This window comes from Priestia endophytica DSM 13796, assembly GCF_900115845.1.
GTDB lineage: Bacteria > Bacillota > Bacilli > Bacillales > Bacillaceae_H > Bacillus_I > Bacillus_I endophytica.
Map to the genome: position 1 here is coordinate 1 of NZ_FOXX01000012.1, position 57,671 is coordinate 57,671.

Sequence of the window (57,671 nt, forward strand, 5' to 3'; positions counted from 1 at the left end):
AAAAGCCACCTTCTAACATATCCTCATGCGAAGATATGTGTTATCCGGTATTAGCTCCGGTTTCCCGGAGTTATCCCCGTCTCAAGGGCAGGTTGCCCACGTGTTACTCACCCGTCCGCCGCTAAGTTTTGAAAAGCAAGCTTTTCAAAACTCCGCTCGACTTGCATGTATTAGGCACGCCGCCAGCGTTCGTCCTGAGCCAGGATCAAACTCTCCATAGAAAGTTTGGTTTCATCTTTCGATGTCCATAGCTTTTTGTTTCTAATAAGAAACGTTGTTTTAAAAATAAAATAGAATTAACGTTGACGTATTTTGTTCAGTTTTCAAAGAACTTGTCTTAAGCGACTTACTTAGTATAACTTATATCCACTAAGCTTGTCAACCTCTTTTTTTCAGCTCTAAATTGTCTTGAGCTGACTTTTAAAATATTATCATAGAAATACTTACATTGACAACCCCTTTTTCACTTTTTTATAAAATTTTTGCAATGTATAGGCCATTATTCTCTGACAGGTCTAGAAATGAAGCATCTTCATCAAGTCTAATAAGTGGTTTTGAAAGATCATTTTGATTGATAAACACGATCTCTCCTTTTTGATTATTATTTAGTAGAATCCTTCTTCCAATGGCTGTTGAAGAGATTTCTTTCATAAGAATTGTGAGATACTCAAAATCATATTTTCCAAAAGATTTTTTTCGCATTTCTTCTAATACAGGGAAAGGTATTTTCTTCTCTCCGTGTGCTTTATCGCTTATCATAACATGGAACGCATCCGCAACTGCTACAATTTTGCTATAAGGATGAACTTGGTTTCCGGTAAGACCAAGAGGATACCCTGAGCCATCAAGACGCTCATGATGTTGAAGGACAGCAAGTTTGCTTCCCTCTGTTAAAAGACGTAGGTGTCGAACCATTTGATAGCTTTTACTTGGATGGACTTTAATCATTCTTTTTTCGGTTTCACTTAACGTCGCATTACTTTTCAAGAAAAGATGCTCATTCATACGAGAAAACCCACAGTCCATTAAAAGTCCTGATAAAGCTACGCCAACCCATTCCTCTTGTTTAAAGTTCCTTTTCCGCCCAATAAAAGCTGCGATTAACCCTACAGCTACTGGGTGATGATAAAAATCATTTTCTTTTGATTGATATCTACAGAGATTCAAAATATGAGATGAAGTAGAGAAATCTTTAAAAAAGGGAATAAAACTCTTTCTGACATCTATCATGTCAATCATCATCCCAACTTGCCACCCCTGAAATATTTTCTTATATCTCTCTATAGCCTTCTTATATTGATCAACAAATGCATTATACTTTTCAATACTCTCATATAATTCATTTATTTCTTCTTCCTGATTAGACAATGATGCTCTTTCTTGAACTTGTATCTCATTAATGAGAAAAGCTCGCAAAACTTGTATTCTATGTTTTGTAATCTTCATTCCTTTTGGCATGATAATATGTCCATCTTGAGAACAAACATCCTCTTTCACAACAAAGCCTGCTTTTAAATCTTGAACTAAGATGTTCACTATTCTTGCCTCCTCAAACAGCATTTCTATGAATGAGTAAAATTATACTAAAAAAAGAGCGCATATAGCGCTCTTTTTTCAAGGATTTTATTTAGAAGATTTAATCTTCTTGTTCCTCTGTTTCTTCACCTTGAGGACCTTCAAGATGTTCTCCTTCTTCATCAAGATCTTCATCTTCACTTTGTACACGAGCAACAGTTGAAACATATTCATCATCACCGAGACGAATAAGTTTCACTCCTTGTGTATTTCTTCCTGTTTGAGAGATGTCCTCAACAGATACACGAATAAGAACACCATGAACAGTAATAAGCATTAAATCATCGTCAAGATTAACAGATTTTAAAGCTACAACATCACCATTTTTCTCTGTAATGTTGCACGTCTTAAGTCCTTTACCACCACGCGTTTGGATACGATAGTCTTCAACCGGCGTTCTCTTTCCATATCCATTCTTCGTGACTACAAGAATATCATCTTCATCTTCTGAGATTTCCATCCCTACTACTTCATCATCACTAGCAAGAGTGATTCCTTTTACACCAGTAGCTGTTCTTCCCATTGAACGAACATCGTTCTCATCAAAACGAATAAGCAATCCTTTCTTCGTTCCGATGACCATATGCTGTTCTCCATTTGTTAAGCGAACAGAAATCAATTCATCTTCCTCACGAAGATTAATTGCAATCAGTCCATTAGTACGAATATTCTCAAAGGATGACAGTGGCGTTCTCTTAGCAATCCCATCCTTAGTTGTGAAGAATAGATAATCTGTATCTGTGAATTCTTTCACTGGGATAATAGCATTAATCCATTCTCCTTTTTCAACTTTTAGAAGGTTAATGATTGGTAGACCTTTTGCTGTTCGACTATACTCAGGAATTTCATACCCTTTTGTTCGGTATACTTTTCCTTTATTTGTGAAGAATAAAATTGTATCATGTGTAGAAGTTGTCAAAAGCTGCTCAACAAAGTCATTTTCATTCATATTCATCCCTTGAATGCCTCGTCCACCTCGACGTTGACTTTTATATGTTGAAACAGGAAGACGTTTAATATAACCATTATGCGTCAGTGTAATAACAATGCTCTGCTCTGGAATTAAATCTTCATCTTCAATGTTTTCAATTCCACCATCTAAAATTTCCGTTCGGCGGTCATTACTAAATTTCTCTTTCACTTCTATAAGTTCTTCACGAATGATTTCAAGTACTTTTTCTTCATCTGCTAGAATTGCACGAAGTTCTGCAATTAAAGCTAATAGGGATTGATACTCAGCTTCAATCTTCTCTCTCTCTAGGCCTGTCAAACGTTGAAGACGCATATCTAGAATCGCTTGAGCTTGCTTTTCAGAAAGAGAGAAGTTCTCCATTAATCCCTCTTTAGCTATATCTGCTGTTTGAGAACTACGGATAAGCTGGATGACTTCATCAAGATGATCAAGTGCAATTTTCAGTCCCTCTAAAATATGCGCACGAGCTTCTGCTTTACGTAATTCAAACTCTGTACGGCGACGGATAATTACTACTTGGTGATCAAGATAATGCTGTAAACACTCTCTCAGACTAAGTACTTTGGGCTGACCATTAACAAGTGCAAGAGTGTTAATTCCAAAGCTTGTTTGTAAAGCCGTATGTTTATAGAGATTGTTAAGAAGTACGCTTGCATTCGCATCACGACGAACTTCAATAACAATACGCATACCGCGGCGATCTGATTCGTCACGTAAGTCTGTTATTCCATCAATCCTCTTATCACGAACTAAATCAGCAATCTTCTCAATAAGCTTTGCTTTGTTCACTTGGTAAGGAAGTTCTGTTACAATAATTGATTCTTTTCCATTGCTCTTTTGTTCGACATCAACTTTTGCTCTTAATGTAATAGATCCTTTTCCTGTTTCATAAGCTTTGCGAATTCCACTTCTTCCAATGATATGAGCTCCTGTAGGAAAATCAGGACCAGGAATAATGTCCATAAGCTCCATTGTTGTAACCTCTGGATTTTCACTAACGGCTAATACCCCGTCAATTATTTCTCCAAGATGGTGTGGTGGAATGTTTGTAGCCATACCAACAGCAATCCCTGACGAACCATTTACAAGAAGGTTAGGAAAGCGAGAAGGCAAAACAACAGGCTCTTTCTCTACTCCATCATAGTTATCTTGATAGTCGATTGTATCTTTATTAATGTCACGCAGAAGTTCCATAGAGATTTTAGACATCTTAGCTTCTGTATAACGCATAGCTGCTGCTGCGTCTCCATCAATTGATCCGAAGTTTCCGTGGCCGTCAACAAGCATATGACGATAGTTAAAATCCTGTGCCATACGCACCATTGCATCATAAACGGCTGAATCACCATGCGGATGATACTTACCGATTACTTCCCCAACAATACGCGCAGATTTCTTATATGTTTTATCAGCTGTAATTCCCAAGTCATTCATTGCATAGAGAATACGACGGTGCACAGGCTTAAGTCCGTCTCTCACGTCTGGTAAAGCCCTTGAAACGATAACGCTCATTGCATAATCAAGGAATGAAGTTCGCATTTCTTGGCTAATGTTAATTTCATGAATTCGAGAGCTTGGCGTATCTGCCATAACAGTAAACCTCCTTGTGAGACCCCATAACAAGTCTCTGTTCCATATATAAGGCAGGATAAGAACTCATCAACTTACCCTGCACTGGTGTTAAATATCTAGATTTTTCACATATTTTGCATTTTCTTCAATAAAGTTTCTTCTTGGTTCTACTTTATCCCCCATCAAGATCTCAAATGTTTCATCTGCTTCCATTGCATCTTTCAAGCTAACTTGAAGCAATGTTCTTGATTCAGGGTCCATTGTTGTTTCCCAAAGCTGCTCAGGATTCATTTCCCCTAGACCTTTGTAACGTTGAATACCAGGTTTTGAGGTTCCAGAGAAGTTTTGAAGAACTTGTTCTAAATCACGATCTGTGTAAGCATATTCAACTTTCTTATTTTGAGAAACTTTATATAACGGTGGCTGTGCAATGTATATATAGCCTTTTTCGATGATGTTTCTCATATAACGATAGAAGAATGTTAGAAGAAGCGTTCTAATGTGGGCTCCATCAACATCTGCATCAGTCATAATGACAATTTTATGATAACGAGCTTTTGAGATATCAAAGTCTTCTCCAATACCTGTACCAATCGCTGTGATAATAGCTCGAACTTCATCATTCGAAAGAATACGATCAAGACGTGCTTTCTCCACGTTAAGGATTTTACCTTTTAGCGGTAGAATAGCTTGGAAATGACGATCGCGCCCTTGTTTAGCAGATCCTCCAGCTGAGTCACCCTCAACAATATAAATCTCGCCAATTGATGGGTCTTTTGAAGAACAATCTGCAAGTTTTCCTGGTAGATGTGATACTTCCAAAGCACCTTTACGTCTTGTAATTTCCCGTGCTTTCTTTGCAGCAATACGTGCTCTTGAAGCTGTAAGTCCTTTTTCAATAATACGTTTTGCAACACTTGGATTTTCAAGCAAGAAAGTTTCAAAGCGTTCTGTAAATAGTGAATCTGTAATTGTACGTGCCTCACTATTTCCAAGCTTTGTTTTCGTTTGTCCTTCAAACTGTGGGTCAGGATGCTTAATAGAAATAATGGCTGTTAAACCTTCACGCACGTCTTCCCCTGTTAAATTAGTATCATTGTCTTTAAAGATTTGATTTTTACGGGCATAATCGTTGATTACACGTGTTAAAGCTGTCTTGAAACCAGACTCATGTGTTCCACCTTCGTACGTATTGATGTTATTGGCAAACGAATAAATATTGCTTGCAAAACCATCATTATACTGAAGCGCAACCTCGATGGAGATATTATCTTTCTCTCCTTCTACATAAATCGGTTCTTCATGAAGGACTTCACGTGAACGGTTTAAATGTTCTACATAAGACTTAATTCCGCCCTCGTAGTAATAAACATTCTCTTTCTCTTCTTCACGTTTGTCACGGATAATGATTTTGATTCCACGATTTAAAAACGCTAACTCGCGAAGACGGTTAGCAAGTGTATCATAGTCATACTCCAATGTTTCTTGGAATATGTCCGGATCTGGTTTAAAGTGAGTAATTGTTCCTGTATGGTCAGTTTTTCCGACTACTTTAATATCTTCTTGAGGAATGCCTCGTTCATATTTTTGATAATGAATTTCTCCATCACGATGAACATGTACTTCTAGGAAAGTAGAAAGTGCGTTTACAACTGAAGCCCCTACTCCATGAAGTCCACCTGATACTTTATAACCGCCACCGCCGAATTTACCTCCTGCGTGTAAAACAGTCATGATAACTTCTAAAGCAGGACGACCTGTTTTTTCGTGAACACCAACAGGAATTCCACGTCCATTATCTTGTACAGTGATACTATTATCCTTCTCAATTGTGACAATAATTTCGTCACAAAAACCTGCTAATGCCTCATCAATACTATTATCAACAACTTCCCACACAAGGTGGTGAAGACCTTTTCCACTTGTAGAGCCAATGTACATACCAGGTCTTTTCCGGACTGCTTCTAAACCTTCTAATACCTGAATTTGATCAGCTTCATATGATTGGTTTTGTACTTCTTTTTGTTCCATTGTCAACTATATCACCTACACTTTTTATTGGGCCAAATCACTTTCATCCTCTCATAAAGAGGACAATCCTTTTCCCTCCCCTGAGCTAGGTTAAATTGATCTTGAATATGACTCTTTTGTTCCCATTAACAGACTGTCAAACTTTCTCAATCTCCCCAGCTTTCACATGAAAGGTGGTTGCTTTTTGTAACGTTTCGTGATGAATCCCGTCAATATTTGTTGTTGTCACAAAGGTCTGAACTTTTCCTTGAATCGTATTGAGCAAATGTGATTGACGATAATCATCTAATTCAGATAATACATCATCAAGAAGTAGAATCGGATACTCTCCAATCTCTCCATGAATAAGCTCAATCTCAGCAAGTTTTATAGAGAGTGCTGTTGTACGCTGCTGTCCTTGAGAACCGAAAGTTTGCACATCTTTATCATTTACGTAGAAAATTAAATCATCGCGATGTGGACCTGCTAATGTGATACCTCTGTCGATTTCTCTCATCTTTATTTTATCAAACTTTTCATAGTATGCTTGTATCATTTTCGACAAATCTTGTTCAACTGATACATCAACAGAGCTTTTATATTGAATTTTTAGCGTTTCAAGCCCTCTGCTTATCCCATGATGAATAGGCTCTGCCCAATCTTGAAGAAGCTGTAGAAACTCATATCGCTTCTTTAAAACAGATGCAGCGACTTCTGAAAGCTGAGTTGTATAAACATCTAATAAAGATTGATCAGTTACTTTTCTCGTTTGGAGCTGTTTTAAATATTGATTACGTTGATGGAGAATTTTTTGATATCTGGCTAAGTCATGCATGTAAACAGGAGAAACTTGTCCGATTTCCATATCAAGAAATCGACGTCTTACTTGTGGATTTCCCTTTACAAGATTAAGGTCTTCTGGAGCAAACATCACAGTGTTCATTGCTCCAATATATTGACTGAGTCGTTTTTGCTCAAGTCCGTTGTACTTAGCCTTTTTCCCTTTCGTAGATACGATCAGTTCAAGAGATAAAGGTCCTGAATTTCGAGTAAGCTCTCCTTGTATCTTAGCAAAATCACAGTCCCACTTAATAAGTTCTTTATCCTTTGAAGTACGATGAGATTTTGCCATAGAAAGCACATAAATAGCTTCCATCACGTTTGTTTTCCCTTGTGCATTCTCGCCTAAAATGACGTTCACTTTGTTCTCAAACGAAATAGTAGCTTTCTCATAGTTACGATAATTTTTCAGCTGTAGTTCATTGATATGCAAGATTTCACCAACTTTTATGAAACAACAAATTGACCAACTGTCGGAATGTCCACTTGATCACCCGTTCTTAATTTTCGTCCACGGCGATCTTCGCTTTCTCCGTTTACAAAAACCTCATGTTCACTAAGGAACCATTTAGCCATTCCACCAGACTGAATTACGTCTGCAAGCTTCAAAAACTGCCCTAAAGTAATGAAGTCTGTTGAAATTTGCACTTCTTGAGCCATCAATATCTCCTACTTTCCAAAATGATCTATCTTTTTTATTTTACTAAAAAATTTAAAAAGAGAAAAGAAAGCTACTAGTCCTCTTCTAGTAGCTTTGTTCTCTTTATGAATTAATATGTTCGTACTGGTAAAATTAATTGTAACATAGAATCGTCATCTAATGTGCGAATAACAAATGGACGCATAGCCCCTGTGAAGTTTATTTTAATTTCACTACCCTCTAAAGCCTTAAGCGCATCAAGCATATATTTAGCACTGAAAGAGATTTTCAGGTCTTCCCCATCTACTGATTTACTTTGCACTTCTTCACTTACTTTTCCGATTTCAGGAGAGTTTGAAGAAATCTCAATAATTCCCTCTGGCATTGTAGAAAGTTTAACAACATTGTTTCGTCCTTCACGGGCTAACAATGATGCTCGGTCGATAGATTGAAGAAACTCTTTTACATTCAATACAACATCTGTTTTGCTGTCATCTGGAATAAGACGAGATGTATCAGGATAATTGCCGTCTAATAAACGAGAGAAGAACAGCAGATGTTTTGTTTTGAATAAGACTTGATTCTCTGTAATGACGATATCAACAAGCTCACTTGAATCATCAAGAATCTTGCTGAATTCGTTCAAGCTCTTTCCTGGAATTACAATGCTATATTTTTCTTGATTTGTTGTTTCAATTTTAGCTTTTCTTAAAGCTAAGCGGTGGCTATCTGTTGCAATACATGTCAATTCACCAGTTTCAAGTTTCCAGTTTACACCTGTCAAGATGGGGCGTGTTTCTGACGTGGACACTGCAAACACTGTTTGTCGAATCATGTTTTTAATTAAGTCTGTAGGTACACTAAACATGTTTTCTTCTTCAATTTGTGGAAGTTGTGGATATTCTTCTGCATCTAAGCCATTTAAATTAAATTCTGCTTTTCCAGAACGGATAACTGTGGAAAAGTTATTTTGAACTTCAATTTCTACTGTTTCTTTTGGCAGCTTCTTAACAATCTCGCTAAAGAAACGAGCTGGTAGAACAATACTGCCTTCTTTTTCAACCTCTACAATATGTTTGTCTTCATCTTCTTTTGGAATGAAAGATTCAATTGAAACATCTGAATCGCTTCCTGTCAATGTTACTCCTTCATCAGAAACAACAATCTTGATCCCTGTAAGAATTGGAATTGTCGTACGAGAAGAGATAGCTTTCATCACATCTTGAACACTTTGAACTAGATAATCTTTTTGAATTGAGAATTTCATTTTCTATTGTTCCTCCTTTTTTTATCTGGAGAGTTCTTTTATTTATTATTTTTTAATAAAAAATAGCAGTAGTAATAGTAGGGGCTGTGAAAATGTGGATAACTCTCAGAAACCCAGAAAATAAAGTCTATCCACATGTGGACAGACTGTGTGTAAATGAGTCTAAGTTATTCACATAATTCACTATGACCTTTGTAGCATATCTTGAATTTCTTTAACTTGCTTTTGAAGTTGAGCATCAGAATCAAGTAATTTTGAAATCTTTTCATGTGCATGGATGACTGTTGTATGATCTCGCCCTCCGAATTCTTCTCCAATTTTCGGTAGAGAGAAATCAGTTAACTCGCGAGATAAATACATAGCAATTTGACGCGGAAAAGCAACTGATTTTGTACGCTTCTTCGCTTTAAAATCTTCTAACTTTACATTGTAATGTTGCCCAACAACACGCTGGATATCATGAATGGTAATAACACGTGGTTTTGAGCTTGGGATGATATCTTTTAGGGCTTCAGCTGCTAAGTCAGCATTGATGTCCTTGTTAATAAGAGATGAATATGCAACAACTCTTATGAGTGCGCCCTCTAATTCACGAATATTCGAGTCAATTTGGTTTGCGATATAGAGCATAACCTCATTTGGAATATCCAATCCGTCTGCTTTTGCTTTCTTGCGCAGAATGGCGATCCTTGTTTCCAAATCTGGAGGGGTAATATCAGTAATTAATCCCCATTCAAAACGTGAACGAAGACGATCTTCTAGTGTTGGAATCTCTTTTGGTGGTCGATCACTTGAAATAACGATTTGTTTGCTTTCTTCATGCAATGTATTAAAAGTATGGAAGAATTCTTCTTGAGTTTGTTCTTTCCCCGCTAGAAATTGAATATCATCTATAAGCAATACATCAACACTGCGATATTTATTACGAAATTCAACGGCTTTATTATCTCGGATTGAATTAATGAACTCATTTGTAAACTTTTCAGAAGATAAGTATACAACTTTTGCTGATGGGTTATGCTCTAATACATAATGACCAATAGCATGCATGAGGTGAGTTTTGCCAAGTCCTACTCCCCCATAAATAAAAAGCGGATTATAGGCCTTTGCTGGGGCCTCGGCAACTGCTAGTGATGCAGCGTGGGCAAAACGGTTTCCAGACCCAATAACAAAGGTTTCAAATGTATATTTGGAATTAAGCATGCTTGGAGAAAACTCTGCTACATCATCTACTTTTTTCTTTTTTTCTTTAGGCTGGACAACGTCAAGCTCATTTGAAGATTGGTGTTGAGGGATAATAAATTTAATTTCAAGCTCTTCCCCAGTAAGTGAGTACAGCGTTTCTGAAATTAAGTTTCCATAATGAGCCTCAAGCCAATCACGGGCAAAATCATTTGGTGCTGTAATTGTTAGTGAACTTCCTTGAAGTGAATGTGCTTTTGTAGATTTTAGCCAAGTTTCAAAGCTAGGCTTGCTCAATTTTTTTTGAATTTCTACTAGTGCCTTATCCCATAAATCATGAATATTTTCCAACAATACCCCTCCTTTTTTGAAAACTAAAGGGTTGTACAACTATTGTACAACTTAGATTTTTAAACAAATTGATGATATAAATCAAAATACATATTTATGCAAACAACCAATTGTGAATAAGTATATAATATAGAAGAAACTAGAGTGTTCGACAAAATTAACAGCCTGTGGACAAGTTTATATACACCCTGTGGTAAAAATGTCCACACTTTATCCACAATTTGTGGATAAAGTTAGAAATAATGATGATCTGTTAAAGTGAAAACAAAAATATCATATCAAAGAAAAACAATAGTTGCAATGAATTTCAGAAACTTATCCACAATGACTACAGGTTGTGGAGTAAACTTTTCCACAGTACTAGATTATGTGTAATATATGTCGATAAATGGTGAATGGTCGACAAAAAGAGGAGTAACTTTATCCACAGAGCAAAAAAGACCTATAAATGCATAAAGAAAATTAGCCTTTTTTATTGCTCTTGGTTTATTATGGTTTTAATCATTTCATGATTTGAAGTTGACAGAATCGAGGGGTATTCTCTATAATTAGTAAGACTGTCTTTTTAAGATATTCCTCAGGGAGGTGTAATATAATGAAAAGAACGTTTCAACCCAATAAACGTAAGCGTAGTAAAGTTCATGGTTTCCGTAACCGTATGAGCTCTAAAAACGGACGTCACATTTTAGCTCGTCGTCGTCGTAAAGGAAGAAAAGTATTATCTGCTTAGACCACTGAACTGTCAGTGGTCTTTTTTTTTCTTATTTTGATTACAAATTTTCTCGGTTAAACGAGTAAGTATTTTATAATTTTGAAATGAAAAGATGCTTTTAAAAAATATATGTAAGAGGCTTCTTAAAGTTGGCTATACTGTTGAATGAAGAAGTCCAGGAGCTGTTAGAGATGGAGAAACGTTATCGTGTAAAACGAAATGAAGATTTTCAGAAGATATTTAAGAGAGGAAAGTCAACGGCAAATCGACAATTTGTTGTTTATACGCTCGATAAGCGTGATCAACAAAATTTTCGCGTAGGACTTTCTGTCGGTAAGAAGTTAGGGAATGCTGTAACACGAAATCGAATTAAGCGTTTAATTCGTGAGGCGCTGCAAGAAGTAAAAGATCAGCTGCCACAAGACAAGGATTATATTATTATTGCCCGCTTTCCAACCGCTGAGATGTCACACAGCGAAATTCAAAAAAGTCTTTTCCATGTTTTAAAACGAGCAAAGCTTATTCAATAGATTTACATCAAAGAGTTGGGCGGGGAGAGAAGGAGGGAAAACGGTGAGAAGTAGAGTTCTCGCTTTATGCCTTGTTGCTCTCTTTTTTCTAAGCGGCTGTACTGAGGTTCAGGAGCCTATTACAAGAGAGAGTGAAGGACTGTGGAACGAGTATGTTGTTTACCCCATTTCACAAACGATCATCTACCTTGCTCAACTCTTTGGGAATAACTTTGGCATAGCAATTATTATCGTTACTGTTATGATTAGGGTTCTTATTTTCCCATTGATGGTGAAACAGATAAGAAATACAAAAGCAATGGGAGCTCTTCAGCCTGAGATTGAGAAGTTGAAAGAGCAGTATCCAGATAAAGATGCTCATTCACAGCAACAACTCCAAGAAAAGATGATGGAACTTTTTAGCCATTATAATGTGAATCCACTATCTGGTTGTTTACCAATTTTAATTCAAATGCCTATTCTCATTGCTTTTTTTCATGCTATTACGAGAACAAAGGAAATTTCCGAAAATAATTTTCTTTGGATGAACTTAGGTAGCCCTGATCCATACTATTTTCTGCCTATCATTGCAGGCATTACTACTTATATGGGCCAAAAACTGATTATGGCAGGAGCTGAGAATGATAATCCACAGATGGCTATGATGCTTTGGGTTATGCCTGTTATGATTGTTATTTTTGCTTTGAATTTTCCTGCTGCTCTTTCTCTTTATTGGAGTATTGGCAACATTTTTATGATTGCTCAAAGCTTCTTTGTTAAAGATCATATTGAAAAGAGAACAGCAACTCTTCTAAAAACAACAGAATAATCAAAAAAAGCTTGAGGGAGTCCTCAAGCTTCTTTTTTTAAAAAAGATATTGTGAAAGAATTGTTATCCACATGTTAATAATGTAGAATAGAAATGTTTTTTACAAAACAATGTGTATAACTTTCAACAAAAGACAATTTTGTCTATTATAGATTTATGTTACTCTAATATATTAGAGCTTTATTTTACACAAAATCATTGTTTTTTATAGATAGAATATCGAAAAGAGGTGAAAAATATGCTTGAACTTGATACAATTGCAGCCATTTCAACTCCAATGGGAGAAGGAGCTATTGCTATTGTAAGATTGAGCGGCCAAGAGGCAATTTCTATTGGGGATAAAGTTTTTCAAAGTCCAAATGGTAAACGTCTAAGTAATGTTCCATCACATACGATTAACTATGGCCATATTAAAGATCCAGCTACAGATGAAATTGTTGAAGAAGTAATGGTGTCTGTTATGAAAGGACCTAAAACCTTTACAAGAGAAGATCTTATCGAAATCAACTGCCACGGTGGTATTGTTTCCGTAAATCGAGTGCTGCAACTCGTTCTCTCACAAGGAGCTCGTTTAGCAGAGCCTGGTGAGTTTACGAAACGTGCTTTCCTAAATGGTCGTATTGACCTTTCTCAAGCAGAAGGCGTTATGGATTTAATTCGTGCTAAAACAGATCGTGCCATGAATGTGGCGTTAGGTCAAGTTGAAGGGCGACTTTCGAAGCTTGTTCGTCATCTTCGTCAAGAAATCCTTGAAACACTTGCACATGTTGAAGTGAACATTGATTATCCTGAGTACGATGATGTAGAAGAAATGACCCATAATGTGTTAATTGAGAAAGCAACAGGTGTGAAAAGTGAGATCGAAAAACTGTTGAGAACTTCTCAACAAGGGAAAATTTTGCGCGAAGGTCTTGGGACTGTTATTGTAGGACGTCCAAACGTCGGTAAATCATCCCTTTTAAATAGCCTTGTACATGATACAAAAGCTATTGTAACAGATGTACCAGGAACAACTCGAGATGTAATTGAAGAGTATGTAAATGTAAGAGGAGTACCGCTTCGCCTTGTCGATACAGCAGGAATTCGCGAAACAGAAGACATCGTTGAGCGAATTGGTGTAGAACGTTCTCGTGAGTATTTAAAAAAAGCAGATTTAATTTTGCTTGTCCTTAACTACCATGATGACCTTACACAAGAAGATGAGCATCTTTTTGAAGCTGTGAGCGGTATGGACTATATTGTTATTATTAATAAAACAGATCTAGAACAAAAAATTGATTTAGAACGTGTGAAAACTCTTGCAGATGGAAAACCAGTCATTTCAACTTCTCTTCTTCAAGAGCAAGGGATTGATGAGCTAGAAGAAGCTATCTCTTCTCTTTTCTTTGAAAGCGGAGTTGAAGGACAGGATTTAACATATGTATCAAATACGCGTCACGTAGCGCTTTTAAATCAGGCGAAAAATTCGATTGATGAAGCAATTATGGGAATTGAGAGCGGTGTTCCAATTGACATTGTCCAAATTGATTTAACACGTACGTGGGAGCTTTTAGGTGAAATTATCGGAGATGCTGTTCACGAAAGTTTAATTGACCAGCTGTTCTCTCAATTTTGTTTAGGAAAATAAGGAGGAATACGCAAGATATGCAACAATATGAAGCAGGAAATTATGATGTTGTTGTCATTGGGGCAGGTCATGCTGGCTGTGAAGCTGGATTAGCTTCTGCTCGCCTTGGGGCTAAAACACTTGTACTCACTCTGAACTTAGATATGGTTGCTTTCATGCCTTGTAACCCATCTGTAGGCGGTCCTGCTAAAGGAATCGTTGTTCGCGAGATTGATGCGCTTGGTGGAGAGATGGGCCGCAACATTGATAAAACATATATTCAAATGCGTATGCTGAACACAGGCAAAGGTCCTGCTGTTCGAGCGCTACGTGCACAAGCTGATAAATTCTCTTATCAACATGAAATGAAAAAAACATTAGAAGAAGAACCAAACCTTACGCTTATGCAAGGAATGGTTGAAAAACTTCTTGTGGAAGATGGAGAATGTAAAGGTGTTATTACAAACACTGGAGCCATCTACAGATCGAAGACGGTTGTCATTACAACAGGAACATTCTTGCGTGGGAAAATTATTCTTGGACAGCTTCAATACTCCAGTGGGCCAAATAATCAGCAGCCTTCTATTCATTTGTCTGAGCATTTAGAGGAACTTGGATTTGATCTTGTTCGTTTTAAAACAGGAACACCACCTCGCGTAAAGAGTCAGTCCATTGATTACAGCAAAACAGAGATTCAGCCTGGTGATGAATCACCACGAGCTTTCTCTTACGAAACAACGCAATATATTACAGATCAGCTTCCATGCTGGTTAACATATACAAGTGAGCGTACACACCAAATTATTGATGAAAACCTACATCTTTCACCAATGTATTCTGGCATGATTAAAGGAACAGGACCTCGTTACTGTCCATCAATTGAAGATAAAGTGGTTCGTTTTAATGATAAACCTCGTCATCAAATTTTCCTTGAGCCAGAAGGTCGTAACACACAAGAAGTATATGTTCAAGGGTTATCCACAAGTCTACCTGAACATGTTCAACGCGAAATGTTATCAACAATCCCAGGTCTTGAAAATGTGGAAATGATGCGTCCAGGTTATGCTATCGAATACGATGCAATTGTACCAACACAACTTTGGCCAACACTTGAAACAAAACGTGTGAAAAACCTTTATACAGCAGGTCAGATTAATGGAACATCTGGATATGAAGAAGCTGCAGGACAAGGAATTATGGCAGGGATTAATGCAGGTCTTCGTGCATTAGAGCGAGAGGAGTTAATTCTTAGTCGTTCAGATGCGTACATCGGTGTTTTAATCGATGACCTTGTTACAAAAGGAACAAATGAACCTTATCGTTTGTTAACATCTCGTGCTGAGTATCGCCTTCTTCTTCGTCATGATAATGCAGACCTTCGTCTAACAGATATTGGTCATAAACTTGGATTGATCTCTGAAGAACGCTATGAGAAATTTAATACTAAAAAAGCAGAGATTGAAGAAGAAAAGAAACGTTTATATAACACAATTATTAAAGCAACGGACGAAGTTCAAGAAGTGATTCGAGAAGCAGGGGGAACAGAGCTAAAAGATGCTGTTCGTGCTTCAGACTTATTAAAGCGTCCTGAAATGACATATAGTGCGGTTAAAAAACTTGTTCCAGCTGATAAGGAACTTGATTTTGATGTTGAAGAACAAGTTGAAATTCAGACAAAATACGAAGGCTACATTCAAAAGTCATTGCAACAAGTAGAACGTCTGAAAAAACTTGAGAATAAAAAAATTCCAGATGGCATTGATTATGAGGCAATTACAGGCTTAGCAACAGAAGCTCGTCAAAAACTAAAACAAGTTCGCCCACTTACGGTTGCTCAAGCTTCTCGTATTTCAGGGGTTAACCCAGCAGACATTTCAATTTTACTTGTTTATATTGAACAAGGACGTATTGCAAAAGTCTCAAATGAATCTAATTAAATTTATAAATTAAGTTGAAAGGAATTTACCTAATGAATTCTACCCAATTTCAACAGTTGCTGGAGGCGAAAGGGATTTCTCTTTCGTCTCATCAACTTCATCAGTTTGAACAATACTTCCACATTCTTGTTGAATGGAATGAAAAAATGAATTTAACAGGCATTACAGAGAAAGAAGCCGTATATGAGAAACATTTTTTTGATTCTATTTCAGCCTCTTTTTTTGTTGATTTTAAATCTCTACATACACTTTGCGATGTAGGCGCAGGAGCAGGTTTTCCAAGTATTCCTCTTAAAATTTGTTTCCCTCATCTTCATGTTAGCATTGTTGATTCCTTAAAAAAGCGAATTGGTTTTTTAGATCATCTTGTTTCTCAGTTAGGGTTGGACAATGTATCTCTTTATCACGATAGAGCTGAGATTTTTGGGAAAAAAGAGCAGTTTCGTGAGAAATTTGACGCTGTAACAGCAAGAGCTGTCGCGCGTATTTCAGTTTTGAACGAATTTTGTCTTCCACTTGTTAAGAAAAATGGCACATTTATTGCAATGAAAGGTGCTAGTGCTCAAGAAGAGCTCCAAAATGGTGAAAAATCACTTGAAGTTCTAGGTGGTAAACTTCGTGAAATCCATCATTTCACACTTCCGTTTGAAGAAAGTGAACGCTACATTGTGACAATTGATAAAGTAAAAGCTACACCTAAAAAATATCCACGCAAGCCAGGCGTTCCAATCAAAACACCAATTGAATAATGTTTCATATGAAACGTATTGAAAAATTTTAAGCTACGAATCAAGAAGGAAATTTAGACCGTATATCGAATTATGTAAGAGGGATTTTCCTTAAGGTGGTGTTGGACAATGAAATCTGCTTTTTCTCGCTTTTTTAATTTGAAAGACAAGCCAGAAGAGCATGAGATTGATATTGAGGAAAAGGAAATACGTGATGAAGTTAAGGAGTTGCCTGTTAGTCAAATTAGCCCAAACCGTTATCAGCCACGTACTATTTTCCAGGAAAATAAGATAGAAGAGCTTGCTCAAACAATCCGCACTCACGGTATTATCCAGCCGATTATTGTTCGGAAAATGACAGAGGGGCACTTCGAGATTATTGCCGGGGAAAGAAGATGGAGAGCTGTGCAATCTCTAGGATGGTTGACCATTCCAGCTATTGTAAAGCAGTTCAATGATACAGAAACAGCTTCTGTTGCCCTTATTGAGAACCTTCAGCGTGAGGAACTTACTCCAATTGAAGAAGCGGTAGCATATGCAAAGTTGATAGAGCTTCACAATTTGACACAAGAAGCATTAGCTCAAAGGTTAGGTAAAGGTCAATCCACAATTGCTAACAAGCTTAGACTTCTAAAACTTCCTGAAGAGGTTCAGGATAGCATCCGCCAAAAGCTAATTACAGAACGTCATGCAAGAGCTTTAATTTCCTTGAAAATTCCGCAGAAGCAAGTTGAACTACTGCATGAGATCATTGAGAAGAACCTAAATGTGAAGCAAACAGAAGATCGAATTGTGCAGTTATTAGACGGAACAAAACGAAAAGCAAAACCAAAGCGAAAAGCTTTTAGCAAAGATACTCGAATTGCGATGAACACAATTCGTCAATCACTAACAATGGTACAAGATAGCGGCATTACGTTAAATTCTGAAGAAGAAGAGTTTGATGACTATTATCAATTTACAATTCGAATTCCGAAAAAATAGAAAGTAGTCGTTTCTTATAGACTTGATGCATAGCAAACGTTGTCCTCATCGTCCCTAGTTTTGATGAGGTTTTTCCCTTTCCGAAAGAGATTTTAGAAAATTCGTGATAAACTATCAATAAGAGTTTCATTATTCCAATGTTAAATAAAGGGTAGGTGACAGCATGGGGAAAATCATCGCGGTTGCTAACCAAAAGGGTGGAGTTGGTAAAACAACTACGGCTGTTAATCTTGGGGCATGTCTTGCGGCCCAAAACCATCAAGTTTTACTCGTAGACAGTGATCCGCAGGGAAATGCTACAAGTGGGGTTGGTATTGAAAAAGGAGATGTAGAACAGTGCATTTATGATGTACTTACAGAAGATGTTGAACCAAGACAAGTGGTTTATCCAACAGGTGTAGAAAATCTTCACATCTTGCCTGCTACAATTCAGTTAGCAGGTGCAGAAATTGAGCTTGTTTCAACTATTTCTAGGGAAGTTCGTCTAAAACGAGCACTTGATACAGTAAAAGAACACTATGATTATATTGTGATTGACTGTCCGCCTTCTTTAGGGTTGTTAACAATAAATGCATTAACAGCCGCGGATTCTGTTTTGATTCCTGTCCAATGTGAGTACTATGCTTTAGAAGGTCTTAGTCAGTTATTGAACACAGTGCGCCTTGTACAAAAACACCTGAATAAAGCTCTTAAAATTGAAGGTGTTCTACTTACAATGCTTGATGCGCGTACAAATTTAGGGCTGCAAGTTACAGAGGAAGTTAAAAAGTACTTTAGAGATAAAGTGTATCAAACGATTATTCCGAGAAATGTTCGCTTAAGCGAAGCGCCTAGTCATGGTGCACCTATTATTTTATATGACCATAAATCTCGCGGAGCAGAAGTTTATATGGAGCTTGCAAAGGAAGTGATTTACAATGGGAAAAGGATTGGGGAAAGGAATTAACGCTCTTTTTTCTACTTATGACGAAAAAACGGATGAAACAGTACAAGAGATTCCGTTACGTGAACTTCGACCAAATCCATATCAGCCTCGGAAAATCTTTCATGAAGAAGCGATTCAGGAATTAAAAGAATCAATTGAACAGCATGGTATTCTTCAGCCGATTGTAGCACGGAAAAGTATTAAAGGATATGAGATTGTAGTTGGGGAGAGAAGATACAGGGCAGCAACAGAAGCAGGACTTGAAGTTGTTCCTGTTATTGTTCGGGAGTTAACAGAGAAGCAAATGATGGAGCTTGCTCTCTTAGAAAATCTTCAACGTGAAGATTTAACTCCAATTGAAGAAGGTATTGCTTACCAAACTTTAATCAATCAGCTTGAAATGACCCAAGAACAGCTTGCTTCTCGTTTAGGTAAGAGCAGACCGCATATTTCTAACCATTTAAGACTATTAAATTTGCCTCAAGAAGTACAAGGGTATTTAACAGAAGGAAAGCTTTCTATGGGACATGGACGTGCTTTATTGGGAGTAAAGGACAAGTCCCTTCTCGTAAAGTTAGCTCAAAAAGTGGTAGAAGAGAAGTGGAACGTTCGCTATCTTGAACAATATATTACAAAATTAAATAAAGAAGAAAGTCAGAAGGAAGATACACAGAAGCCAAAGAAAGATCTTTTCTTAAAAGAAAGTGAAACTCGCTTGAGAGAGCGATTTGGAACATCTGTTCATATTACACAACATAAGAAAAAAGGGAAAATTGAGATTGAGTTTTTCTCACCTGATGATTTAAACCGTCTTTTAGACTTGCTTCAAATGAAATAAAGAACCGCTACACATGTTGATGTGTAGCGGTTCTTTACGTTTCCTTCAATGTTGGGGGAACTTTGAGTAATGTTGGTTTGCGAATACGTTGCATTTCTTTTCCTGCAAGTGTTATCCCTTCTGTAATCATATCAGCCATGCTCATTACAAGGTGAAGCCTTGTATTCTGAAGAACAAAGAACTCCATCAAACCACTTACGTTTACAATTCCTGCAATATGAATGTCCCCAACAGGTGAGAGGTTTTTATTCACTCCTGCTCCTGGTTTGACAGGACCAATCCCTAAAGTTACAGTTCCAATATTTTTACTTCTCCCTAGGCAAGCATCAATTCCAATAATAAAAGGTTTCACGTGAAGCTTTTGAATATGTTCTAGCATTTCATCAAGGTTAAGGGCATGAATAGGCTTGGCTAATGTGCCATATACATGAAAAGGGGAGAAAGGTTGTTCTTGAAGTTTAGTACCGATTAATGGACCCAATGAGTCGCCTGTAGAACGATCTGTTCCAATACAAACAAAGACAATTGAACGGTGAGGTGAAAGTGGAGCAAGCTCTGTGAGTAACCGTTCAGCAAGTTTCTCACTTGCTAAGCTTTCATCATGAGCAACACGGAATAGAGATTTTGATTTATCAAATAAAGAATGCTTTAGATTCATAGGGTCCACTCCTTACACATAGTAGTAACAGTATACGAATAAAACAAGCTTTCTATACGTATGAAGGGAAAGAAATGGGGGAAAGGGAATGTGGAAATCAGGTTTTCAGTGGATTTTCTTAATTATGGGGACAATCATTGGTGCTGGCTATGCCTCTGGCCGAGAGCTATGGCAGTTCTTTGGAAAGGAAAGCGGGCTAGCTATAGTTTTATTCACTATTATCTTTTCTCTTTGCTGCTATACAATTATGAAAGTGAGTTATGAACAAAAAACAGAACATTTTATGCCGTTATTAGAGAAACTAGTTGGTGCTAGGTGGGCCTCTATTTATGATATTTTAATCATGCTCTATCTTTTTACGACAACGGTCGTTATGCTCGCAGGTGGAAGTACATCTCTAGAGGCATTTGGTTTTTCCTATTGGGGAGGCATGATTTTATTTTGTGTATGTATTGTTATTATCTTTTTTAAAGGTGTACAAGGTATGATTACGATAAATACGCTTTTAACTCCTCTTTTAATTTTAGGTTTATTGGCAACACTGCTTATTTTTATTGGGCATGACCAAGGAGTAATGCCTCTCTTTGAAAAACTTCAGCGGAATTGGCCCTCTGCTTTTACTTTTACATCTTTAAATGTGCTTTCCCTTGTAGCTGTGCTAGCAGCTGTTGGAAAAAAGATTAAAAGTATAGAAGAAATTAAAATTGCAAGCATTGGGAGCGGCCTTATCATTGGATTTCTTTCTTTCATTTATAACCGTGCTTTATTGTTTGTGGAAAGTGAAATGAGTCATTACGAAATTCCACTTTTTGCAATTATGAAAAGTTTTCCTTATTTAATGTCATTCATAATGACCATTCTATTAATATCGGCTATATATACAACAGCTGTTTCTAGCATTCTTGGGTTTTTAGCTCGAATTAAAGAAGCCGTCGGATTACCTCTTCCTATCCTTGCTGTGTTATTATTACTTATCATGGTTCCGTTTACAATGGTAGGGTTCTCAACGTTAATTGCTGTTCTTTACCCTATTTATGGGATTCTGAACCTTTATTTACTAGCAGGAATTTTAGCATATCCCATCATAAATCGGTACAAATCTGAATGAAAAGTTGCTAAAATATAAAGGAAGTTTTCTATCTTTCGGAACGAATAAGGGAAGGAAGAATAAAAAGTGAATGCAACGGAGAAAGCAATAGATAAATTTATCGCTTATTTATCCAATGAAGATCTATGGATCTTAATTGGGGAAAAATGTTTAAAAATTATTTTAATTCTCGTTCTGTCTCTTCTTTTTATTAGAGTAGGAAAAGCTCTATTAAACAAATCTTTTGAAGTCAGGATGAAGAGTCCACTGCGAATTTCGGAAAGACGTGAAGCTACCATTAGTCGTCTGCTCCAAAATACGCTAACTTATTTTACGTACTTTGTTGCAATTGTTATGATTCTAGAGACGCTTTCCTTAGAAGTCCGAGCTCTTCTTGCAGGAGCAGGAGTTGTTGGACTTGCTATTGGATTTGGAGCCCAAAACTTAGTACGTGATATTATTACAGGTTTCTTTATTATCTTTGAGGATCAGTTCTCAGTTGGAGACTATGTACGAATTACAAACTTTGAAGGAACTGTTGAAGAAATTGGAATTCGGACAACAAAAATTAAAAGCTGGACAGGAGAGCTTCACATTTTTCCAAATGGAAACATTACAGATGTGACAAACTTTTCTATCCATAATAGCATGGCTGTAGTTGATGTGAATATTTCATATAAAGAAGATATCGAAAAAGCAGAGAAAGTGATTCTAGAACTTTTACCACAGCTTCCTGCTCGTTACGAAGATATGGTAAAAGAACCTGAACTTTTAGGAGTTCAAAGTTTGGGACCAACAGAAGTAATGATTAGGGTTGCTTGTGAAGTGAAACCAATGAAACATGTTCCAATTGCTAGAAAAATGCGCAAAGACATTAAAGGTGTTCTAGATGCGAATGGCATTCAAGTTCCATTTGCTCAAATGATGATGTACAATCCATCAAATAGCACAAAGCCCCTTTAAAAAATAGAAAGAGGAGCGAATAGTAGTGGATAAAGAATTTGGTCTCTATGATATTGTCGAAATGAAAAAACCACATCCTTGTGGTGAAAATCGCTGGAAAATTATCCGCATGGGGATGGATATCCGAATTAAATGTGAAGGATGTTCACATAGTGTCATGATTCCGAGAAGAGAATTCTCTCGAAAGTTGAAAAAGATCCTTGTGAAACACGAGGAATAATTTTACCTCATCGCCTTTTTAAAGCGATGAGGTTGTTTTTTTAGCATTAGACATAAGAAGGAGAGGTAGCATGGGCGAAATCAGACAATCAGCTTGTCCATTGAACTGTTGGGATAGCTGTGGCTTTCATATCGAAGTTGAAGATGGAAAGGTGAGAAAAGTCGACGGAGACCCTACTCACCCGATTACAAAAGGGAAAATTTGCGGACGAGGAAGAGCATTAGAAACGAGAACAAACTCAGCTAAGCGCCTTACAGTTCCTTTGAAAAAAATCAACGGTGCATTTGAGGAAATTTCATGGGAAAAAGCGTTAGAAGAGATTAGCCAAAATTTAATAAATGTAAAGGAAAGATACGGTTCAGAGGCTGTTTTACATAGTCATGACTATGCTAATAATGGTCTTTTGAAAAATTTGGACAAACGTTTTTTTAATGCATTTGGAGGGGTTACAGAGCTTTACGGAAGTATTTGCTGGGGAAGTGGTATTGAAGCACAAGTATGGGACTTCGGTGCTTCACACAGTCATGCTCCGGAAGATATTTTACACAGTAAAAATATTGTGATTTGGGGACGCAACGTAGCTCGTACAAATATGCATCTTTTTAGTTATTTACAAGAAGCAAAGAAAAAAGGAGCAACAATTACGGTTATTGATCCTATTCATAATGCTACAGCAAAACTTGCTCATCACTATGTGTCAGTAAAGCCTGGTATGGATGGATTACTGGCAATTGCAATTATGAAAGAGCTCCTTGAAAAAGATGTGTATGATAAAGAGTTTATAGAAAAATATACGCATGGCTTTCCTGATCTTTGTAAGCTTTTAGATTCTCTGACAATGGAAGAGATTTTAGATAAAACAGAAGTTTCAAGAGACATTATTTCTTTGCTTGCCTCTCTTTATGAAAGTGGTCCAACTTCAACTTATCTTGGACTCGGTATGCAACGTTATCAAAATGGAGGAAATACGATTCGTCTCATTGATGCTCTTGTTGCTCTGAGTGGGAACGTAGGAATCAACGGCGGAGGTTCCCATTTCGGTAATACGCAAGTTGGAGAGAGTTTCAATATAAAAGAGCTTTCAAGACAAGATTTAAAAGAAACAAACCGTAAGTTTTCCATGATGACGCAAGCAAAGGAAATGATGGAGGCAGATGAACCTCCAATCAAAACGGTAATTGTTACTTGTGGAAATCCGCTTACTCAAGTTCCGGACACAAATAGCGTGCATAAAGCTTTCTCTAATGTAGAAACCATGATTGTATTTGAACAATTTATGACAGATACAGCGCTTCTTGCTGATTATATACTGCCTGTTACAACGGTTTTTGAAGAAACAGATATCTATTTTTCTTCTATGTATCATGGATATATGAACTATAGTGAAAAAGTAGTAGAGCCTCCAGGACAAGCAAAGTCCGATTTATGGATTTGGACAGAACTTTCGAAACGGTTAGGGTTTTTCGATCTCTTTAATTATACGGTTGATGAATTTTTAGAAATGGGTCTTTCTTCTTTGACTGAAAAGGGCATAACCCTTGAAAAACTAAAAGAAAAGCATCACATATTGTTACCAATTAAAGCTGTGCCTTGGGAAGATCGGCGTTTTAAGACACCAAGCGGAAAGTATGAATTTACGTCTCTTAAAGCTAGTGAAGCAGGATATAGCGGCCTTCTCTCAGCATCATTACCTGGTGAAGTGAAAAAAGAAAAGGGGAAAGAGAGCTCAAGACATCCTTATACACTTTTATCTATTCATCCTTTAAGATCTAATCACTCTCAGCACTATCATGTCTTAAAAGGAATGGACAAGGCAACAATTGATATATCACCCGATATTGCTCTTGAAAGAGAACTGAAAAACGGAGATCGTATACGTGTGTACAATGATCGAGGTGTGCTAGAGGGAGAAGTGAAAATTTTAAAAGAAGCCCATCCTAGAACAGTTAATATTGATGAAGGAAGATGGAGAACGATGGGAGAAACCGTCAACGTACTTACATCTAGTGCTCTTTCTGATAATGGATTAGGAAGTTCTCTTTACGATTGTGTTGTAAACATAGAGAAGCTCTAGGAAAGAAAGGTTGTATTCTTTTTCAGAAATCTCTATAATTGTGAAAGGTTGAAGTAATAGTGAACACGGGCATGAGACGTGTTAGACAATAGATTGTTCAAAATGAAGAGGAGTGGTTGAAGTGGCTTTAACAGCAGGAATTGTTGGTCTTCCAAACGTAGGGAAATCAACATTATTTAATGCCATCACACAAGCAGGAGCAGAATCAGCAAACTATCCGTTCTGTACAATTGATCCGAACGTAGGAATTGTTGAGGTACCTGATGAGCGATTACAAAAATTAACAGAACTTGTAAAACCAAAAAAGACAGTTCCGACAGCATTTGAATTCACAGATATTGCAGGGATTGTAAAAGGTGCAAGTAAAGGCGAAGGACTTGGAAACAAGTTTCTATCACATATCCGTGAAGTAGATGCTATCTGTCAAGTTGTTCGTTGCTTTGCAGATGATAACATCACACACGTATCAGGCAAAGTCGATCCAATTGCAGATATTGAGACAATCAACTTAGAGCTTATCTTAGCAGATTTAGAAACAGTTGAGAAACGCATTGGTCGCGTTGGTAAAATGGCGAAACAAAAAGATAAAGAAGCAGTATTTGAATATGAGATTCTTGAAAAGTTAAAAGAAGCATTTGAAGCAGAAAAGCCAGCGCGTGCTGTTAGCTTTACTGAAGAACAAGCACGTATTGTAAAAGGTCTTCATCTTCTTACAATTAAACCCACTCTTTATGTAGCAAACGTAGGAGAAGATGAAGTTGCAGATGCTTCTGAAAATGAATATTTAAGACTTGTTCAAGACTATGCTGAAAAAGAAGGCGCAGGCGTAATTGTTGTTTGTGCGAAAATCGAGTCTGAAATTGCTGAACTTGAAGGAGAAGAAAAAGAAATGTTCCTTGAAGAACTAGGCATTAAAGAGTCTGGATTAGACCAGCTTATTCGTGCAACATATGAGTTACTTGGACTAGCAACATACTTTACAGCAGGTGAACAAGAAGTGCGTGCATGGACATTCCGTAATGGTATGAAAGCTCCTGAGTGTGCTGGAATCATCCATACAGACTTTGAGCGTGGCTTTATCCGTGCTGAAACAGTAGCGTATGAGGATCTTCTTGAAGCTAAAACAATGGGTGCAGCTCGTGAAGCTGGAAAAGTGCGTTTAGAAGGAAAAGAGTACATTGTTCAAGATGGCGATGTTATTCACTTCCGCTTCAACGTATAAAAAACCGAGAATCTCTCGGTTTTTTTCTTTATACAAATGGACGAACATACGTTTCTTTGTTATGATAATAAAAAGAAGATAATCAACTTATTAAAGAAACTCAAAAGCTATGTTTAAAATTTATTTTATCAGTCATTGCAACGGATAGTTTCCTATGCTATAATTTTTAGATGTGAGTAATGACTATTGCTCCTTGCTCTATTTTCAAATAGGGCCGTTTAGACCAAGAGGAGGTGACTATAATGAAAAAGTACGAAGTTATGTACATCATTCGTCCAAACATTGATGATGAAGGTAAAAAGGCACTAGTTGAGCGTTTCAACGGTGTTATCACAAGCAATGGTGCTGAAGTTACAGAAGCGAAAGAATGGGGTAAGCGTCGTCTAGCTTACGAAATCAACGACTTCCGTGATGGATACTATATGCTTTTAAAAGTACAAGGTGAAACTCAAGCAGTTAACGAATTCGACCGTCTTGCTAAATATAGCGAAGACATCATTCGTCACATTGTTGTAAGAGAAGAAGCTTAATTATTGAACGAAATTCTGTAAGAGGTGGTTCTCATGATCAATCGCGTTATTCTTGTTGGCCGTTTAACGAAAGACCCTGAATTACGCTATACGCCAAATGGAGTCGCTGTAGCAACTTTTAGTTTGGCAGTTAATCGCACATTTACAAATCAGCAAGGCGACCGTGAAGCTGACTTCATTAATTGCGTCGTTTGGCGTCGTCAAGCTGAGAACGTAGCAAACTTCTTGAAGAAAGGAAGTTTAGCCGGTGTTGATGGCCGAATTCAAACCCGTAGCTATGACAATCAAGAAGGCCGTCGTGTCTATGTCACTGAAGTGGTAGGAGACAACGTTCAATTTCTTGAGCCGAAGAGCGGAAGCGGTGGCGGAAATTCTAATAACAATTTCCAAAGCTCTCCAAATCAAGGTTCTCCATTTGGACAAGATCAGAACCGCAACAATCAAGGATATACACGTGTAGATGATGATCCGTTCTCAAGCAACGGAGATACGATTGACATTTCAGATGATGATCTGCCATTCTAATTCATCACACAATAGATCGAGTTTTAATAATCTCAAATAGAAGGGAGGACTTGACATGGCAGCAGGAGGACGTAAAGGTCGCGGTAAACGTCGTAAAGTGTGTTTCTTCACAGCAAACGGAATCACTCATATCGACTATAAAGATGTAGATCTTCTTAAAAAGTTCGTTTCTGAACGTGGTAAGATCCTACCTCGTCGTGTAACAGGAACTAGTGCAAAATATCAACGTAAGCTTACAAGAGCTATCAAGCGTTCACGTCAAATGGCACTTCTTCCATATGTAGCAGACGAGAAGTAAGTTGTTTAAAAAGAGACAGTAAGTGTAACTTACTGTCTCTTTTTTTATCGTATAAACATATTGTGAACACTTTTTGACATAAAGACGATTTGATGTAAAAGTTTGCGTCGGGTGTCTCATCTAGATAAAATATAAGATAGTGTAGTTTAAAAAGTGAGGTGAAGTTGTGAATAAAGCACGTACATTAACTGAAGGAGCAATGAACTTAGCGATTTTTATTGTTCTGCTTCTCATTACAATTTACGTTCCAGCTCTTGGTGTTTTGGCTGCTTTTACCCTTTCTATCCCTTTTATCATATATACAGTACGTCATGGACTTAAAAACGGGATTTTCATGGTAATTATAGCTATTCCTATAACACTGCTTCTTGGTACATATGTATTATTACCTTTTGCATTTATGTTCGGGATTAGTGGGGTTGTAATGGGACATCTTTTTTCGAAAACGAAATTAGCATATGTGGTTCTCTTAGGAGGAACCGTCTCCTTTGCTTTAACATTGCTTTTACAGGTTGTAGTAGCTAGCGTTTTCCTTAATGTTGATTTACAAGGGGTTTTTCAACAATCTGTAAATGATTCAATACAGAGGTCAGAAGAGATTATGAAATCGGTTGGGCAAGCCCCTGTAGAAGAAGAGATTGAACTCATTCGAGAGAACATGCGGGTGATGACATATCTTATCCCAACATTACTTGTTGGGGCTGGTTTAATATTAGCCTTTGTTACTCAGCTTTTCTCAGTACCCGTGTTGAAACGCTTAGGACATAAACCAGTTTCATTTCCACCATTACGTGATTTACGTTTGCCTAAGTCTCTTCTTTGGTATTATCTTATCACTTTAGTATGCTCCCTTATCCCGCTTGATGAAGGATCCTTTGGGTATATAGCAGTGATTAACTTACTTATGGTACTTCAGTGGCTTATGTTTCTTCAAGGTATATCGTTTCTTTTCTATTACTTTCATAGCAAAGGAAGATCAAAAGCAATCCCTGTTGTTATTACGATGATTGCTTTAGTTATTCCACCTGCTGGAACAGTATTACGTATTGTTGGAATTATAGATTTAGGATTTAACCTCAGAAAGAACAATTCTAAATCTTAACCCAGAATAGAGCATATTCTTTCAAACAGGAAGGCATTTTTGCGTGTATAATAGAATAAATAAGTAGTTTAAATAGGGAGTTGAAATGTATGCCTATCTTTCAAAAAAAGCATATCATTCGTCTTCCTTTTTACCTTTTATATAGTTTTGCTTTGATTATAACAGCAATCATTACGTATGAAAATTGGTATGTAGGGGCTGCGGGATTTGCTGTTCTTCTTGGCATGTTGTATCTCTATATAAAAATGGAACGAATGATCATGACAGAGTTAGAAGCCTACATTTCCACACTTTCGCATCGTGTGAAGAAAGTAGGAACAGAAGCTTTAATGGAAATGCCTATTGGGATTATGCTTTTCAATGATGATTATCAAATTGAGTGGACTAATTCTTTTCTAGCTTCATGTTTTGCTGAAGAAACGTTAGTAGGGAGATCGCTTTATGATGTAGCAGACAGCATTGTGCCGCTGATTAAACAAGAAGTAGAATCTGAAGTTGTTACTGTTTATGATCGCCGGTATAAAGTTATCATTAAAAGAGATGAACGTTTAGTTTATTTCTTTGATGTAACAGAACAGGCTACGATTGAGAAGTTATATGAAGAAGAAAAAACAGTTTTTGGCATCATTTTTCTTGATAACTATGATGACTTGACTCAAAGTATGGATGATCAAGTGAAAAGTAATTTAAATAATCAGGTAACATCAATCATTAATCGGTGGGCAAATGAACAAGGCATTCTTATCAAGAGAACCTCTTCTGAGCGCTTTGCTGCCATTTTGAATGAACGTATTCTCTCTCAATTAGAACGAGACAAATTCTCTATTCTAGACCATGTAAGGGAAGAAACTTCTAAGCAAAACATTTCTTTAACTTTAAGTATTGGACTTGGGATTGGCTCTTCATCATTGCCGGAGTTAGGAACACTTGCTCAGTCGAGCCTTGACTTAGCGTTAGGGCGTGGTGGTGACCAAGTAGCAATTAAGCTTCCAAGTGGAAAAGTAAAATTCTACGGTGGGAAAACAAACCCTATGGAGAAGCGAACTCGAGTAAGAGCACGTGTTATCTCCCATGCGTTAAAAGAGCTTATCACAGAGAGTGAAAATGTGATTATTATGGGGCACAAGTATCCAGATATGGATGCCATTGGAGCTGCTATTGGAATCCTAAAGGTAGCAGCTGTGAACAATAAAAAAGGCTATATTGTGCTTGATCAAGAAAGAACAGACTCTAGTGTACAAAAACTATTAAGCGAGATTAAAAAAGACGAGAATTTGTGGCCGCATTTTGTTTCACCAGAAGAGGCTCTTAATATGGCTCAGGATCAATCGCTCCTTGTTGTGGTAGATACCCACAAGCCATCTCTTGTTATCGAAGAACGTTTGCTTAATAAAATAGATAGCGTTGTCGTTATCGACCACCATCGAAGAGGAGAAGACTTCGTTAAAAACCCGCTTCTTGTATATATGGAACCATATGCTTCTTCAACAGCTGAACTTGTAACAGAGCTGTTAGAATATCAACCAAAGCGTTTTAGTATTAATATGCTTGAAGCTACAGCATTGCTTGCAGGGATTATTGTAGATACGAAAAGCTTTACGCTTCGCACAGGATCTCGAACATTTGATGCAGCCTCTTTCTTACGTTCACAAGGTGCAGATACTGTACTTGTGCAGAAGTTTTTAAAGGAAGATATGGATCACTATATTAGGCGGGCAAAAATTATCGAAAAAGCTTGTATATATAAAGCAGGGATTGCTATCTCAAAAGCCCCAGAGAACGTTGCTTTTAGTCCGGTTCTTATTGCTCAAGCAGCAGATACATTACTTTCAATTGACGGTGTTGTCGCCTCTTTTGTTATTGCTAAGCGTGAAGATGACCAAGTTGGAATTAGTGCTCGTTCATTAGGAAATGTGAACGTTCAAGTCATTATGGAAAGTCTACAAGGAGGCGGGCATTTGACAAATGCCGCTACACAGTTGCAAAATATCAATATCGATGAAGCTGAAAATAGATTAAAAGAAGTCATTGATGAGTACTTGGAAGGAGGAACACAATCATGAAAGTAATCTTTTTAAAAGATGTAAAAGGTAAAGGTAAAAAAGGAGAAACAAAAAACGTAGCTGATGGCTATGCACATAACTTTCTATTAAAACAAGGTTTAGCTGTTGAAGCAACAAATAGCAACGTTAAACAAATGGATGCTCAAAAGAAAAAACAAAAAGAGCTTGAAGCAGAGGAGCTAAAAGAAAGCCAAGACCTTAAAAAGACACTTGAGGCTTTAACAGTTGAGCTAACAGCTAAATCTGGGGAAGGTGGCCGTTTATTTGGATCTGTTACAAGTAAACAGATTGCTGAGGAATTAAAGAAAAAGCATAATATCAAAGTAGACAAGCGCAAAATTGAACTTGATGATGCTATTCGTGCTTTAGGCTATACAAACGTTCCTGTTAAGCTTCACCCTGAAGTGACAGCAACGGTAAAAGTACATGTTACAGAAGCTTAATGACAACTATAAAGATGAAGATAATAGACAGCATGAAGGCTGTCTATTATCATTCATAGAGAATAAAAATAATGGAAATGAAGGGGCAAATAACTATGAGTGATATGTTTGCAGATCGTATTCCGCCCCAGAATATTGAAGCAGAACAAGCAGTGCTTGGGGCAATCTTTTTAGAGCCATCTGCATTAACAATGGCTTCTGAGATTTTGATTCCAGAAGATTTTTATAGAGCTGCACATCAGCGCATTTTCAACTGCATGCTTACACTAGCAGATCAAGGGGAACCTGTTGACCTTGTCACTGTAACGTCTGAGCTTGCTGATCAAAAGACGCTTGAAGAAGTAGGAGGCGTATCCTACTTAAGTGATGTAGCGGAATCAGTACCAACAGCAGCAAATATTGAATACTATGCCAAAATAGTAGAAGAAAAATCCATTTTGCGTCGTCTTATTCGTACTTCAACAACAATTGCCTCTGATAGTTATACAAGAGAGGATGATGTTGAGGCGCTTTTACATGATGCTGAAAAAAGTATCTTAGAAGTAGCTCAGCGTAAAAATACAGGAGCTTTTCAAAGCATTGGTGATGTTTTAGTTGAAACATATGACAATATTGAAGAGCTTCAAAATCGAAAGGGAGATATTACAGGTATCCCGACAGGTTTTACTGAGCTAGACCGAATGACCGCAGGATTTCAGCGAAATGATCTCATTATCGTTGCCGCTCGTCCTTCTGTAGGGAAAACTGCTTTTGCCTTAAATATTGCACAAAACGTAGCTACCCGAACAGATGAGAATGTGGCTATTTTCAGTCTTGAGATGGGTGCTCAGCAGCTCGTTATGCGTATGCTATGTGCAGAAGGAAACATTGATGCTCAAAATATGAGAACTGGGGATCTCACTCAAGAGGACTGGAGCAAATTGACGATGGCAATGGGTTCTCTTTCAAATGCAGGGATTTATATTGATGATACTCCTGGGATACGTGTAGGAGATATTAGAGCAAAATGTCGACGTTTAAAACAAGAGAATGGCCTTGGAATGATTTTAATTGACTATTTACAGCTTATCCAAGGTAGTGGACGACATAAAGGTGAAAACCGCCAGCAGGAAGTTTCCGAAATTTCACGTGCCTTAAAAGGGTTAGCACGTGAGTTAGAAGTCCCTGTAATTGCGCTCTCACAGCTTTCTCGTGGAGTTGAACAAAGACAAGATAAGCGTCCAATGATGTCTGATATTCGTGAATCGGGAAGTATTGAGCAGGATGCTGATATTGTGGCTTTCTTATATCGTGATGATTATTATGATAAAGAAACAGAAAATCAAAACATTATTGAGATTATTATCGCAAAGCAGCGTAATGGTCCTGTTGGAACTGTTCAGCTTGCTTTCGTAAAAGAATATAATAAATTCGTAAACCTTGAGCGGCGTTTTGATGATGCAAGTGCACCTCCGCCAGCTTCGTAGAAACCTCTTCATAATTGATGAAGAGGTTTTTTACTTTTGTAGAATAAAGAAAACGCTTTTTAGGCGAACATATTTGAAAAAGAAATATTAATTGTTCGTGTTTTGTTGACTTGCAAATCTTAAATTGGTACACTTAGAACGTTCAATAAGGAAATAGACTTCTAATTGTAAAGGCGGAGGTGCGATCATATGTCTTCTGTAGTAGTTGTTGGTACACAGTGGGGAGACGAAGGAAAAGGTAAAATTACTGACTTCCTTTCAGAAAATGCTGAGGTAATTGCTCGTTATCAAGGTGGAAATAATGCAGGGCATACAATTAAATTCAATGGTGAAACATATAAACTACATTTAATTCCTTCAGGAATTTTTTATAGTGATAAGATTTGTGTTATTGGCAATGGAATGGTTGTAGATCCAAAAGCACTTATCACAGAACTTAAGTATTTACACGATCGTAATGTAACAACAGACAATTTACGTATTAGTAACCGTGCGCACGTTATTCTTCCATATCACATCAAATTAGATGAAGTAGAAGAAGAGCGTAAAGGAGCAAACAAGATCGGAACAACGAAAAAAGGGATCGGTCCAGCATACATGGACAAAGCTGCCCGAGTTGGAATCCGAATTGCAGATCTTTTAGATCGTGAATCATTCGAAGAAAAATTAAAACAGAATCTAAAAGAGAAAAACCGTCTTCTTGAAAGAATGTACGAAGTAGAAGGCTTCAAGATTGAAGATATTCTAGATGAGTATTATGAATATGGTCAGCAGTTTGCAAAATATGTTTGTGATACATCTGTTGTTTTAAATGATTCTCTTGATGAAGGTCGTCGTGTTCTATTTGAAGGAGCACAAGGCGTTATGCTAGACATTGACCAAGGAACATATCCATTTGTTACATCTTCAAATCCTGTAGCAGGTGGCGTAACAATTGGTTCTGGTGTTGGTCCAAGTAAAATCAAGCACGTTGTTGGAGTAGCAAAAGCTTATACAACACGTGTTGGTGACGGTCCTTTCCCAACAGAGTTAGATAATGAAATTGGTCAACAAATTCGTGAAGTTGGACGTGAATATGGTACAACAACAGGTCGTCCACGCCGCGTTGGTTGGTTTGATAGCGTTGTTGTTCGTCATGCTCGTCGTGTTAGCGGCATTACAGACCTATCTCTTAACTCTATTGATGTGTTAACAGGCCTTGAAACAGTGAAAATCTGTGTTGCATATCGCTATAAAGGGGAAGTTATCGAAGAATTCCCAGCAAGCTTAAAAGCATTAGCAGAATGTGAACCTGTTTATGAAGAAATGCCTGGCTGGACTGAAGATATCACGGGTGTGAAATCTTTAAGTGAGCTCCCTGAAAATGCTCGTCATTATATTGAACGTGTGTCACAACTTACAGGAATTCCGCTATCAGTCTTTTCAGTCGGTCCTGATCGTACACAAACAAACGTTATTCGCAGCGTATATGGTCCAAGATAAAGGGAAAAGCCTGCAAATTGCAGGCTTTTTTTCTTTTTTTAAAAATTTTTTCAAAAAAAGTGAATAAATTTCTAAAATACTATTGCTTTATGTTTAAAGTGATGATAATATAATCAATGTCGCTAAGATATTAATCAATGTGGCCCGTTGGTCAAGCGGTTAAGACACCGCCCTTTCACGGCGGTAACACGGGTTCGAATCCCGTACGGGTCATCTTTATAATACATACTTTAACACGGTTTGGTCCCGTGGTGTAGCGGTTAACATGCCTGCCTGTCACGCAGGAGATCGCGGGTTCGATTCCCGTCGGGACCGCCATGGCTCAGTAGCTCAGTTGGTAGAGCAATGGACTGAAAATCCATGTGTCGGCGGTTCGATTCCGTCCTGAGCCACTTCTAAAACACGACAAATATTGTCGTGTTTTTTGTATGGAAAAAAGACTTTTCACATATGACAAAAGTAATACAAATGAATTACAAATTTTCCTTTATCAGTGATATCTTTTTTAAGGTATGATACATTAATAAAGTTGGAAAAAATGCCTTTTTTATATTTTAAGCAACTAAATTTCTTTTTTTAGAAGGAAAAAGGTGTTAAAAGCATCCAATATTGACTCTTCATGATATATACAATAGAGATAAATATAGAAAAATAAAAGCCTCTAGCTCTGTCTAGAGGCTTTCCTGTAGTGGAAATGAGCAATATAGACCAAACTATATTAGAATGTTAAAGTGTGTATGCAGTATAATAAAGGTACGATGTATTCGTATGATTTTATGCAATTAAAGGAGCCGGATAAAATGGATAAACGTATTCTAGTCGTTGATGACGAGAAACCAATTGCGGATATTTTAAAATTTAACCTACAAAAAGAAGGATATGAAGTTCACTGCGCTTACGATGGAGTAGAAGCATTAGAAAAAGTAGAAGAAGTGCAGCCAGAGCTTGTTTTATTAGATATTATGCTTCCTCAAAAAGATGGGATGGAAGTCTGCCGAGAAATTCGCAAAAAATATGAAATGCCTATTATTATGCTAACAGCTAAAGATTCAGAAATCGATAAAGTATTAGGACTTGAGCTAGGAGCAGATGACTATGTCACAAAACCATTTAGCACAAGGGAATTAATTGCTCGGGTAAAAGCAAATCTGCGTCGTCATCAAGCAGTAGCTTCTGAAGCAGGACAACAAAATGAAATTCAGATTGGCTCTTTAGTGATCCACCCTGATGCGTATATTGTATCTAAACGTGGAGAGCTTATTGAACTAACTCATCGGGAGTTTGAGCTCTTACATTACTTAGCTAAACATATTGGACAAGTTATGACACGGGAACATTTATTGCAAACAGTATGGGGTTATGACTATTTTGGAGACGTACGTACTGTTGACGTAACAGTTCGCCGTTTACGTGAAAAAATTGAAGACAACCCAAGTCATCCAACTTGGATTGTAACACGAAGAGGTGTGGGGTACTATCTCCGTAATCCAGAGCAGGAGTAGTAGAAATGAAAAAGGTTAGATTTTTTCAATCAATTCATTTTAAGTTTGTGTTAATTTATATTTTACTTATTTTAATCGCTACCCAAATTATTGGAGCCTATTTTGTTCAAAAGCAGGAAGAGAACAATATTACAAACTTTAGAAATTCCATTAATGAGCGAGTAGATGTTTTAGCTTATAGTGTGGAAAAAGAAATGGCAGAGAAAAGGAGTGAAGGTGATCCAACTTTAGAAGAGGAGATTGCTAAACTTCTGAATGATTTTAAATCTGAGGATATTAGTGAGATTAGCGTTGTTGATAAAAATCATCAAGTTCTTGCCGTTTCAAACTATGATGCTAAAAGTACTGTTGGTAAGAAATCTATTACGGATCCTGTGAACAAAGCGTTATCAGGCGGTACTTATAATAATATGATGGTGAATAAAAAAGGCGAGAGAATGAGAGTTGTAGCTGTTCCAGTCAATTCTAGTGAAGGTACAATTGGAGCTATCTATCTTGAAGCTTCAATGGAATCTCTTTACGAGCAAATGAAACAAGTGAACGCTATTTTTGCAAAAGGAACGCTTCTTTCTCTTTTACTCACAGCTATTTTAGGAATTCTTTTAGCTCGTACCATTACACGGCCAATGTCTGACATGCGTCGCCAAGCACTTGAAATGGCGAAAGGAAATTTCTCTCGTAAAGTAAAAGTATATGGCTATGATGAAATTGGGCAGCTTGCCATTACATTTAACAATTTAACGAGAAAACTCCAGGAAGCGCAGGCGACAACAGAAGGGGAGCGTCGAAAGCTTGCCTCTGTGCTTACGAATATGACAGATGGAGTCATTGCAACAGACCGAAAAGGTCGCGTTATTTTAATTAACGAGCCTGCTGGACAAATGCTAGATGTTTCACGTGAAACTGTTCTTTCAGAATCTATTTTGAGGCTGTTAAACATTGAAAAAGAATACACGTTCGATACGTTATTGGAAGAGCAAAATTCACTTATTCTAGAATTTGATAAATATGATGAGCCATATATTCTAAGAGCTACTGTATCTCCTATTCAGAAGGAAACAGGGTTTATTAATGGTATTATCGTTGTACTTCATGATATTACAGAGCAAGAGAAAATTGATCGTGAACGTCGTGAATTTGTTGCGAACGTTTCACATGAGCTACGCACACCGCTGACAACGATGCGCAGCTATTTAGAAGCTCTTGCAGAAGGAGCATGGCAAGATAAAGAGATTGCACCGCGCTTTCTAGACGTTACGCAAACAGAAACAGAGCGAATGATTCGACTTGTTAATGATTTGCTTCAGCTATCAAGAATGGACAGTAGAGATTATCATTTAACAAAATCACAAGTGGACTTTATTGATTTTTACAACCATATTATTGATCGCTTTGATATGAGCAAAAGTCAAAATATCGAGTTTGTTCGCAAACTTCCAGAAGGACCAATCTCAATTCAATTTGATCAAGATAAGATTACACAAGTATTAGATAATATTATTTCAAATGCAATTAAATATTCCCCTGAAGGCGGAAAAGTGACGTTCTCTGTTCAGCCTCAAGAGTTTTTCATTCTTGTTAGTGTGAAGGATGAAGGGATGGGAATTCCTCGTGAAAAAGTGAAAAAAATCTTTGAACGCTTTTATCGAGTAGATAAAGCGAGAACAAGACAACTTGGGGGAACAGGTCTTGGCTTAGCCATTGCCCGGGAAATGATTGAAGCTCATAAAGGTGAAATTTGGGCTGAAAGTAAAGAAGGAAAAGGAACAACCATTCACTTTACGCTTCCTTTACAAGTAGAACAAGACGAGGATGAATGGATATGAGATATGAAAATATCAAAACCGTAGTACTGTCATGTTTAATTTTGATTAGCCTTATATTAACGTGGACATTGTGGACCTACACACCTACATACGATAAGATGGAAAACAATCCATCTTATGTAGATGATGTGAAAATCGGCAAAACTAAGATGTTAGAAGATCATATTCAGCCATCCTTAATTTTAGCTCATTTTGCTTCCACTCATAAAGGACTTCTCAATAAAGATATGGATACATGGACGAATGAGATGAAGAAGTGGTCTATTTCTGATGTAGTGCGTATTTCGAATACTTCTTTTGAGCGTCCAGAAGATTTCTATGATTTTGTACATGGAAATCAGACAATGGAAATCCTCTATCCAACAGAGATGTCATTATCAACTTTCCAAAGTATGTATGAAGTAAAAGGGACAATGCCCTCTGGGACATTTGATCGAATCATTCTTAAGCCAGGTCAAGCGGATAATGTCTCACAGTCTGTTCGTATCTATTTTGTTAATTACGAAACAGAAGAGATTTACGAGGCAAATATAAAAGGGTTTAATGAAGCTGCATGGGAGAAACATTATAAAGACATACAAAGCAATGGACAGGATTATATAGCATTTAAAAGAGAAGATAAATCAGTTCTTTTCTTACCAGAGCAACCAACACCACTTCAACAAAAAAGTTATAAACAAGAAATGATTTCATCCGATAAGTTTCGCAATGCATTGTTTGATAATATGAAAATCGTTGAAGAAAATGAGCTCTCAGGTCAAACCGTTTATAATGATTCAAAACGAATGTTGGAATTGTCCAAGACAAAACCATTGATGGCATACACAAACTACGAAGATGCAACCCAAAGTGACCAAAGTGTTGCTACAGATAAAGAGGGAGCGATAAAAAGATCATTTGACTTTGTGAATGCTCATGCAGGTTGGACAGATCCATATTATTTAACAGAATGGAATAGTGATGCTTCATATCAGAGCGTAACGTTCCAGCTTCATGAAGATTATTACCCTGTTTTTAATGATGATGATTTGTCGAAGGTTACGTTAAAATCTTCAGGACAAAATATCTCCGAATATAAACGTCCAACATTTCAATTAGGAAAACTTTCAGATGAGTATGGGAAGAAAATTAAATTACCATCTGGTAAGGCCGTTATAAAAGAAATTGAAGGAAAAGAAAACTTTGATGACAGCAAATTAAAAAATATTATAGTAGGCTATGAGCTGCAAACAGAGAAAGACTTTACAAATGTAATTACGCTCAAGCCATATTGGTTTTATAAGTATGATGGAATATGGTACAAAATTGTAGATAAAGCAGAGCAAGGAGGAGATAAGGATGGATTGGAATAAGACGAAAACGATTTTTATCGTTATCTTCTTTATCCTGGACCTTTTTCTTGCTCGCCAATTTATGGTTAAAAGGGAAGCTAACCAGCTTGAGATGATTTCAGAACGAACAGGTGAAGAATTATTACAAGAAGCTAATATTACGTTTAAAGAGTCTCCAAGCAGCAATCAGAAGGCAGGGTATATTAAAGCCTATGTTCACACATTTACGGAGAAAGAAACGAGTAGTTTGAAAGACCAAAAGATTGAGGTTCAGGAAGATGGAAAAGAAATTCATGGAGAGTTCACAAAGCCAACCTCTTTACCTACCTCTGACGAAAAGAACAAATTAGAAGACTTCGTAAAAAAGAACATGATAAATGGCGATCAGTATAAGCTAGTACAGGTTGATAAAGAAGGTGGACAAATTACGTTTGCCCAGTTGTATAGCCAAAAGCCTGTTTATGATAACACTAAAACCTTTATTACCATTCAACTTAATGAAAAGAATGAAATGGTATCTTACAAACAAAGGATGCTAGAGCAGTTTGAACAGAGAACAGAAGCTGAGACTGTGAAAACTCCAGTGAATGCTGTTACTGAACTGTATGATAGTAATAAAGTTAATCAAGGTAGTAAAGTTAGCATGGATTTAGGTTATTACGCGTATTTCCCACCTGCAACTGATTCACAAATCTTAGCCCCAACATGGCGAGTGACTGTGGATAAGGATAAAGGTGAGATTGAAGTGTACTATGTTACAGCACTTGATTAGAGAAAGACGTAATGGTTAAAAAAACGGAGTGAGAACGGTGAGTTTACAATTTAGTGTGCTAGCAAGTGGGAGTACAGGAAATGCTCTTTTTGTTGGCAATGGAAAAGAATCACTACTAGTTGACGCAGGACTTAGTGGCAAAAAGATGGAACAACTTTTTAAAGAGGTTGATCAATCAATTGAGAACTTATCAGGCATTTTAGTGACCCATGAGCATAGTGACCATATTAAAGGTCTTGGTGTGCTCGCAAGAAAATATAAACTGCCTCTTTATGCAAATGAAAAAACGTGGAAGGCAATGGAGCCTTTAATTGGGACAGTTCCAACAGAGCAAAAGTTTTCATTTGAAATTGGAGATGTAAAAAGCTTTGGAGGAATTGAAGTGGAATCATTTGGGGTTTCTCATGATGCCGCAGAGCCAATGTTTTACACGTTTCATAGTGAAGGAAAAAAGCTCACTCTTTTAACAGATACCGGATATGTTAGCGATAGAATGAAAGGCATTGTTAGAAATAGCGATGCCTTTATTTTTGAGAGCAATCATGATGTTGAGATGCTTCGCATGGGACATTATCCGTGGAATATTAAGAGACGTATTTTGAGCGACCTTGGTCATGTATCAAATGAAGATGCAGCTATTGCTTTGTCAGAAGTGATTGGAGATCATACAAAATATATTTACTTAGCACATTTAAGCCAAGATAACAATATGAAAGAACTTGCTAGAATGACAGCCGAGCAAACATTAAAAGAAAAAGACCACGGAGTTGGTGTTCAGTTCAATATCCATGATACTGATCCCAAAAAGCCAACGCCTCTTATTGACCTTTCACACACGTAAATCCCTCCAAATGAAGGATAGAAAAACTTCAAACATCCATACTATAAAAGCATATGTCTAATGTGAGAAAGGATGAATGTTTGAAGTGGGGCTTTATGATGAACGGAAAGGAAGAAAGAGAACTATATTTTTTACAGGTCTTATTGGTGCAATTATTGGTGCTATTCTTATCCTGCTTGCTCTTCCTGCCTTAGAGAGAAATGGCATTTTATCAAGCCGCACAGAGAGCAGTAATGAAGAGGGAAACAATATTGCAGAAGAGCGATCTGTTTCGATTGATGTGACAACAGACATTACTAAAGCTGTTGATAAAGTATCTGATGCTGTTGTTGGGGTTGTGAATATCCAAAAGAGCGGTTTCTGGGAAGATGAGAGTGAATCATCTGAAGCTGGAACAGGTTCAGGAGTTCTTTATAAAAAGAGTGGAAATAAAGCATATCTTGTCACCAATTATCATGTTATTGAAGGTGCAAATGAGATTGAAGTAAGTTTAAAAGATGGATCACGTATTGCTGGAAAAGTACGCGGTGGAGATGATTTAACAGATTTAGCGGTCATTGAGATTGATGGTAAGAATATTAAAACACTCGCTGAATTTGGAGACTCAGACCGTATTAAAGCAGGAGAACCTGCAATTGCAATTGGTAATCCTCTCGGTCTTCAGTTTGCAGGGTCTGTCACACAAGGAATTATCTCAGGTACAAACCGATTAATTCCTCAAGACTTAAACAATGACGGAAACCCAGACTGGCAAGCAGAGGTTATTCAAACAGATGCAGCAATTAACCCTGGAAATAGCGGTGGAGCTCTCATTAATGTGGCAGGAAAAGTTATTGGTATCAACTCTATGAAAATTGCTGAAGATGCTGTTGAAGGAATTGGGTTATCAATCCCGATTAATACAGCACGACCGTTTATTGAAGATCTTGAAAAAGATGGAGAAGTCCACAGACCGTATATTGGCATAAGTACTCTTTCACTATCGCAAATTTCAGGTTATCATCTACAAGAAACGCTAAAGTTGCCAAAAGGAATTGTTGAGGGAGTAGCAGTTCTCCGTGTTTCTCGTCTTTCACCAGCAGCTAAAGCTGGAATGAAAGAATATGATGTGATTGTTGAAATGGAAGGAAAACGCGTACGAAACATCATTGACCTCCGGAAATACTTGTATCAAAAAGGAGTCAATGATACATTAGACATTACGTTTTATCGCAATGGAAAAAAGAAAAACGAAACGTTAAAACTTGTGGAAGAACCAAAGTAAAACAGGAGAAAATCTTTCTCCTGTTTTTACGTTAATAACTTGTGGATAACTCCAGAATTTTCTGTTTATTATTTTGTCCACAGAAAGAAGAAAACGGAAAGGAGAAGAAAATATGAAAGTGAATTGCTGCCTTGAGCACGTTGAGCTGGCGCTTGATATTGTTGTTGATGAAACAGAAGAAGCACCAATTATGAAAGAGCTAGATGAAGAACTGTGTATAACTTGTGAATATTGCGAAAATAATGCTACATATATAGTGGGGAACGAGTGATCCTATACCATATATGCCACTCTTTGTGGATATGTGGATAATTTCTGTGTATAACTTGTTTGTAAACTATTTACAGAGAGGAGATAACCTGTGAATATCTCGATTATTACAGTTGGGAAATTAAAAGAAAAATACTTAAAACAAGGTATTAATGAATACTTAAAACGCTTATCAGCTTATGCAAAGGTAGAAGTAGTTGAACTTCCAGATGAGAAAGCACCTGAAAACCTTAGTGAAGTTGAAATGGAGCAAGTGAAAGGAAAAGAAGGAGAGCGCATCCTTGCTAAAATTCCACAAGATACACATGTCATTGCTCTTGCCATTGAAGGGAAAATGAAATCATCTGAACAGCTTGCAGATGATTTAGATAAGCTTGCTACATATGGAAAAAGTAAAATTGCTTTTGTTATTGGTGGATCACTAGGATTAAGCAGTGATGTGATGAAAAGAGCTAATGATACATTGTCATTTTCAAAAATGACTTTTCCACATCAGTTGATGAGATTGATTTTAGTGGAACAGATTTATCGCGGATTTCGAATTAATCGAGGAGAACCGTACCATAAGTAAATGAGGGTTTTGTGAATAAAAAGGTACCTCTATTTTAGAGGTACCTTTTAGCACATTATCATTCTAATAGAGTGAACTATGAAGGACATTTTACAGGGATTAACCAATCTTTGTAGCCTTTTATGCGGCGTGAGTTTTTTCTTTTTTCAAAACATCTCCTTGACCAGGTGCCTTTATAAACAGCGCAATGACTACTGAGATTATACTCAACACTGCAATAAACGTGAAGGTAGAAACAAAGCTACCAAGCGCTGCGGCAATAAATGATCCGGACAATGCACCAATCCCAAACCCTTGATAAATGATCCCATAGTTTTTACTTTGGTTTTTTAAGCCAAAGAAATCGGCAACAATTGCGGGGAAGATGGTTATATTTCCACCAAAACAGAAAGCAATTCCTGCAACACACGCAAAGAACAATCCATAATTTAGTTCTAGAAAACTTAAAGCAGATACAGCTACTGCAGTCACCAACAAAGCGCCTGCTACTACTTTTAAACGGCCAACTTTATCTGATAATGCTCCAAGGATAATACGGCCAATTGTATTGAAGATCGCTACCAATGCTACAGCATTGGCTGCTGTTGCCACATCCAAACCAGCTAAACTTACACCGATATCTTTTACAACTCCGATTAGATATAAACCACTCATACATGCAGTGAAAAACATAATAAACAATAAGTAAGCTTCTTTTGTTTTAAGCATTTCTTTAACTGTGTAGTCTTTAGCCTGTACCCCATTAACAGACTGGGACTGGCTTGTTACCTGTGCCTCGCGAACTAAGAATGAACCGCCTATAACCATAATCATCACGATTATGCCCCAGTATAAAAATGTATAAGATACGCCAACGTTTTGAATTAGTGACCCATTAATGTATTTAAATAGCAAACTGCCTGTGCCATAAGCACCAACAGAAATTCCAGAAATAAGCCCTTTTCTCTCCGGAAACCACTTAATAAGGTTTGACAATGATGTGATATAAGCAGTACCATCGGCAAATCCTACTACAACACCTGCCAAGATGTAAAGCATCCATAATGATGAGACTTGTGAGCTAATGATTAAACCTGCACCCAAGACAATGCCTGCAGTTGCTATTAAGCGGCGAATCCCCCAGCGATCCTGGAGTTTGCCGGCAAACAGGGTTGAAAAAGCTAAAGCAAAGCTTGTAATTGAAAAAGTAATGGCTACCGAGTTCAATTGCCAGCCAAAGCGATCAACCAATGGTTGGTTAAATAAGCTCCATGTATAAATAGTTCCCAATCCCATTTGAACAATAATGGTTCCCAGAACAATCAGCCAGCGATTACTTGTTTGTGGTTTCATGTTGATCTTCCCTTCAACTTACGAAACCAATGCTGGTTTCTTAGTAGAATGCGTTTACAAGAAGATCATACCACTAAAAAAAATTATGAAACCGTATTCAGAACCAAATGCTTAAAGAATGGAATGAATTGCAGTTAAAATCGCATAATTTGTCGAAACTCTTTTACTTTGCTCCGGCTTACAGGAATCTCAGCATTAAAGTCCTTAAGGTGAATCATATAGGTTTGGTTAAACCAAGGGACGATTTCACGGATTTTGGATAAATTCACTGTATAAGAGCGATGACAGCGAAAAAAAAGGTTCTGAGGAAGAGTAGAATGGAACTCTGTTATACTCATTGGCATCGTATATTCTTCATGAAATGTATAGACCAGTGTTACCTTTTCGCTCGCCAGCGCGTAATAAATATCATTCACGTCTGTAACGATTATTTTATCGTTTTTTCGCAAGTTTACTCGGCCATCCGTTCCTAAGACTTTAACTGAATCATTTTTTTGGAAAGATAACTCCTCTTCTTTATCTGTTTGATTTAGCTCACGTAAAAAAGCAGATTCGAGCTTATGCAACATAGCAGCAATTCGCTTCTCATCATATGGCTTAAGGATATAATCAAAGGCTTCAAATTCAAATGCCTGGGCTGCATGCTCTTTGTATGCTGTTGTAAAAATAATATAGGGTTTTTTTGCAAACTTACTTATATTGCTTGCCAGCAGCATCCCATCGAGGGATGGAATGTTGATATCAAGAAAAATAGCATCTGTGTCATTTTCTTGTAAAAATTTTAGGACATCTAATCCATCTTCAAAGCAATTAGTCACTTGTATGCTGCTATGTGTTTCAATAAGATATTTTAATTCTTCTCTTGCAGGAAATTCGTCCTCAACAATGATCGCTTTCATTTTTTCTCCTTTACAATATCAAAATAAACTTCAGTACCCGGAGATAATCTTTTGATGATTAGTCCTTTGCCATAAATCAATTTAACACGTTGATGTACATTATATAATCCGATTTTATTTGCAGGAACATCATCTCGGTACAAATTCTCTATCACCTCATCTGCTATCCCAGTTCCCGTATCCTTTACGCTAATCCGGACTTTATCACCCAGATCATTAACAGCAATTTTCACAGTACCAGGACCCTTTGGTAGTATGCCATGAATAATTGCATTTTCGACCAGTGGCTGAATAAGCAGACTTGGAAGTTTTATGTTTACTTTTTCAATATTATATTCCACCTGAAGTTTAGAACCAAAACGAGCCTGTTCAATTTCAACATAATCGTGAACCTGTTTTAATGCGTCGTGAATATCAATAAATTCATCGCTTAACTCCAGATTGTATCGCATATAGCTTGATAAAGTAACAATCAATTCGCGGGCTTTTTCTGGATTGTGCCGGGTTGTTGACGCAATAGCATTCAGGGCATTGAAGAGAAAATGCGGGTTGATTTTTGTTTGCAGTGCCTTTAGTTCTGCTTTGTTGGCTGCCTCCTTAATCTGTTCAACTCGGGATATCTCCATAAGATTGGAAATAATTTGTGACAAACCAATTGCCATCGTTTGCAAAGAATAGGTCATTTTGGAAGCTTTGCGATAATAAATTTTGAGAGATCCCGTGACTTCTCCCCGCTCTTCAAACGGCATGATGAGTAGGGACTGAATTTCAGGAGTTTGTTGATCAGCCACATGGTTTCTAATCGTGATTTCCCCGCTACGGATTGCTGCTTTCGTTAGATCACTGATGATTTCTTGTCCAATCTTATACCGTTCTTCACCAAAGCCGACATAAGCAAGGACAGTTTCTGTATCGGTTATAGCCACTGCATCAGCGTGGATTTGGTCTTTAATAATTGCGCAAATTTTGTTCAAAGATTCTGTATTGATCGAACGAAAATAAGGCAATGTTTTATTGGCAATGTCCAAGGCTAACTTTGCTTGTTTAGCAGCAATCATTTCCTTTTCATCTTCCACACTCATGACCAATAAAACAATCAAGCCGATACTGACTTCACCTGCAATCATTGGAAAACCAATTTTTGATACAATATCTAGGCCAAGTTTAAAGGGTTCTGCCATAGCAAGTATCAATAGCATAGTAAGGACTTCGCAGCCCATACCTGCGATAATCCCATAAATCCAACGCTGTGTTTTTTTTATTTTAAGGTTAATAAACCCGGATGCTATCCCAGCAATAATACTTGTAATCAGGCATGGAACGGATGTTACGCCACCGATATCAATTAAAAAACGATGCACACCTGAAACAATTCCGGTAATGATCCCTACCCATGGCCCAAATAATATGCCCCCGGACATGATAGCGATAATTCTTACATTAACTAAAGAACCTTCTACTTTAATTCCAGAATAGGTTCCAAAAATCGCAAATAAACAAAAGATAAGAGTGATGATAATCTTCTCCGAAAGTGAGTGTTGTTCTTTATGGAGAGATTCTTTAAACTTGGGAACTCTTGTTAAAAAAAACAAGCAAATTAATAATAGTGCCGCTCGTTCAAAAACTTGGATTAGCATTTCTAATGATGAATTCATCTTAAGTTCCTTTCCAAAGGGGTATATATCGCATAGTTTTAGTATAGTACTATACTAAACAAGAAAGCATAGGTTTTTATTTAAAATAAAGTGGAAGGGGATATGACTGCAACGAAAAAAATGTATGTATTAAACTTAAGTTTCCAATAAAGTGATTGGATGGGATACTGTATTAAGTATGTCGATGCTTTAATTTGATTTTCTAAAGGAAGAAGGAAGAATTAATTCCCTATTCATTGTTATATCAAATAAAGAATTGAATTGAAACCTCATTAAGGTGCGTTACAGTGAACCGTACCATAAATAGGTGTGGTTTTTACTATTTTATAAAAGCATCAAGTAACCAAATTCAGAAAGCAGCTGTTTTTGGGCTTTAATACCTTAAGTTCCCGTTACTGTTGCTCCTTTAAAAATATTTTGGCTTGTAAAATGAAAATGATAGGGGATGACGGACTATATCTTTTGTATTGAATTTTTCTATCATAAGCTGTTTTGAATATAATAAATAACTAAAAATAAAGAATAATGAAAAAAAGAAAGTCACTATCCTGCCTAGTTAGATAGAATAGTGACTTTCTGAAAGAAAAAATGTTAAAATTGTTTATGGTAAGTTGATGTATCTCAGTCTAACAGGTTTTTTACGGCATTTATAAATGTTGGAGGCATTTATAAATATCAAAAGAACCGTTAGACTAGGATCTCACTAGTTAAGTTCTAAATTAATTTCGAATGAGATAATCAAATGCACCCAAGGCTGCCGTTGAACCTGACCCCATGGAAATAATGATTTGGTTATAGGCGCTATCTGTACAATCTCCTGCTGCAAACACTCCAGGAATTGTAGTAGCTCCACGCTTATCAACAACGATTTCCCCGATGCGATTACGCTCAATTGTACCCTCTAACCATTCAGTATTTGGCACAAGCCCGATTTGGACAAACACACCTTGTAATTCAACATGATGTTCTTCATTTGTCTCACGATCAGTGTACGTAATACCAGTTACATTGTCAGTACCCGTAATTTCTTGAGTAGCAGCGTTTGTTACGACTGTTACGTTTGGCAGGCTGTTAAGACGCTCTTGAAGAACTTGGTCTGCTTTTAACTCTGATGCAAATTCAAGAACTGTAACATGTTTCACAATTCCTGCGAGATCAATTGCTGCTTCAACACCAGAGTTACCGCCACCGATAACCGCTACGTCTTTTCCTGCAAACAATGGACCATCACAATGAGGGCAGTACGCAACTCCTTTGTTTTTAAGTTCTTGTTCGCCAGGAACGTTAACATTTCGCCAACGAGCACCTGTTGAAATAATGACAGATTTACTCTTAAGAACAGCACCGTTTTCAAGTTCAATTTCAAAAAGATCTTTCTTTTCTAAACGTTTAGCACGCTGTAGATCTATCACGTCAATATTATACTCTTTTACATGTTCTTCAAGAGCCTGTGCAAGTTTAGGTCCTTCAGTAGCTTTTACACTGATAAAGTTCTCAATACTTAGTGTGTCAAGGATCTGTCCACCAAAGCGTTCAGCAACGATTCCTGTACGGATACCTTTACGTGCTGCATAGATGGCTGCACTTGCTCCAGCTGGTCCACCACCAACGACAAGGACATCATATGGATCTTTGTCTGCTAAATCCTCTGCACTTAAACCTTCACCTAATTTAGCAATAATTTCTTGAAGTGAAATACGCCCTCCGTTCCAGAATTCCCCATTTAGGAAGACGGCTGGTACGGCCATAACATTTTTACTTTCCACTTCTTCTTTAAATGCAGCTCCATCAATCATTGTGTGCGTAATGTTAGGGTTAAGCACACTCATAATGTTTAGTGCTTGCACAACGTCAGGGCAGTTATGGCAAGTTAGGCTGACATAAGTTTCAAAGTGATATTCACCATCAATCTTTTTAATTTGATCAATTACACTTTGATCAATTTTTGGAGCTCGTCCACTAACTTGTAGTAGAGCCAATACTAAAGAAGTGAATTCGTGTCCTAAAGGTACACCAGCAAAAGTGATGCCAGTCTCTTCGCCAACACGGTTGATACTAAAGCTTGGTGTTCTATTTAATTCTACTTTTTCGACAGTGATTTTAGATGACATGGAAGCTAGCTCATCAACAAGAGCTAGCATTTCCTTTGATACGTCATCTGAACCTACACTGACCTTAAGCAGAATATTCTCTTCTAATAGTTGAAGATACTGATTTAATTGTGATTTAATTTCTGCATCAAGTGCCATTTATAATCGCTCTCCTTAAATTTTGCCTACAAGGTCAAGGCTTGGCTTAAGTGTTTCTCCGCCTTCTTGCCATTTAGCAGGACAAACTTCACCTGGGTTGTTGCGAACATATTGTGCTGCTTTAATTTTATTGATAAGCGTGCTTGCATCACGACCAATGCCATCTGCGTTGATCTCAACAGCTTGGATAACACCGTCAGGATCAAGGATGAAAGTACCACGGTCAGCTTGACCTAGTTCTTCAATAAATACGTCAAATTGGCGAGAAAGGATATGTGCAGGATCACCAATCATAGTATAAGTAATTTTACCAATTGCTTCTGATGAATCGTGCCATGCTTTATGTGTAAAATGAGAATCTCTTGAAACAGAGAATACTTCAACTCCTAATTCTTGAAGGGCAGGGTATTGTTCTTGAAGATCTTCAAGCTCAGTTGGGCAAACGAAAGTGAAATCTGCTGGGTAAAAACAAACAACACTCCACTGACCTTTTAGATTTTCTTCTGTAACTTCGATAAATTCACCGTTTTTATAAGCTTGTGCTGTAAATGGTTGTACTTCTTTTCCGATTAGAGACATAATTAAAATTCCTCCTAGATTTACTATTTAATTATTATAGAGAGTTTGTTCAGTGACTTTGTAAACCTCATATAATAATTATTAATTTATACTAATTATTATATAGAATTGAATACTATTGTCAATTAAAATGCTGTGATTATTTTAAATAAATATTTTGTACGATTTGGAGATTGATATATTCGTATTCTACTAGTCATTCTTTATAACATAAAATAAATAGAGAACATATGAGGAGAAACGGGAGTTATATGCTTTATAAGAAGTAGAAATCTATAAACTGCTGATTAAATAGGTATGTTGAGTCATACTATAAAGTAACATTTGTTTTTTATTGAATGATTTCTATCTTCTTATTTCGGGGAGATTAAATAAATGAGATTCAGCCTTGTTATTGACAAAACATATAACTAACATTAGAATAAAAAACTATTCGACAGTAATTATACCTATCCAAAAATTTAATAAATAGAAAGCTATGATTGCTATGGGTCACACTATAGCAGGAGCAGCTTCTGGAGAGACCGCAGAAATTTTGCGGCGCCGAAGGGTTCACAATCTCAGGCAAAAGGACAGAAGAGTACCGGATATTTATTTGTTATGCTGATAATAGTTAGCATAATAGATATTATTTGTTATTCTTATGATCAAGAGATTGGAGGCCATCCAATCTCTTTTTTTATTGGGTTAATTTATTATTCACAGTTTCACATGGAATTTCATTAATTTTAAGGAGGAGTTAGGTTTGGCACAACAAGGATTGAAGAGAGATTTATCGAATCGTCATGTTCAACTCATCGCAATTGGAGGCACCATTGGTACTGGACTATTCTTAGGATCTGGTAAAGCCATACAATTGGCAGGACCCTCTATTATCTTTGCCTATTTAATCGTAGGTATTGCCCTCTTTTTTGTTATGAGGGCGCTAGGGGAACTGTTATTATCTAAAGCAGGTTATCAATCTTTAACAGATATTGCAGAAGAATATCTTGGACCTTCGGCATCGTTTGTGACTGGATGGACATATTGGTTTTGTTGGATTATGACAGCAATGGCTGATGTTATTGCTGTTGGTGTATACGTGCAATATTGGTTTGATATCCCGCAATGGATACCTGCACTCATCTGCGTAATCATTTTGTTAGGACTCAATCTATTAACTGTGAAACTTTTTGGAGAATTGGAGTTTTGGTTTGCTTTAATCAAAGTAATTACTATTCTTGTATTAATTAGCGTTGGAATTATTTTGCTAGTGATGGGATTCAAGACAGATACAGGACCAGTTACGATTAAAAATCTTTGGGAACATGGAGGGGTTTTTCCGAATGGAATTTCAGGTTTCCTACTTTCATTTCAAATGGTTATATTCGCATATGTTGGTGTGGAATTAGTAGGTGTATCGGCAGCAGAAACATCTAATCCACAGAAAAATATCCCATCAGCAATTAATAAAATTCCTCTAAGAATTTTATTCTTCTATGTTGGTGCACTTATTGTCTTATTATGTATTAATCCATGGATGGAACTAAATGCAGCAGAAAGTCCTTTTGTTAAGACGTTTAGTTTGATTGGTATTCCGATTGCCGCAGGAATCATTAATTTTGTTGTATTAACTTCAGCCGCTTCGGCTTGTAATAGTGGAATGTTTTCAACGAGCCGGACGTTATATAGTTTAAGTACTAATGGCCAAGGTCCATCGAATCTTACAAAATTGAATAAAAACCATGTACCAGGTAACGCGTTATTAATATCTACGCTTGTCATCTCGGTGGGAGCTCTTTTAAGCAAACTTATACCGGAACAAGCTTTTGGAATTGTGACAACTATTAGTGCCATTTGTTTTATGTGGGTTTGGAGTGTTATTCTTATTTGTCATTTAAGATATAAGAAAACACGTCTACAATTACATTCAAAGTCAACATTCAAAGCGCCATTAACCCCATTTATAAATTATGTTGTCCTAACGTTGTTTGCTATAATTCTTATTATTATGCTGTTCTCTAAAGAAACACGTCCAGCCTTATTGTTGACACCGGTATGGTTTATTCTATTATTTATTTTATATTGGGCTAGAAGGAAAAGGGAGAAAAATAGCTAAATATGAGTATAGAATTAACAATGGTAACTGTTAGACCGTCGTTGTAATAAGTATTAACAAACCTCTCGTACATCTGTTAGGACAAACTGCATCAAAAATGGATAGGGATTTATAAATACATCTTTCTTCTTAGAAGAAAGATGTATTTATAAAATATAATTTTTCATCTGTCAATTTTAAAAGGATGAAATGAGAACGCTGAGTAATTAACCTAATTGCCCACGATGCAACTCTGTATACACATATGAAGATGGGACACTTTTAGTTTGCCCAGAATGTGGACATGAATGGGCATTAAATCAGGAGACAGAATATGATGAGGAACAGAGGATTATCAAAGATGTGAATGGAAATGTTCTGAACGATGGAGATACGATTACAGTCATTAAAGATCTTAAAGTAAAAGGAAGTTCATCTGTTCTTAAACAAGGTACTAAAGTAAAAAATATTCGTTTGATTAATGGTGATCATGATATTGATTGCAAAATTAGTGGTTTTGGTGCTATGAAATTAAAGTCTGAATTTATTAAAAAAATATAGATATACATTTGTTATAATACTGTATTATTTATGATTTTTTTCAGGTGATTAAACTTTAGGAATGGAGAAAGCTCCTTGTTTAGCAAGGAGCTTTTTTATATGTTCTTTGGGCTCCAAAGGTGTTAATAAGAAACCCTAGATAATTCCCAATACTTTTCTACATGAGCACGAGTAACCTTTGCTGCTGTCTTTACGTTCTCTTCCTGAGTTAACTCATAATACTCTGGGCGAAAAACTTCAACAGTGCAGCAATTACCTTTAAATCCAATTTTCTTGAGAGTATCTGCAAAACGTTGATGATCTAAACAACCTTGAGAATCTCCAGGCCAAAGTCGCTTTTCATCAGTGTTGTATGGTGCACCACAAGGAAGGTCTTCTGTATCATTCACATGCCATACAAAAATTTTCTTTCCATCTGCTTTTTCTAGGGTAGACCAATCAGAGGCCATTGCATGGAAATGGTATTGATCTAGCGTGACGCCAACAAGAGGAGAGTCTACTTCTTGTACAATGGTATATGCATCATCAAAACGATTGATGGTCATGCCTGGGCTACCACAGAATTCAATAGATAGTTTTATGCCATAAGGCTCCACCTTTTTCACCATTTCTTTTAAGGTGGCAACTGCATCTTCCCGAATCTCTGCTCTTGTAGCATGTACAGAGATGTTTTCATTAGGTACGGCAACAATCATTTTACAGTCTAAGACTAGGCATCGACGAATAATTTCATCTAACTGAGCCATAACTTCATCTTTTTCCTCTTGAGTTTGGCTCATATTAAACGGTTTTAATGCATTGTAAGAAAGCATGCTTAGACGATGAGACTTAAACCATTCCCCTAATTGCTCAATTGTCACTTTTCCAGCTTCAAGATCACGGTCTAGACATTCAGATTGAATATCAATGTAATCAAAACCATACTTCTCACATAATTCTAGATCTTCTAAAACAGAATGGTTTTTACAAAAGCGATTGCATCCTTCATTAAAGCCAATTTTCATCTCGTTTTCCTCCTATAAATCACCTATAATGGTTTTATTAATGGACAGACAGGGGGGAGTATCATCATTCCATACGTTTCCTTCAAATCTAATGATAAGAGTGCCATTGCTTTAGAAGTTTTTCACACCATGAAATCTGTGTCCCTTCATCGTCATGACTTTCAAGAATTTGTTCTTATTACAAAAGGATCTTGTATTCATCAGTTCAAAGATTTTTCAATGCCTTTAATTCCAGGAGATGTATTTCTTGTTCCTCCACATGAGAAACATGCTTATAACATTGAGACACCAGTCAGTATGTATAACTGTCAGTTCTATCCTGATCAAATTGCAGATTGGTGGAATGAGCAGTTTGGTAGTATGCTCAGCAACTTATCTATGCCTGAAGATGATAGTCCAATCTATCCAGCAGATTTAAATCGTCAACATATTATTCATCTCTCTGTGCAGGATGCCAAACGTGTTGAGATGATGATGGATATCATGCTGAAAGAGCAAATAGAACAAGGTTTTGCTTTTCAGCAAGTGAAGCAAGATTACTTAAATATCATTCTTATTATCATTTCTCGTGCACGTCTCCAGCAGTATGCTAGCAACCCAAAAAAAGAACATTTATCTCAAGATATTGTGATAGCCTCTCAACAATTTATTGAAGAAAATCTAGCTGAACAAATCAATTTTTCTGATTATGCATGCACAAATAGTGTTAGCCCCGGTTATTTTCGAGCAATTTTTAAAGCTGCAACAGGGCTTCCGCCTGTAGAATATCTAAATCGATTGCGTATTGTGCGTGCTATTGAATATCTGAAAGATCAAACGATGCCGATAAGTGATGTAGCCGCTGCTGTAGGAATTTATGATGCAAATTATTTTTCACGTCTTTTTCGCAAATTTATAGGCTATTCTCCAAGAGAGTTTCGAAACAGAGTTAAAGAGGAACTGTAAGAAATTTTTCTTCAATCTCGGATAATTTGACACAACGTCCTTCTGTAAGAGAAAGTTCAGTAGCCTTTGCAATTAAAACTGGCATCAGGCCATCCATGCCTTTCACAAGTGTTTCTTCGTCATTAAGAATTGATTGGATAAAGGCTTGCTCTTCTGAAATAAAAGCATTATTATAGCGTTCTAGAAAGAACCACATTGGCTTAGCGCTTGTTACCCCTTCAGGCGTGCTAATTGTCGCCGTATTATCTAAGTCGTTGTAGACTTGGACACAACCACCTGCACAATGTACTTCAGTGCGTTGGTCATAGCCATAACCAGCTTTGCGGCTATTATCAATTACGCCGAGAGCGCCATTTGTGAACTTCAGCATAACAATAGCAGTATCTATATCGTTATATTCTTTAAATTTTTCATCAATAAGTACATCTCCATAAGCTGTAACTTCAGTAACTTCACTGCCTGATAGATAACGGACCATATCAAAATCATGAATCATCATATCCATAAAAAGACCACCTGATCCTTTTACATAATCCATTGTAGGCGGCACTGGATCACGAGAGGTTACTTTGACAATATGAGGATCACCAAGTTTTCCAGAAGCAACCGTATCATGTACTACCTTATGGTTATGATCAAAGCGACGTACAAAGCCAACTTGTAGTTTTACCCCTGCTTTTTCAACAGCGTCTAGGGCTCTTTGAATAGTAGCAACATCATAATGAATAGGTTTTTCACAAAAGATATGCTTGCCTGCTTGGGCTGCTTGGATAATATAATCTGCATGAGTATCTGTAGCAGAGCAAATAAATACTGCATCAATTGATAAGTCTTCAAAAATGGCATCAGCATTCTTGTAACAATTTTCTACTCCAAGGTTTTTTGCCCAAGCGTATGTTGTGTCATTAAGGAATGGGTCAGCAATAGAAACTAGTTCTGCGTTTGGCACAGATCTTACTAGGTTTTTACCATGTAGTTGACCAATTCGTCCTGCTCCAATCAATCCGATTCGTACTTTTTTGCTCATATCATTTTCTCCTTAAGTTCAATTTTTGTTTGCGCTTACAATATAGCATGCAAAATGATGATCCTAATAGAAGAAAACAAATGAATATTAGCACAAAACGTAGATGGAATGAGTTTTTTAGATAAGAACTTACGTTTTAGTTTAACATCCAAATTTTTAATAACTTTAAACGAAAGAGAGAAAGCCATGATTTATGGCTTTCTCTCTTCTGTTCTTCATATATTTTACTTTTCTTTATTTAGAAAGTTTACAAGTACCTTATTAAACTCCTCGGCATGTGTTGCATTCAATCCATGTGGTCCACCTTTAATAAGAGCTAGTTCACTGTTTTCGATTGATTCATGAGAAAGTTTTCCGCTTACTTCAAATGGAACGATAGAATCTGCATCACCATGAATAATCAACGTGGGAATGTTCATTTTCTTTAAATCATTTCGGAAGTCTGTTTTTCCAAAAGCAGAGATGCAATCTAATGTGCCTTTTGGTGAAGCGAAAGCAGCAATATCTTTGCTGTATAGACGGAATGATTCACTTACAAGGTCTTTTTGATCTCCTGCAGAGAAGAAATTTTTTGTAAAGTCTTCAAGGAATGCAAGGCGATCTTGTTTCACTCCATTTTCAAATTCTTCGATTGTTGCATCATCAAGCCCACCTTCAGGATGATCGTCAGTTTTGTAAAGGTAAGGAGGAACAGCTCCTGCTAGAACAGCCTTTTCGATTCGCTCTGCTCCGTAGGTTCCAATATAGCGAGCTACTTCACCACCACCCATTGAGAATCCAACAAGCGTAACATCGTAAAGGTCAAGGCGCTCAAGAAGTTTGTTAAGGTCAGCAGCTAGTGTATCATATTCATAACCTTCATATGGTTGAGAGGAATTTCCGAAACCTCTACGGTCATATGTAATCACACGATAACCGGCTTCAATTAAAGCAGGAACTTGAAATTCCCACGAACGTCCACTTAAAGGCCAGCCGTGAATAAGAACTACAGGTTTTCCACTCCCATAATCTTCATAATACAGTTCAATTGGACTTCCATTCTCTTCTCCTACCGTAACTTTTGCCATTCTCAATTCCTCCTCGATAAATATGTGAGATTTATGGTTTTGTACATGAATTACAGTTTATAAAATGAGCTTTCTTCTTTATATACTTCTCGCTCACGGGGAGTTTTAAACGTTGTTAGACTCCTAGAAGGTATATTCCATAATAAAAAAAGCAGCAGGAATCTAATGTTCCTTCTGCTTTTTTTGTTTCACATATTAAGATGGGTTTGTAGACCATAAACCAGCTGTTTTCATAACAACTCTTGGATGAAGTTTCAATCCTGCAACTAGAATATCAGCTAAATCTTCTGGTTTGATCATTGTCTCAGGATCATTATTAATAAGGCCAATCTCCTTTGCCATATCTGTTGCAACAGTACTTGGTGTAAGAGCTGTAACACGAATATTATGTTTTCTTACTTCAAGCATAAGAGATTCTGTTAAACCTAGAACACCAAATTTAGAAGCGCTATAAGCACTTGTAGCAGGCGCACCTTTTTGGCCAGCTGTTGAAGCAATATTTACAATGTCTCCCGTTTTTCGTTCAATCATTTCAGGGAGCACTGCGCGCGTTACATTGTAAACGCCCATTAAGTTGACGCGGATAATGTTTTCCCATTCTTGTGGATCTAGGTCAAGGAATCCACCGAATTTTGAGATTCCTGCGTTGTTTACAAGGATATCAATTGCGCCTAGGTCTGATTTAATATGCTCAACAGCATGTTCTACAGCTTCAAGCTCAACAACGTCTGCTGTTGCTGCTGAAACTTTAATATCATACTCTGCAAGTTCAGCACTCACTTTTTCAAGGTTTTCAATTGAGCGTCCGATTAAACCTATATTTACGCCTTCTTTAGCTAAAGCAATAGCAGTAGAGCGTCCAATGCCTCTACCTCCGCCTGTGATAATGGCTGTTTTTCCTTTTAATGAGATCATGGTATCATTCCTTCTTATTCATTTGAGACATCGATTATAAAAGACTGCTGTGCTTTTTACAACTTTTGCGCCTTGCCTCTGTGCCGTTTTATAGGATGTGCTAAAGAAATAGGGATTAAACATCTCTCTAAACTTCTATGTTCTTTTTATTTATTGTTTCTCCTCTATATGGTAGATTGAAGAAAAAATGAAGGGAGGGAAATCGATGCTGTTTCTAACCCATGAATTAGCACAAGAGATTGTAGAGCGAACAATGAAAATTTTAAATCAAAATATTAACGTGATGAACAGTGATGGAATTATTATTGGTTCTGGTGATCAAACCCGAATTAATCAGCTTCATGCTGGAGCTTTACTTGTTCTAAAGAATGAAGAAAGCATTGAGTTAGATCAAGTGAAAGCATCAGAAATGAAAGGATCAAAGCCAGGCATTAACCTCCCCATCTATTTTAATAATCAGCCTGTTGGAGTGATTGGGATTACAGGGGAACCCCATGAAATTCAAAACTATGCTCAGCTTGTTAAAATGGCAGCTGAACTTGTATTGGAGCAGTCTGTTTTATTAGACCGAGTGCAGTGGAAGGAAAGGTTGCAAAGTGAAATTGTGAACCAACTTATCTCAGGAATGCAAATGAATGAAAAAGGAATAAGAGAGCGTTTAGAATTCCTCGGCGTAACCCTTAGTAAATCAAGAGTAGCAGTGGTACTTAAACAATCAACTAGAATAGACTTTTCTAATCATAAAATCATTCGCGCACTTCGCTATGAATTGTCCCAAGAAGACCTAATTGGAGTTGCGATTAATGATGACATTATTATACTGAAGAATGTCATTAACGAGACAGATTTTAGGAGCTGGCTCTCTCTATTTGAAAAGTGGATAAAGAAATATGACAATAGACTTGTAATAGGGACAGGATTTGTTGTGGATGATTTGCTGGATATGAAATCTTCCTTTTATTATGCAAAAAAGGCAATTGAAATTGGTCAGAAGCTCCAGCCGGAAAAGTGCTTTTATCACTATGAAGAGTACCAGCTTGAAATTTCATTATCACAGCTTACAAGTAGTAAGGAAATGTTCCATTTTTATCATAGACTGATTGAACATGATAAAAATGGAGAGCTGATTAAAACACTAGAGATATACATAGAAGAGAGTGGAGAACTAAATAAAGTAGCCCAGCGCCTATTTATTCACCGCAATACATTAAGGTACCGACTTGAACGGATTTTAACCATAACAGGAAAAGATCCAAAAAACATGAAAGATGTTATGGAACTGTATATAGCAAAACTTTTAAATGATCTTACATAACTGTGCAAATGCACAATAATTAAGGTGAGATTTTGTTCGTATTTCATCACTCTTCACA

At 37.0% G+C, this 57,671-nt stretch carries 50 protein-coding genes, 3 tRNA genes, 1 rRNA gene, 1 pseudogene and 1 riboswitch; of the genes and pseudogenes, 37 read left to right on the forward strand and 18 right to left on the reverse strand.

Translation table 11 applies throughout. The annotated features are described in order from the left end of the window. The 8 genes from BM012_RS19090 to dnaA form a co-directional block, all read right to left on the reverse strand. A 16S ribosomal RNA gene (locus tag BM012_RS19090) occupies positions 1-221 on the reverse strand; the annotation flags it as partial. Between the two features lie 250 nt (positions 222-471). After that, positions 472-1,536: an HD-GYP domain-containing protein gene (locus tag BM012_RS19095; RefSeq protein WP_061804920.1), complete on the reverse strand. Its 1,065-nt coding sequence runs from the start codon at positions 1,534-1,536 to the stop codon at positions 472-474. Positions 1,537-1,636: 100 nt separating this feature from the next. Continuing rightward, a complete protein-coding gene (gene gyrA, locus BM012_RS19100; RefSeq protein WP_061804919.1) occupies positions 1,637-4,138 on the reverse strand; it encodes a DNA gyrase subunit A in 2,502 nt (833 codons plus the stop codon). Positions 4,139-4,228: 90 nt separating this feature from the next. Next, a complete protein-coding gene (gene gyrB / locus BM012_RS19105) occupies positions 4,229-6,151 on the reverse strand; it encodes a DNA topoisomerase (ATP-hydrolyzing) subunit B (RefSeq protein ID WP_061804918.1) in 1,923 nt (640 codons plus the stop codon). 136 nt (positions 6,152-6,287) lie between these two features. Then, positions 6,288-7,403 carry a DNA replication/repair protein RecF gene (gene recF, locus BM012_RS19110; protein ID WP_061804917.1) on the reverse strand — a complete coding sequence of 372 codons (1,116 nt, stop codon included), beginning with the start codon at positions 7,401-7,403 and terminating at the stop codon, positions 6,288-6,290. A gap of 14 nt (positions 7,404-7,417) precedes the next feature. Further along, positions 7,418-7,630, reverse strand: coding sequence for a S4 domain-containing protein YaaA (yaaA, locus tag BM012_RS19115; protein WP_019394657.1), 213 nt, complete (start codon positions 7,628-7,630; stop codon positions 7,418-7,420). 110 nt (positions 7,631-7,740) lie between these two features. Next, positions 7,741-8,877: a DNA polymerase III subunit beta gene (gene dnaN / locus BM012_RS19120; protein ID WP_061804916.1), complete on the reverse strand. Its 1,137-nt coding sequence runs from the start codon at positions 8,875-8,877 to the stop codon at positions 7,741-7,743. A gap of 183 nt (positions 8,878-9,060) precedes the next feature. Then, complete coding sequence (gene dnaA, locus BM012_RS19125; RefSeq protein ID WP_061804915.1) at positions 9,061-10,410, reverse strand: chromosomal replication initiator protein DnaA; 1,350 nt, start codon at positions 10,408-10,410, stop codon at positions 9,061-9,063. Between the two features lie 595 nt (positions 10,411-11,005). On the opposite strand from dnaA, the gene rpmH reads away from it, so the two are divergent. The 9 genes from rpmH to BM012_RS19170 all read left to right on the forward strand — a co-directional run bounded on the left by rpmH (position 11,006) and on the right by BM012_RS19170 (position 19,478). After that, positions 11,006-11,140, forward strand: a complete 135-nt coding sequence (gene rpmH, locus BM012_RS19130) for a 50S ribosomal protein L34 (RefSeq protein ID WP_019394660.1) — start codon at positions 11,006-11,008, stop codon at positions 11,138-11,140. Between the two features lie 173 nt (positions 11,141-11,313). After that, a complete protein-coding gene (gene rnpA, locus BM012_RS19135; RefSeq protein WP_019394661.1) occupies positions 11,314-11,652 on the forward strand; it encodes a ribonuclease P protein component in 339 nt (112 codons plus the stop codon). A 43-nt stretch (positions 11,653-11,695) separates the two neighbouring features. Then, entirely contained in the window at positions 11,696-12,460 is a 765-nt protein-coding gene (gene spoIIIJ / locus BM012_RS19140) for a YidC family membrane integrase SpoIIIJ (protein WP_061804914.1), read from the forward strand. 238 nt (positions 12,461-12,698) lie between these two features. After that, positions 12,699-14,087, forward strand: coding sequence for a tRNA uridine-5-carboxymethylaminomethyl(34) synthesis GTPase MnmE (mnmE, locus tag BM012_RS19145; protein WP_061804913.1), 1,389 nt, complete (start codon positions 12,699-12,701; stop codon positions 14,085-14,087). A gap of 17 nt (positions 14,088-14,104) precedes the next feature. Beyond that, positions 14,105-16,003, forward strand: a complete 1,899-nt coding sequence (gene mnmG / locus BM012_RS19150; protein ID WP_061804912.1) for a tRNA uridine-5-carboxymethylaminomethyl(34) synthesis enzyme MnmG — start codon at positions 14,105-14,107, stop codon at positions 16,001-16,003. A 32-nt stretch (positions 16,004-16,035) separates the two neighbouring features. Beyond that, positions 16,036-16,752, forward strand: a complete 717-nt coding sequence (gene rsmG, locus BM012_RS19155; RefSeq protein ID WP_061804911.1) for a 16S rRNA (guanine(527)-N(7))-methyltransferase RsmG — start codon at positions 16,036-16,038, stop codon at positions 16,750-16,752. Between the two features lie 108 nt (positions 16,753-16,860). Beyond that, positions 16,861-17,715, forward strand: coding sequence for a nucleoid occlusion protein (gene noc, locus BM012_RS19160; RefSeq protein ID WP_061804910.1), 855 nt, complete (start codon positions 16,861-16,863; stop codon positions 17,713-17,715). Positions 17,716-17,878: 163 nt separating this feature from the next. Further along, entirely contained in the window at positions 17,879-18,661 is a 783-nt protein-coding gene (locus BM012_RS19165; protein ID WP_019394667.1) for a ParA family protein, read from the forward strand. Then, entirely contained in the window at positions 18,633-19,478 is an 846-nt protein-coding gene (locus BM012_RS19170; RefSeq protein WP_061804909.1) for a ParB/RepB/Spo0J family partition protein, read from the forward strand. The genes BM012_RS19165 and BM012_RS19170 overlap by 29 nt, the downstream gene beginning before the upstream one ends. Positions 19,479-19,512: 34 nt before the next feature. Here the strand turns inward: BM012_RS19170 and yyaC are convergent, their stop codons facing one another. Then, positions 19,513-20,136 carry a spore protease YyaC gene (yyaC, locus tag BM012_RS19175; protein WP_061804908.1) on the reverse strand — a complete coding sequence of 208 codons (624 nt, stop codon included), beginning with the start codon at positions 20,134-20,136 and terminating at the stop codon, positions 19,513-19,515. 88 nt (positions 20,137-20,224) lie between these two features. Here yyaC and BM012_RS19180 point away from each other — a divergent pair, with 88 nt between their 5' ends. The 24 genes from BM012_RS19180 to rlmH all read left to right on the forward strand — a co-directional run bounded on the left by BM012_RS19180 (position 20,225) and on the right by rlmH (position 41,988). Beyond that, positions 20,225-21,244, forward strand: coding sequence for a YkvI family membrane protein (locus BM012_RS19180; RefSeq protein ID WP_061804907.1), 1,020 nt, complete (start codon positions 20,225-20,227; stop codon positions 21,242-21,244). A 66-nt stretch (positions 21,245-21,310) separates the two neighbouring features. Beyond that, positions 21,311-22,186 carry a mechanosensitive ion channel family protein gene (locus BM012_RS19185; protein WP_061804906.1) on the forward strand — a complete coding sequence of 292 codons (876 nt, stop codon included), beginning with the start codon at positions 21,311-21,313 and terminating at the stop codon, positions 22,184-22,186. Between the two features lie 19 nt (positions 22,187-22,205). Beyond that, on the forward strand, positions 22,206-22,406 hold the full coding sequence (locus BM012_RS19190) for a DUF951 domain-containing protein (RefSeq protein ID WP_074842876.1): 201 nt from the start codon (positions 22,206-22,208) through the stop codon (positions 22,404-22,406). 70 nt (positions 22,407-22,476) lie between these two features. Next, a complete protein-coding gene (locus tag BM012_RS19195; protein WP_061804904.1) occupies positions 22,477-24,480 on the forward strand; it encodes a molybdopterin-dependent oxidoreductase in 2,004 nt (667 codons plus the stop codon). Positions 24,481-24,601: 121 nt separating this feature from the next. After that, positions 24,602-25,702: a redox-regulated ATPase YchF gene (gene ychF / locus BM012_RS19200; protein ID WP_061804903.1), complete on the forward strand. Its 1,101-nt coding sequence runs from the start codon at positions 24,602-24,604 to the stop codon at positions 25,700-25,702. A 242-nt stretch (positions 25,703-25,944) separates the two neighbouring features. Continuing rightward, complete coding sequence (gene rpsF, locus BM012_RS19205) at positions 25,945-26,232, forward strand: 30S ribosomal protein S6 (protein WP_019394675.1); 288 nt, start codon at positions 25,945-25,947, stop codon at positions 26,230-26,232. A gap of 33 nt (positions 26,233-26,265) precedes the next feature. Next, positions 26,266-26,757 (forward strand): single-stranded DNA-binding protein, encoded by a 492-nt coding sequence (gene ssb / locus BM012_RS19210; protein ID WP_019394676.1) that lies wholly within the window; start codon positions 26,266-26,268, stop codon positions 26,755-26,757. A 55-nt stretch (positions 26,758-26,812) separates the two neighbouring features. Beyond that, positions 26,813-27,055, forward strand: a complete 243-nt coding sequence (rpsR, locus tag BM012_RS19215) for a 30S ribosomal protein S18 (protein WP_019394677.1) — start codon at positions 26,813-26,815, stop codon at positions 27,053-27,055. Between the two features lie 166 nt (positions 27,056-27,221). Further along, on the forward strand, positions 27,222-28,157 hold the full coding sequence (locus BM012_RS19220; protein WP_061804902.1) for a YybS family protein: 936 nt from the start codon (positions 27,222-27,224) through the stop codon (positions 28,155-28,157). Between the two features lie 89 nt (positions 28,158-28,246). Further along, the gene (locus BM012_RS19225; RefSeq protein ID WP_061804901.1) at positions 28,247-30,220 is read left to right on the forward strand and encodes a DHH family phosphoesterase; all 1,974 of its coding nucleotides are present in this window, start codon (positions 28,247-28,249) and stop codon (positions 30,218-30,220) included. After that, positions 30,217-30,663 (forward strand): 50S ribosomal protein L9, encoded by a 447-nt coding sequence (gene rplI / locus BM012_RS19230; protein WP_061804900.1) that lies wholly within the window; start codon positions 30,217-30,219, stop codon positions 30,661-30,663. The genes BM012_RS19225 and rplI overlap by 4 nt, the downstream gene beginning before the upstream one ends. Before the next feature lie 95 nt (positions 30,664-30,758). Beyond that, positions 30,759-32,129: a replicative DNA helicase gene (gene dnaB, locus BM012_RS19235; protein ID WP_061804899.1), complete on the forward strand. Its 1,371-nt coding sequence runs from the start codon at positions 30,759-30,761 to the stop codon at positions 32,127-32,129. A gap of 189 nt (positions 32,130-32,318) precedes the next feature. Then, entirely contained in the window at positions 32,319-33,611 is a 1,293-nt protein-coding gene (locus BM012_RS19240) for an adenylosuccinate synthase (protein WP_061804898.1), read from the forward strand. A gap of 141 nt (positions 33,612-33,752) precedes the next feature. Further along, a tRNA-Glu gene (locus BM012_RS19245) sits at positions 33,753-33,824 on the forward strand. Positions 33,825-33,853: 29 nt separating this feature from the next. Then, positions 33,854-33,929: transfer RNA gene (locus tag BM012_RS19250), tRNA-Asp, on the forward strand. Between the two features lies 1 nt (position 33,930). Further along, a tRNA-Phe gene (locus BM012_RS19255) sits at positions 33,931-34,003 on the forward strand. 408 nt (positions 34,004-34,411) lie between these two features. Further along, a complete protein-coding gene (gene yycF, locus BM012_RS19260) occupies positions 34,412-35,113 on the forward strand; it encodes a response regulator YycF (RefSeq protein WP_019394683.1) in 702 nt (233 codons plus the stop codon). Positions 35,114-35,118: 5 nt separating this feature from the next. Further along, on the forward strand, positions 35,119-36,939 hold the full coding sequence (walK, locus tag BM012_RS19265) for a cell wall metabolism sensor histidine kinase WalK (protein ID WP_061804897.1): 1,821 nt from the start codon (positions 35,119-35,121) through the stop codon (positions 36,937-36,939). Then, a complete protein-coding gene (locus BM012_RS19270; RefSeq protein ID WP_061804896.1) occupies positions 36,936-38,291 on the forward strand; it encodes a YycH family regulatory protein in 1,356 nt (451 codons plus the stop codon). Before walK ends, BM012_RS19270 begins: the two co-directional genes overlap by 4 nt. Further along, positions 38,278-39,042 carry a two-component system regulatory protein YycI gene (locus BM012_RS19275; protein ID WP_061804895.1) on the forward strand — a complete coding sequence of 255 codons (765 nt, stop codon included), beginning with the start codon at positions 38,278-38,280 and terminating at the stop codon, positions 39,040-39,042. The genes BM012_RS19270 and BM012_RS19275 overlap by 14 nt, the downstream gene beginning before the upstream one ends. 37 nt (positions 39,043-39,079) lie before the next feature. Next, positions 39,080-39,883 (forward strand): MBL fold metallo-hydrolase, encoded by an 804-nt coding sequence (locus tag BM012_RS19280; protein WP_061804894.1) that lies wholly within the window; start codon positions 39,080-39,082, stop codon positions 39,881-39,883. An 85-nt stretch (positions 39,884-39,968) separates the two neighbouring features. Next, positions 39,969-41,147 carry a S1C family serine protease gene (locus BM012_RS19285; protein ID WP_407719647.1) on the forward strand — a complete coding sequence of 393 codons (1,179 nt, stop codon included), beginning with the start codon at positions 39,969-39,971 and terminating at the stop codon, positions 41,145-41,147. Between the two features lie 112 nt (positions 41,148-41,259). Then, on the forward strand, positions 41,260-41,418 hold the full coding sequence (locus BM012_RS19290; RefSeq protein ID WP_064505006.1) for a CxxH/CxxC protein: 159 nt from the start codon (positions 41,260-41,262) through the stop codon (positions 41,416-41,418). 90 nt (positions 41,419-41,508) lie between these two features. Next, the gene (rlmH, locus tag BM012_RS19295; RefSeq protein WP_061804892.1) at positions 41,509-41,988 is read left to right on the forward strand and encodes a 23S rRNA (pseudouridine(1915)-N(3))-methyltransferase RlmH; all 480 of its coding nucleotides are present in this window, start codon (positions 41,509-41,511) and stop codon (positions 41,986-41,988) included. A 120-nt stretch (positions 41,989-42,108) separates the two neighbouring features. On the opposite strand, the gene BM012_RS19300 is transcribed toward rlmH, so the two are convergent. The 5 genes from BM012_RS19300 to ahpC all read right to left on the reverse strand — a co-directional run bounded on the left by BM012_RS19300 (position 42,109) and on the right by ahpC (position 48,702). Next, positions 42,109-43,320: an L-lactate MFS transporter gene (locus BM012_RS19300; protein ID WP_061804891.1), complete on the reverse strand. Its 1,212-nt coding sequence runs from the start codon at positions 43,318-43,320 to the stop codon at positions 42,109-42,111. 134 nt (positions 43,321-43,454) lie between these two features. Further along, the gene (locus tag BM012_RS19305) at positions 43,455-44,219 is read right to left on the reverse strand and encodes a LytR/AlgR family response regulator transcription factor (RefSeq protein WP_061804890.1); all 765 of its coding nucleotides are present in this window, start codon (positions 44,217-44,219) and stop codon (positions 43,455-43,457) included. Then, positions 44,216-45,874: a sensor histidine kinase gene (locus tag BM012_RS19310; RefSeq protein ID WP_082802600.1), complete on the reverse strand. Its 1,659-nt coding sequence runs from the start codon at positions 45,872-45,874 to the stop codon at positions 44,216-44,218. The genes BM012_RS19305 and BM012_RS19310 overlap by 4 nt, the downstream gene beginning before the upstream one ends. A 719-nt stretch (positions 45,875-46,593) precedes the next feature. Beyond that, positions 46,594-48,123 (reverse strand): alkyl hydroperoxide reductase subunit F, encoded by a 1,530-nt coding sequence (gene ahpF / locus BM012_RS19315; protein WP_061804889.1) that lies wholly within the window; start codon positions 48,121-48,123, stop codon positions 46,594-46,596. Between the two features lie 15 nt (positions 48,124-48,138). Then, entirely contained in the window at positions 48,139-48,702 is a 564-nt protein-coding gene (gene ahpC, locus BM012_RS19320; protein ID WP_019394697.1) for an alkyl hydroperoxide reductase subunit C, read from the reverse strand. A 505-nt stretch (positions 48,703-49,207) separates the two neighbouring features. Beyond that, positions 49,208-49,288: riboswitch (glycine riboswitch) on the forward strand. Positions 49,289-49,447: 159 nt separating this feature from the next. Here ahpC and BM012_RS19325 point away from each other — a divergent pair. Both BM012_RS19325 and BM012_RS19330 read left to right on the forward strand, forming a co-directional pair. Further along, positions 49,448-50,800, forward strand: a complete 1,353-nt coding sequence (locus BM012_RS19325; RefSeq protein WP_061804888.1) for an amino acid permease — start codon at positions 49,448-49,450, stop codon at positions 50,798-50,800. 210 nt (positions 50,801-51,010) lie between these two features. Next, positions 51,011-51,340, forward strand: a pseudogene (locus BM012_RS19330) (zinc ribbon domain-containing protein YjdM); the annotation flags it as partial. 122 nt (positions 51,341-51,462) lie between these two features. On the opposite strand, the gene BM012_RS19335 reads toward BM012_RS19330, so the two are convergent. Further along, positions 51,463-52,344 carry a sugar phosphate isomerase/epimerase family protein gene (locus BM012_RS19335; protein WP_061804887.1) on the reverse strand — a complete coding sequence of 294 codons (882 nt, stop codon included), beginning with the start codon at positions 52,342-52,344 and terminating at the stop codon, positions 51,463-51,465. A 129-nt stretch (positions 52,345-52,473) separates the two neighbouring features. Here BM012_RS19335 and BM012_RS19340 point away from each other — a divergent pair, with 129 nt between their 5' ends. Then, positions 52,474-53,289 carry a helix-turn-helix domain-containing protein gene (locus BM012_RS19340; RefSeq protein ID WP_061804886.1) on the forward strand — a complete coding sequence of 272 codons (816 nt, stop codon included), beginning with the start codon at positions 52,474-52,476 and terminating at the stop codon, positions 53,287-53,289. On the opposite strand, the gene iolG is transcribed toward BM012_RS19340, so the two are convergent. The 3 genes from iolG to BM012_RS19355 all read right to left on the reverse strand — a co-directional run bounded on the left by iolG (position 53,273) and on the right by BM012_RS19355 (position 56,298). After that, on the reverse strand, positions 53,273-54,316 hold the full coding sequence (gene iolG, locus BM012_RS19345) for an inositol 2-dehydrogenase (protein WP_061804885.1): 1,044 nt from the start codon (positions 54,314-54,316) through the stop codon (positions 53,273-53,275). The genes BM012_RS19340 and iolG overlap by 17 nt on opposite strands. Before the next feature lie 224 nt (positions 54,317-54,540). Further along, on the reverse strand, positions 54,541-55,383 hold the full coding sequence (locus BM012_RS19350; RefSeq protein ID WP_061804884.1) for an alpha/beta fold hydrolase: 843 nt from the start codon (positions 55,381-55,383) through the stop codon (positions 54,541-54,543). Between the two features lie 195 nt (positions 55,384-55,578). After that, positions 55,579-56,298: a 3-ketoacyl-ACP reductase gene (locus BM012_RS19355; protein WP_061804883.1), complete on the reverse strand. Its 720-nt coding sequence runs from the start codon at positions 56,296-56,298 to the stop codon at positions 55,579-55,581. 205 nt (positions 56,299-56,503) lie between these two features. Between BM012_RS19355 and BM012_RS19360 the strand changes: the two genes are divergently transcribed. Continuing rightward, the gene (locus BM012_RS19360) at positions 56,504-57,613 is read left to right on the forward strand and encodes a CdaR family transcriptional regulator (protein ID WP_061804882.1); all 1,110 of its coding nucleotides are present in this window, start codon (positions 56,504-56,506) and stop codon (positions 57,611-57,613) included. Positions 57,614-57,671 lie beyond the last annotated feature (58 nt).

Excerpts from the sequence above, each read along its gene's own strand:
- gyrA (WP_061804919.1), bottom strand. The coding sequence starts at position 4,138 with ATGGCAGATACGCCAAGCTCTCGAATTCATGAAATTAACATTAGCCAA.
- gyrB (WP_061804918.1), bottom strand. The coding sequence starts at position 6,151 with ATGGAACAAAAAGAAGTACAAAACCAATCATATGAAGCTGATCAAATT.
- yaaA (WP_019394657.1), bottom strand. The coding sequence starts at position 7,630 with ATGGCTCAAGAAGTGCAAATTTCAACAGACTTCATTACTTTAGGGCAG.
- dnaN (WP_061804916.1), bottom strand. The coding sequence starts at position 8,877 with ATGAAATTCTCAATTCAAAAAGATTATCTAGTTCAAAGTGTTCAAGAT.
- rpmH (WP_019394660.1), top strand. The coding sequence starts at position 11,006 with ATGAAAAGAACGTTTCAACCCAATAAACGTAAGCGTAGTAAAGTTCAT.
- rnpA (WP_019394661.1), top strand. The coding sequence starts at position 11,314 with ATGGAGAAACGTTATCGTGTAAAACGAAATGAAGATTTTCAGAAGATA.
- mnmE (WP_061804913.1), top strand. The coding sequence starts at position 12,699 with ATGCTTGAACTTGATACAATTGCAGCCATTTCAACTCCAATGGGAGAA.
- mnmG (WP_061804912.1), top strand. The coding sequence starts at position 14,105 with ATGCAACAATATGAAGCAGGAAATTATGATGTTGTTGTCATTGGGGCA.
- rsmG (WP_061804911.1), top strand. The coding sequence starts at position 16,036 with ATGAATTCTACCCAATTTCAACAGTTGCTGGAGGCGAAAGGGATTTCT.
- noc (WP_061804910.1), top strand. The coding sequence starts at position 16,861 with ATGAAATCTGCTTTTTCTCGCTTTTTTAATTTGAAAGACAAGCCAGAA.
- BM012_RS19165 (WP_019394667.1), top strand. The coding sequence starts at position 17,879 with ATGGGGAAAATCATCGCGGTTGCTAACCAAAAGGGTGGAGTTGGTAAA.
- BM012_RS19170 (WP_061804909.1), top strand. The coding sequence starts at position 18,633 with ATGGGAAAAGGATTGGGGAAAGGAATTAACGCTCTTTTTTCTACTTAT.
- yyaC (WP_061804908.1), bottom strand. The coding sequence starts at position 20,136 with ATGAATCTAAAGCATTCTTTATTTGATAAATCAAAATCTCTATTCCGT.
- BM012_RS19180 (WP_061804907.1), top strand. The coding sequence starts at position 20,225 with ATGTGGAAATCAGGTTTTCAGTGGATTTTCTTAATTATGGGGACAATC.
- BM012_RS19195 (WP_061804904.1), top strand. The coding sequence starts at position 22,477 with ATGGGCGAAATCAGACAATCAGCTTGTCCATTGAACTGTTGGGATAGC.
- rpsF (WP_019394675.1), top strand. The coding sequence starts at position 25,945 with ATGAAAAAGTACGAAGTTATGTACATCATTCGTCCAAACATTGATGAT.
- ssb (WP_019394676.1), top strand. The coding sequence starts at position 26,266 with ATGATCAATCGCGTTATTCTTGTTGGCCGTTTAACGAAAGACCCTGAA.
- rpsR (WP_019394677.1), top strand. The coding sequence starts at position 26,813 with ATGGCAGCAGGAGGACGTAAAGGTCGCGGTAAACGTCGTAAAGTGTGT.
- BM012_RS19225 (WP_061804901.1), top strand. The coding sequence starts at position 28,247 with ATGCCTATCTTTCAAAAAAAGCATATCATTCGTCTTCCTTTTTACCTT.
- rplI (WP_061804900.1), top strand. The coding sequence starts at position 30,217 with ATGAAAGTAATCTTTTTAAAAGATGTAAAAGGTAAAGGTAAAAAAGGA.
- dnaB (WP_061804899.1), top strand. The coding sequence starts at position 30,759 with ATGAGTGATATGTTTGCAGATCGTATTCCGCCCCAGAATATTGAAGCA.
- BM012_RS19240 (WP_061804898.1), top strand. The coding sequence starts at position 32,319 with ATGTCTTCTGTAGTAGTTGTTGGTACACAGTGGGGAGACGAAGGAAAA.
- yycF (WP_019394683.1), top strand. The coding sequence starts at position 34,412 with ATGGATAAACGTATTCTAGTCGTTGATGACGAGAAACCAATTGCGGAT.
- walK (WP_061804897.1), top strand. The coding sequence starts at position 35,119 with ATGAAAAAGGTTAGATTTTTTCAATCAATTCATTTTAAGTTTGTGTTA.
- BM012_RS19270 (WP_061804896.1), top strand. The coding sequence starts at position 36,936 with ATGAGATATGAAAATATCAAAACCGTAGTACTGTCATGTTTAATTTTG.
- BM012_RS19275 (WP_061804895.1), top strand. The coding sequence starts at position 38,278 with ATGGATTGGAATAAGACGAAAACGATTTTTATCGTTATCTTCTTTATC.
- BM012_RS19290 (WP_064505006.1), top strand. The coding sequence starts at position 41,260 with ATGAAAGTGAATTGCTGCCTTGAGCACGTTGAGCTGGCGCTTGATATT.
- BM012_RS19300 (WP_061804891.1), bottom strand. The coding sequence starts at position 43,320 with ATGAAACCACAAACAAGTAATCGCTGGCTGATTGTTCTGGGAACCATT.
- BM012_RS19305 (WP_061804890.1), bottom strand. The coding sequence starts at position 44,219 with ATGAAAGCGATCATTGTTGAGGACGAATTTCCTGCAAGAGAAGAATTA.
- BM012_RS19310 (WP_082802600.1), bottom strand. The coding sequence starts at position 45,874 with ATGAATTCATCATTAGAAATGCTAATCCAAGTTTTTGAACGAGCGGCA.
- ahpF (WP_061804889.1), bottom strand. The coding sequence starts at position 48,123 with ATGGCACTTGATGCAGAAATTAAATCACAATTAAATCAGTATCTTCAA.
- ahpC (WP_019394697.1), bottom strand. The coding sequence starts at position 48,702 with ATGTCTCTAATCGGAAAAGAAGTACAACCATTTACAGCACAAGCTTAT.
- BM012_RS19335 (WP_061804887.1), bottom strand. The coding sequence starts at position 52,344 with ATGAAAATTGGCTTTAATGAAGGATGCAATCGCTTTTGTAAAAACCAT.
- BM012_RS19340 (WP_061804886.1), top strand. The coding sequence starts at position 52,474 with ATGAAATCTGTGTCCCTTCATCGTCATGACTTTCAAGAATTTGTTCTT.
- iolG (WP_061804885.1), bottom strand. The coding sequence starts at position 54,316 with ATGAGCAAAAAAGTACGAATCGGATTGATTGGAGCAGGACGAATTGGT.
- BM012_RS19350 (WP_061804884.1), bottom strand. The coding sequence starts at position 55,383 with ATGGCAAAAGTTACGGTAGGAGAAGAGAATGGAAGTCCAATTGAACTG.
- BM012_RS19355 (WP_061804883.1), bottom strand. The coding sequence starts at position 56,298 with ATGATCTCATTAAAAGGAAAAACAGCCATTATCACAGGCGGAGGTAGA.
- BM012_RS19360 (WP_061804882.1), top strand. The coding sequence starts at position 56,504 with ATGCTGTTTCTAACCCATGAATTAGCACAAGAGATTGTAGAGCGAACA.